Below are 57,671 nucleotides of genomic sequence, written 5' to 3' on the forward strand. Positions count from 1 at the left end.
AACTTGCATTAAGTACCAATGTGTTTGATTACGTTGAACACCGCTACGCACGAATGGAACTTAACCGTTTGCGTGAACTAGCTAGCAGCGATCTGGTTAGCGAAGAGTAAGCAGCAAGCGTTATGCGAGGCTTATTTTTAGCAGTGTTCGCACTGCTCATAGTTGCGGGCGATAGCGGACGCTATGTACCGCAGCTAATTGCTAATGCAAGCAAGGTGCTTACGCCAGCAAGCTTAGTGTCAGATAGCGACCCAACTGAAGAGGCGAGCTCTGCTTCAGTAAATGCTGCCGACGGCATGGAACAGGACAGCACAGAATCTTCTCCTGACGCTCAGACTTCGGATAATACCGAACGTTTCAATAATTCTTACTATAACCCTAAGCATGATGCAATAGCGCTACTCTGGTTAGCTGCAAAGCAGGGCAGTGAAAATGCACAGGCCCGCTTGCTCGGTGAATTTGAGCGTTCGTATAACGCAGGCTTCAATGCTACTGATTATATTGATGAAGCCACTGCGACCTATTTTCTAGAAAAGCTAGTTAATCTTGAAAATGCAGACGCTGCATGGCTGCTGTACCAAATATTGGGTGAAGAAGGCGCGTCACAACGCTTCATGCGCTTAGCTGCGCTTGGCGAGGTTGCAGAAGCTCAGCTTGCGTTTGCAATGTCTACTGATTCGCCAGAAAAACGTGAGAAGTGGTTAGTACGCGCGGCTTCACAAAACTACGTACCCGCACAGGCCGCATTGGCCGATTGGTACATCCTACACGGTCAGCAACAACTAGCGAAACCGCTACTCGCAGCGACAGCGACCTTAGACATGCAAAGCGCATTTAAGTATGCTCGCCTGCTGTGGGACGAAGGAGAATTTTCTGAGGCTAAGCAGCATTTTAGCTTTGCCGCGAAGAAAGGGCATCTTCAAGCGGAAAAAGCCTTAGAAGCCATCAATCTCTACACGCCGTATTCTGTAGAGCAAGCATTAAAGCAGTCTCCTTCATTTGACTGGGAAAATGAAGGGAAATGCCTTCAGCGTATTCAGCCTTTTGCTACCAGTTTGGCTACTATCATGCGCGCTCACAGCCTTTATAACTCATTTAATGACGACTCGCGTCTACAAAACCTTTCCATATGCTTAGCGCCGCCCATTTGGCTTAAACACGATATACTAAATTGCGATCCTGATTATAAAAATGCTGGGATCTTAGGTTGTAGTATTACTCCTTTAGCGAGCATTGCGAAAAAGCAGAAATTTAGTCACGCGGTAGTAGTGGCAGAGCAGGGTAAAGCAAATGTTCAAAACGGCGTTATGTATTTAGACATCAGTGACGCTTATTCCGTGTTTGTTCATGAGCTAGCACATTTCGCTGGCTTCGCTGACGAATATCCTATTGGCAAAGGCATGGCGAATAGGCTGTGCAATGAAGATGGAATAAGTGATTTTGCGCCACCAAACCTAATCGTTGACTCTGAGTATTGGTATGCACCTCACGAAACGGTAAAAAATTGGCTAGAGATAGATCCAGCAACCATTATTGCTCGCGCCAAAACGTGCACCGTGTTGGGAGAAAACAGCTATAAGCCCAGCCGCAGAATTACCTTTATGGAACATCACGATAGCGGCGTGATCCCGCCTTTATATTTGGTACTTTGGCAGCAGCAGCTGAAAAAACAAAATGCCCAGCGACCTATTTCAATGAATTTCTTCCAGGCATTCCACAATAGCGGCAACCAAAAAGAAGCCGCACACTGGTTAGCCGAATACGAAGCGTTTACTGGCGGTAAATAACCGCAGTAGTCAAAACTAAAACTACACACTCGCCACTATTTGGCGAGTGTGTCTTTAAGCTCTCTTACCCACATAGACGTTGCGCCACAAATTGCTACGGGCATAACGATAAAGTTAACTACTGGAATAAGTGAGAATATATTCACCATCATTCCAAACGTCATTGCTTTCCCTTTGTGTTCGCCAAGGTGCAGGCGCATGCGTGTGAAATCTACTTTGTGATTATCGTATGGGTAGTCGCAATATTGGATTGCCATCATCCAGGCGTTAAATAAGAACCACAAGACTTGCCCAATAATGGGCAGAAAAAAGAACAATAACAAAAAACCAATAGCGCGAGGTAAATACCAAACGAGCTTTGTGAGTTCGCGGCCTACTGTTCTAGGAATGTCTTTAACTAAAGACATCACGCCCTCGTCACCTAAATCTTGACCCGTTAAATGACGCTCAACCTTTTCTGATAACACACCGTTAAACGGCGCTGCAATCCAGTTTGCGAGTGTGCCAAAGATCAGTGCGAAAATGAGCAATACGCTAATGACTGCTAGGGGCCACAAGAAAAAGCTGATCGCTGTTTTTATCCAGCCTAACCATTCAGGTACAAGATCAATCACATAAGCGATACCCATTTCTATTTGGCCAAATAAGAAGTAAAAAGCCACAGAAAAAAGCACTAAGTTTATTGTTAGGGGTACAAAAACAAAACGCTTTAATCCTTTGGTTTTTATAAGCGAAAAGCCTTCAAAGAAATAATGTACACCGCCTGAACTCATTCGTACTCCTTCGCGTTTGAAACGCTGTGTTTGTTAACTATCTGCTCTATCATACGCGCTTGGCGTATTCTCTGCCTAACTCAGTGAAATGATAATTGTTACAAGCTGTTAGATTTGGTAGAGTCGAAGCATAATAACAAAAGAATCTTTCGTGTGATTGCATCATTTCTACATCAACTGCTATTTCAGCCGATGGTTAGCTGGTTTCTGGCTAACATCAAGGTGATACCGCGTGCAGCTTTGTGTTTAAGAGGGATGATGTGTGAGGCTTAAAAAGATTAAGCTCGCGGGTTTCAAGTCCTTTGTTGAGCCAACTACCATTCCATTCCCCGGCGAAATGACCGCCATCGTAGGCCCTAACGGCTGCGGCAAGTCGAATGTCATTGATGCTGTACGTTGGGTTTTAGGTGAAAGTTCTGCCAAAAACTTACGCGGCGATGCAATGACCGACGTGATTTTTAATGGCTCTTCGTCTCGTAAGCCAGTGGGGCAATGTAGCGTTGAACTTGTTTTCGACAACAGTGCAGGGCGGATAGCGGGCGAATTTGCCAACTACAATGAGCTATCTGTTAAACGCCTAGTTACACGGGACGCCACCTCTACCTATTTTCTAAACGGCACTAAATGTCGCCGGCGTGATGTCACCGATCTATTTTTAGGAACAGGGCTGGGCCCCCGTTCTTATGCCATCATTGAGCAAGGTATGATCTCGCGGCTTATCGAGTCAAAACCACAGGACTTGCGTGTATTCATAGAAGAAGCCGCGGGTATCTCAAAATATAAAGAGCGCCGTAGAGAGACAGAAAACCGCATAAGGCACACGCAAGATAACCTTGAACGCTTGAATGATGTGCGCGATGAATTAGGCAAGCAGCTCGAAAAATTACAGCGTCAGGCTGCTGCGGCTACTCGTTACAAAACGCTACGTGCACAAGCCAGAGAGCTAAAAGGCCAGTTAGCCGCCCTTCGTTTTCTGAAAAATAGTGAACATATTGAAGCGCTGCAAAAACAGCAGCAAGCACTGCAGTTAGAAGTTGACGACTTAGTTGCTCGGCTACAGGGCGATGAAGCGGGGCTTGAGTCGTACAAAACCAAGCAGCTGGAAACAAAACAAACGATAGATGATCTTCAGCAGCAGCTGTTTACTACCAGTAACGCAATAACACGACTAGAGCAAAATGCGCTGCACGCAAAACAACGCAAAGGGCAGGTTGAGCAAGAGTTAGCAAGAATTGGCGAGCAACACGAATTGCTTAACCATTCTATTGACGAGGCACAGGAAGCGCTTGCGGTATCAAATGAGGCGCTTGAAAACATTGAGCCTGAATTTGCCCTTAAGGAAGCAGAGTTAGAGCATGCCAAAGAGCGTTTTGAAGACGCTGAACAAGCGCTAAGAGAATTTAACGCACAAGCGCGAGCGCAAGAACAAACCTACAATCAACTTCGTCAGAATGTTCAGCAATGCCATAGCCAAATTCAGTCAACTATGAGCATGCAGCTACGCACATCTCAGCGTATCAGTGAACTACAAGACGAGCTAAAACAGCTAGACGAAGAAGATTTTGCCAGTCAAATAACGCTTTTAGAAGAGCAATGTAGCGAACTTGATTTTGACATTGATGGAGCTAAGCAATTACTTCAAGAGTCCAATCAAAAGGTGTCGCAGCAACAAAGCGAAGTCAACGCTATAGAAGCGAAGCGTCGTGATGTGCAGGGCCAGTTACAAACTGTACTGTCCACAAAAGCTGCGCTAGAAGCGCTTCAGCAAGATGCTTCAAATAATGAAGACGTAACGTTAGACGGAATAGAAAAGCTGTGGCAGCAGTTTAGTTCTAACCAAACTCTTGCACCTTGCGTAGAAGCGATTTTACAACACGCGAAAGACCCCGTTGTTGCCAAAAGCCACGACATACGGGAACTGCTTCAAAACCACGCTTATTTGCCAAGTGGCATTAAAGTGTTTACCGATAAGGCGTTTGTAAGCACTGCCAGATCGGGTTCATTAGCACACGCTCTATTAACGGAACCTAGCACTCATGAATCGTTAACACAGTGTGTTCCCGCATTTTTTAATGACATTTACCTTTGTAGCAACGATGACAAACTTGCGGCAACGATTGAAAGTGCTTTTGACAATGATGATGAACCTGAAGGTATAGCCAAGGGGTTTACTAGCGCAATCTCGCCTTCAGGGTTGTGGGCAAGCTCACAGTGGGTAGTGAAACCTGGCGAAGCAAGCGACGGTGCTTTGCAGCGGGCGAACAAAATTAAGGGGCTGGTAGACAGCATTGAAGAAACTGAAAGCCTTATAGATGAGATTGAGCATTCATTAGAGCGCGCCAAACAGGCACTTGAACAGAGCGAAGCGCAAAAGCAGGCTATTCAGAGCGCCTTGGGGGAAAAAGAAAACCAGCGCGCACAGATTAAAAATAGACTTTCTTTGCTTGAAATGCAGCAAGAGCAACAGTCTACACGCACTGCCAAACTTAATGACGAGTTAGCAAAGCAAGAGTTAATGTTAGCGAAAGAAGAAGAGCAGTTAGCTCAGCTTTCGGAAAAATTAGAGCTTCAAGAGGTACAAATTCTTGAACACGAAGTACACATTGACGATGTGAACGCTAAGCGTGATGCAAATGAGCGAACTACGTCAGAGTTTCGCGCGTTAGTTGATACATTAACATCGCAAAATCATGAGCTTGCGCTTAAGAAGCAGCAACTAGAGAACCATCAGAGTTTATATAGTCAACAGGTTATGCGTAACCTTCAGCAGCGTGAAGAGTACATAAAAAACAAAGAAAGATTACAAAAAGAACTTACGCAGCTTACGTCTCCTGAAGAAATTCAAGAAGCAGAGCTTCAGTCGCTGTTGGAAAACAAAGCGGAATTAGAACAGCTGAAAAGTGCTAAGCAAAGTAGTCTTGAAGATATAGAGCAGTGGTTGCGAGAAGCCGAAAAAGGGCATCAAGCTCTGGGTAAAGACATTCAAACGCGACAAACTAATATCGATAAACTTAATATCGATATTGAAGGATATCGGGTACGTGCGAATACGATTTTAGAACAGCTTGATGAAACGCAGCAGTCGCTGAAGAGCATTCTAGAAACCTTACCTGAAGATGCCGAAGAGAAACGCTGGCAAGAAGACCTTGAAAAAACGCAGGCTAATTTGCAGCGCTTAGGTGCAGTGAACTTAGCTGCGGTTGAAGAATATGAAACCCAGTCGGAAAGAAAGTCGCATTTAGATACACAGCACAACGACCTGACTGAAGCCTTAGAAACGCTACAGTCGGCCATTCGGAAAATTGATAAAGAAACCCGCACGCGTTTTTCTACCACCTTTGAACAGGTTAACGAAGATCTTAAAATGTTATTTCCCAAAGTGTTTGGTGGGGGCTCGGCGTATCTTGCACTGACCGATGACGATTTGTTGGAAACTGGGGTGACGATAATGGCTCGCCCCCCTGGTAAGAAAAATAGTACGATTCACCTCTTAAGCGGTGGAGAAAAAGCATTAACCGCTTTATCATTGGTGTTTGCTATTTTCAGATTAAATCCGGCGCCATTTTGTTTGCTGGATGAAGTAGATGCACCATTGGATGATGCAAATGTAGGGCGCTTTTGTAACTTAGTGTCAGAAATGTCACAAACAGTGCAGTTTATTTATATCACCCACAATAAAATAGCGATGGAAATGGCTAGTCACCTCACCGGTGTTACCATGGCGGAACCGGGAGTTTCGCGCATGGTGGCGGTAGATGTAGACGAGGCTGTAGCCTTCGCAGAAGCATAACAAAGGGCGAAAGAAACTAAATGGAAGATCAATTACGTCTATTTTTACTCCTTGGAGGCACGGTGTTTATCATCGCAGTGCTTGCCCATGGTATTTGGAAAATTCGTAAAAACAGCAAGCCTTCGGAAAAAGAACGCTTAGAGCCCCGTCAGTGGCAAGATGATGACAACGATTTCGAGTCCGACGAGCAAGAAGGCTTTGACGAGCTCGGTATTGGCGCGGTGCGCGTGGTTAGCAAATCACAAAACCAAGAGCATGAGGCTGCAAGCGATGTAACAACGAATAATGCAAATAGCCCTGCACACCACGATATCAAAGAAAAACATGCTTACAGCAGCGAAGAAGCTGATGACGACGATAGCTCGTCTCAACATGCTGCATCAAAAGCGCACGATGATGATAACGAAGGCGTACACCGTGAGCATGCGGGTAAACGCTCAAGCAATATTGGTGATACTGCTAAGCAGTCTGATGACAAAGAAGAAGCCCAAAAAGCGCCAAAGCTTTACGGTTCTGTGGTTACGAATCCTAAGCCACACATGAAAGGGCAAGCTCGTCCCGATGGCGCATCTACAAAAGGTGCTAACAGAGGCGACGAAAACTTTGCCGCGTTCCCTGAACCTCCAGGGTTCTTACTACGTGAAGGCGAAGAGCAAGAGGAGACGGCTTTAGAGTCGCATGGTCAGCGTGAAGAGAGCGAACAGCTAAATTCTCCAAGTAATCAAAAGAGAGCGGATAACGCGCAATCGCATGATCCAATTCAGAGTCAGTCGGGCGGTCACCAAGAAAGAGGGCGTGCAGAGCCAGTTCGTCCTGCACAGAAGTTTTATATCGACCCCACGCTAGAGGAAGAGCCTGAAACAGTGCAGCCGCCTGCTAAAAACGAAAGAGAAGTCGCTGATTTTAGTTTAGATGCACCCGAAGAGTCTGTTTCATCCAGCGATGTTCATGAAGAAAATGAACAGCCGCGACGTTTTGCACGTAACAAACGAAACAAAACGCCAGTGAGAAGGCGTGAAGAGCCGAATTTTGGTGACGATCAAATGCGTATTGATTTTGACACCAGTGAAGCAGCTAGCGCTGATTTTGGCGATGAAAGCTTTAGTGCTAATGAGTCAGGCAATGATGGTGCTGGAAGTACATCAAAGGCCGCAAAGTCGTCGATTGAACCCGAGGTTTTAGTATTAAATGTAAGAACGCCAGAAGGCGAGCCCATTTCAGGCGCGGCGCTATTACCTATGCTATTAACATTAGGGTTTAAATTTGGCGATCAAGACATCTTCCATCGCCACGTAAACTCAAATGGTAAAGGGCCAGTATTGTTCAGCCTCGCTAACATGTTTAAGCCTGGGGTTTTCGATATTGATAACCTAGAGAACTTTGAAACCCAAGGTATTTCGCTGTTTATGATATTGCCTATTGAGGGTGACCCTCATCAAGTGTTTAACATGATGCACAATGCAGCCCGCAAATTGGCAGATGAGTTCGGCGCACAAGTACTTGATGGACGCCGAAGCGTATTAACGAAGCAGGGATTACAGCAATACGTTGAGAAAATTCGTGAGTTCGAGCGCAAGCGTATGATTGCGCGCAGCTAGCGTTAGGTTATCACTTGCGCCTCAATCTTATGGATTGTTCATCTAGGTGCAACAACAAAAAGGACTTGGCTCATACCCAGGTCCTTTTCTATTGATTAGGGTCTGTTGATCTTTGGTGTATAGCAAAGGCGAGCAGGACATAGCCTTGAAGCGTGGCTGTTCGTTTCACAACCTGACTGAAATAGGTCAGACTTTTGCAGCCCATTTGGAACATACAGCGGCTTTGGCGAATAAGCCTTGGCAACGAATTGTAATACTTTTAACTATTTAAACGGCGTGACAACAACTCCATGTCAGATTCTTTAGAACAAGCAAAGCAACAAATAGCAACACTTCGCAACACACTTAATGAGTACAGCTATCAGTACTATGTGATGGACGACCCTTCGGTTCCTGATGCAGTATATGATAGAGATATGCAGGCGCTTATTGCGCTAGAAAAACAATATCCTACGCTTCAAAGCCCGAATTCTCCCAGTCAAAAAGTAGGGGGCGCAGCGTTATTGGCCTTTGAACAAGTTACCCATGATGTTCCTATGCTGTCGCTGGATAACGCCTTTGATGAAGAATCACTGCTTGCCTTCGAAAAACGTTTAAAAGACAGACTAAAAGATTCGGCAACGTTAGATTTTAGCTGCGAACCCAAGCTAGATGGTTTAGCGGTAAGTATTCTGTATGAAAATGGCGAATTAGTGCGTGCTGCCACCCGTGGTGACGGCCAGGTAGGCGAGAATATCACGGCTAACGTGCGTACTATCTCAAATGTGCCGTTAACGCTTCGTGGTGAGCATTATCCTGAGCGCGTAGAAGTGCGCGGTGAAGTGTTTATGCCTCGTAAGGGCTTTGCAAAACTCAACGAACATCAAAAAGAATCGGGGGGTAAAGTTTTTGCCAACCCTCGTAATGCTGCGGCCGGCAGCTTACGACAGTTAGACTCTAAAATTACGGCCAAGCGCCCGCTGATGTTTTATGCTTATTCGCTAGGCGTTGTGCAACCCGAAAGTTTTGAATTACCCACAACACACAGCGAGCGCCTTAAGCAATTAGGTAATTGGGGGCTGCCGCTGTGCCCTGATATCGACACCGCCGAGGGCGGTAAGGGCTGCTTGGCATACTACAACCACATTTTGGAAAAGCGCGATAATTTGCCGTATGACATTGACGGCGTTGTGTTTAAGGTTAACCGTATTGACCTGCAAAATACCCTTGGATTTGTGGCTCGAGCGCCTCGCTGGGCAATTGCGCAGAAGTTTCCTGCGCAAGAAGAAGTGACTAAGTTACTGGACGTTGAGTTTCAGGTAGGAAGGACTGGTGCGATCACGCCGGTTGCCCGCTTAGAGCCCGTGTTTGTAGGCGGAGTTACAGTATCTAATGCTACTCTTCACAATCAGGACGAAATTTCCAGATTAGGCGTTAAAGTTGGCGACACTGTGGTGATCCGCCGTGCGGGTGACGTAATTCCTCAAGTGGTATCTGTGGTAGAAGCCAATCGCACAGGTAGCGAAACTGACATTACCTTCCCAAGCCAATGCCCAGTGTGTGACTCGCAGGTTGAGAAACTAGAAGACGAAGCGGTTGCCCGTTGCACCGGTGGGTTAATTTGTGCCGCACAACGCAAGCAGGCGCTTAAGCATTTTGCTTCGCGTAAAGCATTCGATATTGATGGTCTGGGCGACAAGTTAGTCGATCAGTTAGTTGACGCTGATCTTGTGCACAGTCCTGCCGACTTTTTCACGCTTTCGTTAGGCGATGTTGTTGGGCTGGAACGCATGGCTGAAAAGTCTGCCAGTAAGCTACTGGCATCGCTTGAAGCTTCAAAGCAAACAACGCTTGCCAAGTTCCTATACGCATTGGGGATCCGTGAGGTTGGCGAAGCTACTGCGGCAAACTTGGCTGCGCACTTCGAAACCTTGGGGGCTATTCGCGAGGCGTCGCTTGAAGCACTGGTTGAAGTCCAAGACGTTGGTGAAGTGGTGGCTACCCACATTTTCAATTTTTTCAACGAATCGCACAATACCGATGTTATTGATGCGCTGTTAAAAGAAGGAATCAATTGGCCAGCTATTGAAAAGCCAGATTCGGATAACTTGCCTCTTGAAGGCAAAACGTGCGTTATTACAGGTACGCTCAGCGAAATGGGGCGTTCTGATGCGAAAGCCCGTTTGCAGTTACTTGGTGCGAAAGTGGCAGGCTCGGTAAGTAAGAATACCGACTTCCTAGTTGCAGGAGAAAAAGCGGGTTCCAAATTAACTAAAGCACAGGAACTAGATGTGGAGGTATGGGACGAAGCTGCGCTTATCGCTTTTTTATCAGAGCATGAAAAGTAGCCTGTCTGGCTTAAATTCAATAAGAGAGCTCGGCGTAATGGTTTTCCTGAATAGATTAACGCCGAACTCATATTGATAGTTACCAATAAAAAACGCCACTTCTATGAAGTGGCGTTTTTTGTAATTCTTGCTCTGTTTTTTACGGCGTACTTTGTACTGAACGTTGTAAGGGGTTTGAGAAAAGGTAAATATTTCTACAAACCCTTAAGTGTAGGGCTCTCACGCTAGTGGGCTTCTTGATTCCGCATTTGCCTGCGTCTTTCCCAGGCTTTTTTCACTTGAAAGCGCCAAACCCAGTTCAAAGAGAAATAACCCGCTAGTCCAAACACAACCGAGCAAATTCCACACCCGACTAAAAATGCTGGGCCGATGGTATTAATGCTTTCTACAACCCACTGCCAACTAAACTGAAATTCAAAATGCTCAGGCTTGGTCCCAAGTACAGTAGTACCAACCTTGTAAGCTCCATAAAATATGGGCGGGATAGTAAATGGGTTGGTCACCCAAACAGTTGCAACAGATAAGGGCAGGTTTGCCCGAAACGGAATAGCTAAACCGGCAGAAAGCCACATTTGAAACGGTACCGGCCAAAACGCAAAAAATAAGCCTATGCCAAATGCACCAGATGCAGAACGACGGTTTAAGTGCCAAAGATTGGGCTCGTGCAATACGCTACCAAAAATTTTTAAAGCTTTGTTTTGCTTAATGCTTTGGTGATCTGGCAAAAAACGTCGAATAAATTTCTTAGGCATAAATATCAATGCATCTCGAAAATAAAATCAAAAAAGACAGAAAAAATAACAGTAAACGGAATTGCGCAACATGAATTTGCACCACCTACATTCACTCACTGTCAATTGCTACGTGAAAACATGGTCAATCGTATCACAATTTGCTTAAGCTGTTTTTGCGCTAGCGCAATAAGTGCAGTTTTCTGGCAAAAACTTCCAAGTACTCACAGCATGGCGTTGATGATTGCCATTTTAATAATATCTGTGACTATCATTATATTCATTTCGACGACAAAACCCGCTGAACATCATGCATTTCCAGAAGTGCTGCTATGTTGGGCAGTGAGCGGACTGCTGTCTGGAGTACTTTGGGTGGCGAGTGTAGGGCATTTTTACTACGCTTGGCAACTGCCCCAAGGGAAAATTCAACAAGATGTCACAATTTCAGGTCGAGTTGTGTCGGGGGGATGTGTCTTCGGCACAGCTAGGGTGCTGGAAGCGACTTATCAGTATGTTGTCGCTATTGAGTCGGTCAACCGTGAAAGCACAGCGACATTTCTAGACAACGGTATACTTTCCCCCTTGCCTAAGCGTGTTTTAACTAGCACGTTTAATTTCAAAGCTCGTCTTACTCACCAACGTTATGAATTCCCAGATGATCGAAAAAGCGAAGGCTTAGCCAACAAGAAAATCGCATATGCTCAACAGGGAACTATAGGCGTGCGGCCTCAATCAGTTTCTCCGTCTCAGGCGAAATTAAAATGTTTGCACAACGGCGATACGTTCACCGCACTTGTAAAACTTAAACCTGCATACGGTACGGCTAATCCTGTTGGTGCTAGCCGCCAACAGCAGTTGGTTAGCCAATTTATTCATGTAACTGGCTATATCAAGTCGATAGAGCACGGTAAAACAAAGCATAATCACTCAGTGCGTTATGAACTTGCTACAACATTGCAGAAGCTAGACCTAATTCATGAGAGGTGGTGGCGCGCATTGCTGCTAGGGGATAAAACGGGGTTTACGTTGGGTAATTGGACGCTGTTACAACGTACCGGCACTGGGCACATGTTTAGTATATCAGGCATGCATCTATCACTTATCGCTGGGGTCTGCTTATTGTTTTTTAGCCCCGTTATATTTTTACTCACGCATGTTACAAGCCTATTAGGCGGAGCGAAATATTGGTTAGTACGCTCAGCCTCCATCAACTATCCGGCAACAGGACGAAAGAACAAAGAGCAGCAAATAAGTAAGTTGTTTCAAACCAGCGCGCCAATTAGAGCCTCTGTGCTATGTGTGCTTATTGCTGCTTGCTCTTTTTACGCGTTGCTTAGTGGAAGCGCATTGCCGGTTGTGCGTGCGCTGATACTGGTAACTATGGGGTGCGTATTGTCACTTTCTCGACATGCATGGCGGCCAGTAAATGTTGCGCTCACAATGCTTACTTTGAGCTTATTACTGTTTCCTCTCTCTATGTTAAGCGCTAGCTTTTACTTGAGCATAGGGGCTGTACTGTGCATTTGGTTTTTAGTTGTTGCTTGGGCGCTACAGCGAGCACCCTGGTATGTGTCTTTGTTTAAACTACAAGTAGCGCTTACCGTAATAATGATGCCGCTAACCCTAATATGGTTTGGTAGCGCCAGTTTTATTGCAGTTGTTACCAACTTAATCGCCTTGCCCGTCATATCGTTACTTTTACCTATTTGTTTAATTTCGTTGCTGGTCATTCACTTTGTTGAGTTTAGTTTCTCACAACAAGTTACGGGCATGCTTATGCATTACAGTGATGCGTGTTTAGGGTATTTGTTATCGCTTTTGAACGTTCTTAGTCAGTTTTCTGGGAGCGCTATCAATTTTTACGTAAGTAGTGGTGCGGGACTTTGTCTAATTGTCGCTTTGTTTATCTTTCTTTTGCCAACATGGCGGTACAAAGCTATCTGCGTAGCGCTTCTCTTGCTTCCATCGCTGAGCATTTTTCAAAAGTGGTTACCTACCCATGAATCGATATGGGCGCTGCATGTGTTTGATGCGGGCCAGGCCAGTGCTATTGCAGTGACTGCGGGAGGTAGGGCTATGATTATTGATTCTGGCGCTCAGTTTAATGGCAATGCTCATACTGCAACGAAACACCTGTTACCTTTTTTAGAAAGTAAGCATATTTCAAATATAGATGTTGTAGTTCATACGCATAGTGACAACGATCATTCAGGTGGCGCAGTAGCCATTAAACAACACGCCCTAGCTAAAAAAGCCACTTTCTACACGCCAACATTAGGTTGTGTGCGAGGAAAGCGTATACGCTGGCAGAATTTAACAATCAATTTTCTATGGCCGCCAAATGGCAACAAAGAAGACAACAATGCCATGTCGTGTGTGGTTAAAATAACAAGCGACTCTGGTAGCGTATTAATTCCTGGTGACATTGAGAAAACAAGCGAGTACGCGTTGATAACCCGTGAAATCAAGGATGGTGTTTCAGAGGGGGCTTCAATGGACACTTTAGCGAGTTCTACAAATTTAAGTGCCGACATTCTGGTTGCGCCGCATCACGGAAGCAAAACGTCTTCTACCCGTGTTTTTATAGAACACGTTGCACCAAAGGCTGTGATCTTTACGCAAGGTTATGAGAACCGATGGCAGTTTCCTGCTTATGTTGTGGCTAAACGTTACGAGCGTTTGGGCGTAACGCAATATTTAACAAGCTATCACGGATATATAAGCGCAACCTTCAATAAGGATTCTTTCCATATAGATTCCCAACGTGGAACGTTGAATAAACGCTGGTATTTACGCGGCATTGCACCGCGACACCTCAAAGACTAAGTAATATCGCCAAATGCCAAAAATATTAGCTTGTAACGAAACGAAGATGTGCACGAATGCCTTTAAATAGGTATGAAGTGGCCACACATTATTCACTTAGTTGGCAGACTAACCAATTTTGCCGCTATATTAGTGAATTAGAGCGAGAACGAGTACAATACTTCCAACGCGTTTTTGTTAACGTTTCAAACAGGTTAAAAAAACTACATGCAACAAGCCGACAACTCGGATTATCAAATTAAGCGCTTTTTACAGTACCTTAAAGCGTATAAAGTGCCTTTCGTTTTTGCCATCATCGGTATGATTGGTTATTCCGCGGTAGATACCTTCGTATTTTCCCAGCTTCAGCCAATGATTGACGAATCACTGGGGAAAAACGACCATGACTATTTACGTCTAGCCGCCTATGCGATTGTGCCACTCTTTTTGTTACGGGGTGTTTTCAATTTTTTAGGTAGTTACACGCTAAGCTGGATTGGTGCTCAAGTGGTTATGCGCATGCGCCAGCAGTTGTTTGAAAAATACATTCATCTTCCAGTGGCATTTCACGATAACCATGCGGTTGGCGGGCTCATTAGTAAAGTCACCTACGACACAGAGCAAGTGGCTAATGCATCTGGTAAGGCGCTGCTAACATTGGTGAGGGAAGGCGCACTAGTTATCGGTTTGCTATGTGTCATGTTCTATTACTCATGGCAGCTTTCGCTCATATTTCTTTTAATTGGCCCCATTGTGGCTGTGATTGTTTCTATCGTCAGTAAGCGTTTTCGCGTTGTAAGTAAAAACATTCAGCAGTCAATGGGCAACCTGACATCGTCGGTAGAACAGGCGGTGAAAGGTCATAAAGTTGTGATCATGTTTGGTGGTCAAGAAATAGAACAAGAGCGTTTTAAACAGAAAAACAACCACAACCGTCAGCAGTCGATGAAGTTGAATGTCACCTCTATTTTGAGTGTGTCTTCAATACAAGTAATAGCGTCAATTGCCCTTGCTGTCGTTCTATTTATTGCCAGCACGCCCGGTATGCTTGAAAAGCTTACAGCAGGCGTATTTATTAATGTGGTCTTTTGTATGGTGATGCTGCTTAAACCTCTTAAACAGCTCACTACCATTAATAACCAATTTCAAAAAGGTATGGCAGCTTGCGCCAGTATTTTTGAAATTCTTGATGAAGCAGACGAAGAAGATAAAGGGAAAACCAAAGTAGAGCGCGCAACAGGAAAAATTGAATTTGACGACGTTACGTTCTCTTATCCAGGAAAACAGACGCCCGCGTTATCTAATGTGAGCTTTATCGCAAACCCTGGGCAGTCGATTGCTTTGGTAGGGCGCTCGGGAAGTGGTAAATCGACCATCTCGTCGCTGCTTACACGCTTTTATGTACCGCAAGAAGGTGAAATTCGCTTAGATGAAACGTCGCTCAACGATATTGATCTTAAAGATCTGCGGGCGCAGTTTGCTGTGGTATCGCAAAACGTTACGCTATTTAACGATACCATAGCTAACAACATTGCTTATGGTGCGCGCCAAAACGTATCACGTAAAGACATCGAAAATGCGGCAAAGATGGCGCACGTTGAAGAGTTTTTATCAAACTTGCCTGAAGGGTTAGATACGGTTATTGGTGAAAACGGCTTAATGCTTTCGGGTGGTCAGCGTCAGCGTATTGCCATTGCGCGGGCGATACTCGCCGATGCTCCCATACTTATTCTTGACGAAGCGACATCTGCCCTTGATACAGAATCTGAGCGTTTGATCCAAGACGCATTAGAAACGCTGCAAAAACGATGCACCAGCATTGTTGTTGCACACCGCTTGTCTACCATCGAAAACGCAGATTGTATTATGGTGGTGGAGCAGGGGCGCATTATTGAAAAAGGTAAGCACAATGAACTGCTTGAAAAAGGTGGTCATTATGCGCAACTACACGCTTTGCAATTTGGTGAGACTAAGTGAGTCAGTCACAAAGTAAAACCAAGCACGACAAATGGTATTTCGGCCACCCTTTAGTGTGGTTGCTCTCACCATTTGCGCTGCTGTTCTACTTTATTTCGGCAATTCGCCGGTTACTTTTTAAAATTGGAATCAAAAAGGCCTTTAAGGCTAATGCTCCCGTTATTGTCGTTGGCAACATATCAGTGGGCGGCAACGGCAAAACGCCAGTCGTATTAGCTTTAGCCGATTATTACCAGAAGCAGGGCATTAAGGTCGGTATTTTAAGTCGTGGCTATGGCGCTAAATCACCAGAATACCCGCGATTAGTGAAAGGCGAAGATGATGCGTCTGAAGTGGGTGACGAACCTCGTTTATTGGCCATTAGAAGCCAGTGCGATGTGGTTATCGATCCAGTCCGCGCGCGCGGAGCCGCGTACTTAAGTGACGAATTACACTGCGATTTAATTATTTGTGATGACGGCCTTCAACATTACGCACTTCATCGCGACGTTGAAATTGTAGTCATGGACGACAGAAAAGTAGGCAGTGGTTATTTGCTGCCAATGGGGCCCCTTCGCGAAGGACAATGGCGCCTTGGTACCGTTGATGCGCTAGTACATAATAGCCGTTCAATGCCGACATTTAACCATGCTGTAGCGCCTCAATATTTAATGACCTTAGTGGCAGGGGACTTCACCTCTGTTTCAAACAGAGTAAGAACCAGTCCCCTTGAAGAGATACAAAAAGTGCCGTGCAGCGCAATTGCTGGAATAGGTTCACCTCAGCGTTTTTTCTCTCAGCTTAAAGAAATGGGTATTCAGCTTTCTTCGGCTACACCGCTGGCGGATCACCATGCGATCACACGGTCAGACATACCGAATGGCAGAGTGTTAATGACAGAAAAAGACGCCGTTAAAGCTGCACCTTTTGCTCATAACGACTGCTGGTTTTTGCCTGTTACCGCGCATTTAGCGCCAGACTTTTTTAATTTAGTAAATGTGAAACTTGCCAAGGCAGGTTTGAAGATCAACCAAGACGGATAGGAATAATAACAATGGCCTTTGATAAAAAGCTTTTAGAAGTTTTGGCTTGCCCAGTGTGTAAGGGAAAATTAGTTCTGAGTGATGATAGCACCCAGTTAGTGTGTCGATTTGATAGATTGGCTTTTGATATTAAAGATGGCATCCCTGTACTTATCGAAAGTAAAGCAACTGCATTGTCGTTAGACGATGTAGACGCAACACGGTAATAAAACGTTAAACTAAGTGGTAAATAAGGGCGAAATAAAGTTATGTCATTTACAGTTGTGATCCCTGCTCGATACGGCTCAAGTCGGTTTCCTGGCAAACCCTTAGCGCTTATTGACGGAAAGCCGATGATTCAACATGTGGTTGAACGTGCTAAAGAAGCTGGAGCGGATAACGTCATTGTTGCCACCGACGATGAACGTATTCAAAACGTCGTGCTTGGTTTTTCTCAAGTATGCATGACGTCTGTCAACCACCAATCTGGAACAGAGCGTATTGCCGAGGTTATCGAAAAAGAAGGCATTGCGAGTTCTACGATTGTGGTTAACGTACAGGGGGATGAGCCATTTATTCCCGCCGAAAACATCAAGCAGGTTGCAGATAATCTTGCCAATGCGCCTCAGTGCCAGATGGCTACATTATCTACGCCTATCGAACATGTTGAGGATGTGTTTAATCCCAATATCGTTAAGGTGTTGGTAAACGAAAAGGGTGAATCTATCTATTTTTCACGTTCTCCTATTCCTTTTGAACGCGATCACATGATGGCAAACCCGCAATCTGCACATACGTCGCTGTACAAACGCCATATAGGTATTTATGCCTATCGTGCTGAATACGTTAAGCGATATGTTGCCTATGCGCCTAGCTCTCTGGAGCAAATTGAATCCTTGGAACAGCTTCGAGCCATATGGTATGGCGATAAGATTCACTGTGAGGTAGCGATAGCGCCACCGCCAGTTGGAATTGATACACCAGAAGATCTAGAACGTCTTTTAAAGACTATTAGTTAATAAGAAATGAGTGCTGAAATAGGGCTGATGCTTTTTAGTAAATAAGCAAAAAGCCTTATCTAAACAGCCAGTTCTTGTTAAAGGTGAGTGAAACCTTTTAAACGCATACACATAAGTAACAAGGGAACCGTTATGAACGTAGTTATTACCGGTGGCAACAGAGGCATTGGCCTTGCGCTCACCAAGCAATATAAAGCACGTGGTGCGAAAGTTTATGCTACCTGTCGAAACAGTTGCGACGAACTAAACAGTGCAGGTGTGACAATCATCAAAGGTGTGGATGTATCTCAACCAGACATGCTGGCTGAAAAGCTTGCACCTTTAATGGACGTTAGCATCGATTTGCTCATTAATAATGCCGGAGTGCTCGGACGCGAGAGTATTGATGATTGGGATCCAAATACCATTGATTATCAATTTAGGGTTAATGCATTAGGTCCATTGTTAGTTACTCAAACACTATTACCCGCAATGGCAAAAGACGGTAAAATTGCCATGATTACCAGTCGCATGGGTTCAATGGCAGACAATGGTTCAGGCGGCTACTATGGCTACCGAATGTCCAAAGCCGCACTAAACGCGGCGGGAGTTTCCATGGCGAATGATTTGAAGCCAAAGGGAATTGCAGTAGGTATTTTCCATCCTGGATTCGTTCAAACAGAAATGGTGAATGGAGCGGGAGATATTGATGCTGATACCTGTGCTGAGCGTTTGTCACAACGCATAGATGAGCTAAATGTATCTAACGCAGGTCGCTTCATCCATTCAAATGGTGACGAGTTGCCTTGGTAGCTTTAATGTTGGCTTGCCACGAACTCCATTAATAATGCATCACACCAAAAGAGCGCTTACAACGAAGCGCTCTTTTATTTTTCAACTACACCTGTTCTTAACTACATGATTCCAATGCGCCCACGCTTTAGCGCGTTAAATCATACGTATCAATTATTTGCTCAATAGACCCGTCTTTAATACGAGCGCTAAGCGCTTGGTTAAACTCTGGAAATAGTGATGCGCACTTTGATTTGGCGGAGATAGCAAAATGTACATTGTTTGAAGATATCGGTGACTGGCTTATTCGCATGCCGTCATTTTCTGGGTCGTTCAAGTGGCTTAGTGCTGCGCTCTGTGGTGAAACTGCGTAGTCAGCACGATGTCGACGCATCATTTCATACATTTTGTCGTGGTCTTTAACTTCGATAATATTCAAGTTTGATTTAATGCTATCGAATTTTTCACCTAAGCTTATTCCTCGAGGCATCACACCAATATAATGCGCAAGTGCGTTAAGCGAAAGGTCTGTACCTCGCGTTTGAGAAAGTGTGGGAGAAAGCACAACGTAAACCTCTTCTGCTGCAAATGGTGCGGTGATAAGCCATTTTCGACTACGAACTACGTTCCAATAGTTTCCCGCCAAAATATCAAGCTCGCCCGCGTCGAGTTTGGATTCTATTCGTTTCCAAGGTAGCCCGGTTTCTATCTTTAGTGTGACACCTAAATCCCGTGCTAGCAGGGTTAGAACGTCAAATGCTATCCCCGTAGCTTTCAACCTTTCTTCAAACTCGTTAAATGCGTAAGGAAACCATTGTTGTGCTCCCGCAGTGTGTAAAGTCTTACACTCTGTGGTGGCTAGTGCACGAGGGCTGAACACAAAAGTCAAAATGAGTAATATGCCAAACGACAAGATGTGGTGGGAAGAGTGTTTCGGTTTGGAGTTGGGGAACATTGCCATATTTTATTCACGTACCACAGAAGATGGCGTTGATTGTATTTCTTGTTTAATTGTTTATAGGGTCTGTTATACATAAAACCCTATCGACTGGCAATTAGCCGATAGGGTTAGGAAAATAACGAATAGATGACTTGCGAGTATAGACAGCTTTTAATAGAACGTTACAGCGCGGGATCAGCGCCTTCGTCTTCTTCGTCTTGGTCTTCAGACAATACTGCCCATACGTCGTGTTCGTTAGCGTGAATAACTTCAGCCCATACACGATCGCCAGGTTTTACGTCATAAACGCCGTTTAAATGAACCAGACCATCAACTTCCGGTGCGTCTGCATAGGTACGGCCAACGGCACCTTCTGCATCAACGCTGTCGATAACAACTTGATATTCGTTTCCGATCCGCGCTTGTAAACGTGCGGCACTGATTTCACCTTGTACTTCCATGAAGCGTGCAAGGCGAGCTTGTTTTACTTCTTCTGGCACTGGGTCAGGGAGGTCATTTGCTCTTGCACCTTCAACAGGGGAATAGGCGAATGCACCAACGCGATCAAGCTGCGCTTCGCGAAGGAAGTCCAATAACTCTTCAAACTCTTCTTCCGTTTCGCCCGGAAAGCCGACGATGAATGTCGAACGAATGACTAATGATGGGCACTGTTCGCGCCACTTTTTAACGCGCTCTAGTACGCGCTCAGCGCTACCAGGGCGTTTCATTAACTTAAGAATACGTTTGTTGGCGTGTTGAAACGGAATATCCAAGTAAGGAAGGATTTTACCTTCGTTCATCAGTGGAATTAGGTCATCGACATGCGGGTAAGGGTACACGTAATGTAATCGGACCCAAATGCCCATTTCGCCCAGCTTTTCACACAACTGTTGCATGTGTGCTTTAACCGGCATGCCGTTCCAAAAGCCCGTTCTGTGCTTAACATCAACACCATAGGCGCTAGTGTCTTGTGAAATAACTAATAGCTCTTTAACACCAGCGTCTTTCAAACGCTTAGCTTCATCGAGTACGTTACCCACTGGGCGGCTGACAAGGTCGCCACGCATAGAAGGAATGATACAGAACGTGCAACGGTGGTTGCAGCCTTCTGAAATCTTCAAATAAGCATAATGACGAGGCGTTAATTTTACGCCGTGATCAGGAATAAGGTCTTCAAACGGATTGTGCTGGGGTTTTGGAAGATGATCGTGTACTTGCTCAACTACCGTTTCGTAGGCATGAGGCCCCGTGATAGCCAGTACATTTGGATGAAGCTCTCTAATTTCGTCTTCTTTAACACCTAAACACCCAGTAACGATAACTTTGCCGTTTTCTTTAAGTGCTTCGCCTATGGTGTCTAATGACTCTTCTACCGCCGCGTCAATGAACCCACAGGTGTTAACGATAACCAAGTCGGCATCGTTATAGGTAGGGACTACGTCATAACCTTCGGTGCGAAGTTGAGTAAGAATACGCTCTGAATCAACTAAGTTCTTAGGGCAACCTAAGCTAACAAAACCAATTCTGCTGCCATTGCTTTGTTGCGAAGGTTTGTTGTCACTTAATACCTTCACTGGCGTTTCTAGCGTGGTGGTTTTATTTACTACTTTGTTTGGATTAAACGTTTCTACTGTCATCTAAAATATCACCTGGAAAATGACTGAGCTTAAAATGGCCGCGGATTATACAGGAAAACCCGCTAGTACGCAGTATATATAATTTGCGACAAAGATATAAATTATTGGTGCATTCTCGCAATACAGCCGTAGTTTAGGTAATAAATGAGCATATAAGTTTATACGGACAAGGGTTTCATTGTTAAAGCAGCACGAATAAGGTTTAAAAATACCTTGTTCACCCCCACCTTTAACACTTCTTGAGAATGAACATTATTAAAGATGAATGCGCTTTAAGGTTCAGATTAATAAAATAGAAGTGAATGCATGCTTAAATTACCGCTAACATTTTATGATGAGTCAGGGCGAATTCTTCCTCCTCGTTGGCTTTATAGCGTATGTATACTGCTATGCATTGACTGGCTCGCGTTCGTCTTTTCTCTGGCTTCCCGCACTCAAACTAGTGAGCTACTTACGTTCTTTTACCCTCAAAAAGAAGCTTTGGGCTTGGGGCTAGCGGCAAGTTTACCCGTGTTAATTGCGTTATCTTTGGTTAGTCAACGAGATCGCTTATGGAAAAAAGGCTTTTTAGCATGGCGCCGATGGGTTATTCCACTGGCTCAATTGGGGGTGTTGGCATTGTTGAGTGTCCAGTTCTACTACGCTATGCATCATCACTGGGGTTTTGAAACTATTACGGGTGTAAAAATCGTTTTTTACAGTATTGCATTGTACGCAATTTCAAAAAGTCGGCATTTAAAGTGGATGGTAGAGGATTGGGAAACACCTAACCCCTGAAACTCATTCTCCAAAAACATCCTTATTGGAAATGTGCTTAATGCACTCAATTGAACAGATGTTAAACTGAGTGCAAAATTTGTTAGAACGTTAGTGGCTGTGTAAGTGGTTACCCAACGCCTGTTCATAGTAGGCAAACACGCTGATTTGACTGTCGTTTACCAGACGTTCATAGCAGATACCCGCTAAGGCATAGGTATTTTCTCCAACCTGAAGAAAAACGGCAGGTGCCTTAGGGTTTGACTGATCGTAAATCCATTCACCATCTAGCTGCGCTTTTAAAATTTCTCCAACGTAAGCGCCGAAAATATTACAGATGGTGAACACTGCTTCATCTTCTAACGCTAAATCGTGATATTTATCTACGAAACTAAGTAAAATGTCGTCCACCAGTGCTACGCTAGCGGGTGAGTGGTCGAGTACAATATCGAACTCATCAGCTGCTGTTACCACAGCGTCCTTCGCGCAATCTGCCATTAATTTATTGAGTTCATCAGGTGACATGTTGTTCTCCTTCTCACCGATACTTTTGGTATAACAAGCTAACGCTTAAAAAGTCGTTAAGACAAGGTGTTATAAGTTTTTGACTATTGTGCGCAAGTTATCGGCCAAAGTCTATTTTTGTCCAGTTAATCTATTTATTACACTTGCAGCGGCAAACATACCAAAGGTGGCGGTTACCGTGACCACAGCACCAAAGCCGCCCGCACAGTCTAGTCGAGTACCACCTTCCATTGCAGATTTGTTGTAACAAACCGAGCCGTCTGGTTGTGGGTAGCGCAATTGCTCTGTTGAATAGATACACTCAACGCCAAAGCGGCGTTTTGGGTTTTTACTGAAATTATAGTTACGTCTAAGCTCACTGCGTAGCTTAGCTGCTAGAGGGTCTTGTGTTGTTTTAGCTAAATCGCCTTTAGTGACTTGAGTTGGGTCTATTTGGCCGCCCGCACCGCCAACCGTAACAATGGGAATTTTGTTGCGTTTACAGTGAGCTATCATGGCCGCTTTAGCGCGAATACTGTCAGTGGCATCGACCACAGCGTGCATTTCTTTGGTTAAAAGTGTGGTCGTATTGTCTGGGGTGACAAAATCCTCAATACAGTTCACTTTGCAAGCAGGGTTTATCAAATGAATTCTCGATGCAATGGCGTCGACCTTTGCCTCTCCTATGGTATTGGAAAGCGCGTGAATTTGGCGATTCGTATTAGTTACGCAAACATCGTCTAAATCAATAAGGGTTATAGTACCAACGCCCGAACGAGCTAGTGCTTCTGCAGTCCAACTTCCCACACCGCCAATGCCGACTACAGCCACATGACTGTTGGCTAAATTATTAGTTTGCTGTGCGCCATATAAACGCACAATACCGCCTAAACGTGGATCATCAGACATGTTTCACTTCACTTAAAAATAAACTAACTCAAAGGCGTGTGTTTACACAAAAACGTGCAAGCACGCTAGCAGGGCGCGCATCATCTCAAAAGTGGACACTAAAGATCAATACACTCCAATTTTTTCGAATAATAAATCCGATTTTAAGCGACATACGTTCTACCCAATACATGTTTAAATGAATTCATTGTTTAATGAAGTAATAAAAAGGGGCAGGCATATGGGCTTACTCGTTGATGGAAAATGGCAAGACAAGTGGTACGACACCAGCAAAAATGGTGGGAAATTTGAGCGCCAAGCATCTAAATTTCGTGACAAAGTCAGTAACGAAGATGGTTCCACGTTTCCCGCTGAATCTGATCGCTATCATCTTTATGTCTCGTTAGCTTGTCCTTGGGCCCACAGGGCGCTCATATTTAGAAAGCTAAAGGGATTGGAAGCGCATATTGATGTTTCGGTGGTACACCCTGAGATGCTTGATCAAGGCTGGGAGTTTAAAGATTACCCAGGATCAACGGGAGATAAGCTTTATAACTTTGATTATGCGCATCAAATTTATACTAAGGCAAAACCTGAGATAACCACCCGTGTCACTGTTCCAATCCTTTGGGATAAACGAACAGAAACTATCGTTAATAATGAATCAGCTGAAATTATCCGTATTTTTAACAGTGGGTTTAATTCACTGACTAATAATGAAGACGATTATTATCCTAACGCCCAACGTGAAGAAATTGATGCCATCAACAATATGGTGTATCACGACATAAATAATGGCGTGTACAAAGCTGGATTTGCTACAACGCAAGAGGCCTATGAAGAGGCAGTAACTGCATTGTTCTGCGCCCTAGATAGGGTTGAAGAAAGGTTGAGCAAACAACGTTATTTGGTTGGCAGCAAAATAACAGAAGCAGACTGGCGCTTATTTACCACGCTGATTCGCTTCGACGCTGTGTATCACGGGCATTTTAAATGCAATAAAAAGCAAATCGCAGACTATTCAAATATTTACGGCTATATGAAAGAACTTTATCAAGTTCCGGGCGTTGCTGAAACGGTAAACTTCGACCATATCAAAAGGCACTATTACTACAGCCACACTATGATAAATCCAACCCAGGTAATCCCCGTCGGGCCAGAGCAAGATCTTATGTCGCCTCACGGTCGCGATAAAATAGAACGTTAAAGAACACAAAAGGTCGGTAATACAAAAAGCTAAACGCGAAGTAAGTAAAAGATAGTGAAGGCTAAGATTTAAGGTAGATACACATTATGCCAGTGGAAGTGAGTGAACAAAAATCGATAGAGAAAGTGGTTACAGGTATGCCAACAAGTGATGGCGCGGGGGTGTCGCTTACTCGTATTATCGGACAACCTGATCTACCTCGCCTCGATCCCTTTTTAATGTTGGATTTTTTTGGTTCAGATAATCCAGGTGAATACATTGCTGGTTTTCCACCACATCCTCACCGTGGTTTTCAGACAGTTACTTATATGCTTGCAGGAAAAATGCGCCATAAAGACTCTGTAGGCAACGAGGGGGTTATTGATGCTGGTGGCATTCAATGGATGAATGCGGGCCGAGGCATCATACATGAAGAAATGCCAGAGCAGGAGGAGGGCTTGTTACAAGGCTTTCAGCTGTGGGTGAATCTTCCGGCCGTAGAGAAAATGTCAGCGCCGAACTATCAAGACATACAGCCAGATAGTGTGCCTACAGTACACATTCAAGATGCTGAAGTGAAAGTACTAGCAGGTGAAATTGACGGTGTGAAAGGGCCTGTGAAGACAACGGCGGTTGCTCCTACCTTTTTAGACGTTGCACTACGAAGCGGGAGTTCGGCAATTGCACTAAGTGCGGATGAAGCAGCCTTTATTTATGTGTACGAGGGAAGCGTGGTCATTAATAGCGGCAATCGGAGCAAAGAAACAATTGTGTCGCAGGGAGAGCTGGGTGTTTTGTCACAAAATGGCAAGCAGCTATCTGTATCCGCTGATACGGGTTGCAAGTTTATTGTAGTCTCAGGTAAACCTATTAACGAGCCCGTGGTCCAATATGGACCTTTTGTAATGAATACTCAGCAGGAAATTATTCAGGCATTTAATGATTACCAAAGCGGTTCATTAGCAAAGTAGATACAAGGTTTGCCTGTTTTGATTCGACTATGGGGAATTATCTATGCGGACTGGTATTAGACTGGGCTCTTAATCAATACCTCTTCATTAGGTTCAGCAAGGAGTAGCACTGCCAATGCATTTCGAAAGCGTCGCCGAAAAACACGTGCTATCACTTTTAGAATTTGAGCGTAGTAACAAAGCCTATTTTGAATTGTCTATCGCACCAAGAGAGGCAGCGTTTTATTCATTGGATGGCGTTGGCTACCACATCAGCGAATTGCTTTACTTACAACAGCAGAAAAGAGCTTGGGGTTATGTGCTTGTTGATGAGCAACGAAATAACCAGATTGTAGCGCGTGCTAACATCAAAAATAGAGCAGGTGACAAGGCGGAAATCGGCTATCGAGTTGCAGAGAAGGATTGTGGAAAAGGCATTGCTTCTCGCTGCGTCTCATTTTTAATTGAAGAGGCCAAAAGCATGGGCATAAAATTGCTCACTGCTGAAGTCATGGACAACAACGCCGCTTCTGAAAAAGTCCTTATCAAGAATGGTTTTAGTTCAAAGCTGTGCTTTCGCCGAAAGTATCGTCATCAAGGCGCTTTCCATAACAGTATCTACTTCGAACTCGTGCTTTAAATTTTTCGATTGAAACCGCGTTAGCAAAACGTTGCGCTGTTTAAATTGAATTAGTAATTCACTCCCTCTAATGATTTAATATCGGCATGTCTAATCTCTTTTACGACAATAACGAAGGGGGCGTATGCGCTTTTTTGTTGTAAAAGGCGATAATGTAATCATAAATAGTTAAAACACAGGGAATTTCGATCCAAATGGCAACCCCAATTACCTGCTTTAAAGCGTACGATATTCGTGGCGAATTGAATTCACAGCTGACTGAAGATGTAGCGTATCGAATTGGCTATGCTTTTGCGCAAGAATTAAATGCAAAAACTGTTGTTGTTGGTAGTGATGTGCGTCTTACGTCAACACCATTAAAATTAGCGTTAAGCGCGGGTCTTATCGATGCTGGTGCAACAGTGACCGATATTGGCATGGCAGGAACAGAAGAAATTTACTTCGCTACCAAACACCTTGGCGTTGATGGTGGTATTGAAGTAACAGCAAGTCATAACCCCATTAATTACAACGGTATGAAACTGGTGAAGTCAGGTTCTGTTCCAATTAGTGGCGACACAGGCCTAAACGCGATAAAAGAGAAAGCGGAAGCACTAGAAGATAGCTTCGTGTCAGAGCGATTAGCACACTACACTGAGGGTGCGTTAATTGATGCTGATGCGTTTTTTAACGGTACGGCCCATGTAAAAGAAGACAAGCTTTCTGAAACCGATAAATATGCGGTCAAATCGTGTATGTCTGACTATGTTTCTCACATGCTCTCTTACGTTAATTTGAGCAATTTTACGCCGTTAAAAGTGGTGGTTAATGCAGGTAATGGTGCCGCAGGCCCCGCGCTAGACGCTATTGAAAAAGAAATGAAAGTACAGGGTGTTCCGATAGAGTTTGTTAAAGTACATCACAATGCTGATGGTACATTTCCAAACGGCATCCCTAATCCATTGTTACCTGAAAACCGTGCTGACACGGCCGATGCCGTTAAAGCGTCGGGAGCTGATTTTGGCATTGCATGGGATGGTGATTTCGACCGTTGCTTCTTGTTTGACGCTGATGGTGAATTTATTGAAGGATATTATATTGTTGGCTTGCTTGCTGAAGCCTTTATCGAGAAAAACACCGACAGTAAAATCATTTATGACCCTCGCGTATACTGGAATACAGAAGATATCGTAGCGAATGCAGGTGGCACACCTATTAAGTCGAAAACCGGCCATGCGTTTATAAAGGAGCGTATGCGCAAAGAAGACGCGGTATACGGCGGTGAAATGAGTGCCCACCATTACTTTAGAGATTTTGCCTACTGTGATTCAGGCATGATCCCTTGGTTGTTAATTGCCGAATTGGTGTGTGTGAAAAAGCAAACACTAGCGAGCATGGTAAAAGCGCGAATTGAAGCGTTTCCATCTTCTGGTGAAATTAACAGTAAACTAAAAGATGCTGACGCAGCGCTGGAACGCGTTACAAGTAAATATCAGCCACTAGCCAGCGTAATCGATACTACCGATGGTTTGGGTCTGGAATTTGGTACTTGGCGCTTTAATTTACGTAAATCGAATACTGAGCCAGTTATTCGTTTAAACGTTGAAAGTAAAGGCGACATTGCGTTGATGGAACAAAAAACCGAAGAGCTACTTTCGCTTATTCGCGCTGAATAACCACGGTACTTTTCGTTAATAACGCAAGGTCAACAGGCCCTAGATAAGTAAAAAACGAAGGCGATAATATAGCGATATTATCGCCTTTTTTGTTTTCGAGATTTATATCTGTTAAATCTTTTTTTATCAATTACTTATGAAGGTTATGCGTAACCTCGTTAGTTGAGTTAGGCACTCGCTTAATCACCGCAGGCTTTTGCCTCTATTACTTTTTCACAATTAACTAATGTCATGCCTTTAATGCTAAGCTGTTAGTAACAATGTTAGACGAGCAAGTAAATCATCCAGGCGTGACAGAAAACAACGAGACTTGTTAATCCCATCCGTAAGCTTATGTAACTTACTATCTGCTCTTTAGGAAGGCTAAGGACAAATTTGTCGTAAATAAGTACGGCGACGTAGCTTAGCGATAAAACGCCAAACACCTTTACGTCGTGAGAGAACACTAAACACAACCACCCAACTATGGTCGGCAACATAGCGACTAGCATTTGCTTGTCGTAACGTTGATTACTTATTGCATCCCACCAATGGATACCACCAAAGAAAGACAATAGCACGGCTGAGTATTGGACAAAGTAAACGGCGCTTTGAGTAAGCGATAACAGGTTAAGCTGATAAGCCAGTGGCATAGCCACAAAAGGAATGAGACCGGCAATACCTAGAAAAACCGATGAATAGGGCATTGTTGTTCCTTGAAGTAATCTTGTATAAACAAAAATAGCGCCTTAAAGGCGCTATTTTTACTATTAAGCGTAATACTTAGTTCAGTATTTACTAATTTACTACTTAATTGGCGTGTACTTACGCTGGTTGTGACCAGTGTAAAGCTGACGAGGACGACCAATTTTTTGTTTAGGGTCGCTCATCATTTCATGCCAGTGAGAAATCCAGCCTACTGTACGAGAAAGGGCAAAGATACACGTGAACATGTTAGTTGGAATACCAATCGCTTTAAGTACGATACCAGAATAGAAGTCTACGTTCGGGAACAACTTCTTCTCTGCGAAGTACGGGTCGCTAAGCGCAATCTTTTCAAGTTCCATCGCTACTTCTAGCAGTGGATCTTTTACGTTTAGTTCGCTTAATACTTCGTGACAGCTTTCACGCATTACGGTTGCACGAGGATCGTGGTTTTTGTAAACGCGGTGACCGAAGCCCATTAGACGGAACGGGTCGTTCTTGTCTTTAGCGCGAGCAATAAACTCAGGAATACGATCAACAGTGCCAATTTCTTCTAGCATGTTCAGGCATGCTTCGTTTGCACCACCATGAGCAGGACCCCAAAGTGAAGCAACACCAGCTGAAATACATGCATATGGGTTTGCACCAGAAGAACCGGCTAGGCGAACGGTAGACGTTGAAGCATTCTGTTCGTGGTCTGCGTGAAGCGTAAAGATACGGTCCATCGCGCGCTCAACAGCTGGGCTGATTTGATATTCTTCTGCTGGTACAGAGAACATCATGTTCAGGAAGTTTGCTGCATAGCTTAAGTCGTTTCGTGGATAAACAAACGGCTGACCTACATTGTACTTGTAGCACATAGCAACAAGGGTAGGCATTTTTGCAATTAGGCGATGCGCGCTGCGAATGCGCTGCTCTTCATTAGAAACGTCTAAATCGCTGTGATAGAACGAAGACATAGCGCCAACGGTACCACATAGCATTGCCATAGGGTGCGCGTCGTTGCGGAAACCGTGGAAGAACATGTTAATTTGTTCATGTACCATGGTGTGACGAGTAATTGTCTCTTTAAATTCTTCGTACTGTTCTTTTGTTGGTGCATCACCGTGAAGAAGCATGTGACAAACTTCTAAGTAGTCTGCGTCACGCGCTAGTTCTTCAATAGGGAAACCTCGGTGTAATAACACACCTTGAGCGCCGTCAATATAAGTGATTGATGACTCGCAAGATCCTGTCGCCATAAAACCTGGGTCGTACGTGAAATAACCGTGTTGGCCTAACGTACGGACATCGATTACATCTTGTCCTTCGGTGCCAGACAAGATAGGAAGCTCGATTTCCTTACCGCCGGCTTTAAGAATGGCTTTCTGATCTGCCATAAAATGCTCTCCTCAGAATGGTTCTGTTTGCAGCGAAAACGGACGAAAATATCCGCTTCGTTGGGAAAAGTGGGCGTATTTGTACTTTATTATGCACCAACAAGTCAATTTAATTGCATATATGCACAATAAATATTCCGAATTGCTTAAAAAAATAATAGCAATCAGATAACGTTCAATTAACTCGTTGGGAATTCACTTTGCCCGATACAGTGCAATTATCAATGGCTTTTCGACAAAGGTAAACCACCGATCGATAAATATATTAACAGCTTAGTTTAAAAAGTAACCTTTTGATGTGGAATAAATACGCATACAGATTAAAAGTGCTTAATTTCTTATTGATATGCATAGTTATTCCATTTCTCTACTGATAAACTCGAAATACTGTAATTGCGCTTGTTATAACGTGTTGTGCACAGTTTTGATCTCTTTTTGAGCAAAATAATTATCACAAAAGTGTACATAGCGACTAAAGTCTTACTACGGCACAAAAAATTGTAATTATATACTACGCTGGATATACTCAGCGGTGCTTGGAAAACAGAATATTTATTCTGTTACAAGCATTAAAGAATAATTCACAAATTGTTAACAACTCATTGGACGAGGCAATTAACAGGTTAAAAATCGAATTCACTTACTCAGGACATAATAAAGGTAAGAAATTCATTATCCCCTACGGATTAAACAGGCATACATTGTGAAAAAGCAAAGACCAGTAAATTTAGAACTCAATACTATTAAATTTCCGCCCTCTGCTATTTCGTCAATTCTCCACCGCGTAACCGGTGTTGCAATGTTCTTCGCGCTACTTTTTGTTATTTGGGCATGGGCAGTTTCTGTTCACTCGCCGGAAGGTTTCGCGGACGTTCAAGCAATCATGGACGGTTTCCTTGGAAAATTTGTCGCAATTGGCACAGCTTCAGCGCTGACGTATCACATTCTAGGCGGCCTAAGACACGTTGTTATGGATTTAGGTCACTGGGAAGAATTAGAGTCGGGTAACACAAGTGCAAAAGCAGTAATCGCACTTTGGGTTGTACTGACCGTAGTATTGGGAGTTGCACTATGGTAACCAACCAAGCAAGCATTAAGCGTGACGGCGTACAAGATTACGTTTCACTTCGCGCTACAGCAGCAATTATATTCGCGTACTCGGTTTTCATGGCGTGGTTCTTTATTACCACCGATAACCTAACGTTTATCGAATGGCGAGGGTTATTCTCTGGCCTAGCTATGAAAGTTTTCACATTGGCAGCACTAGTAGCAGTGATGATCCACGTGCGCATCGGCCTTTGGCAGGTGCTTACAGACTATGTTAAATCAGCAGGTCTGCGCGCAGGACTACAATATATCTTAAATATCATCGCATTCGGCTATGTAGCTGTTGGCCTATTCGTATTGTGGGGAGTGTAAAATGAGTTTACCCGTTCACGAGTTTGATGCAGTTGTAATTGGTGCCGGCGGTGCAGGTATGCGCGCCGCACTACAGATTTCGCAGTCTGGTAAATCATGTGCACTGTTATCTAAAGTATTTCCAACCCGTTCTCACACTGTGTCTGCACAGGGTGGTATTACCGTAGCACTTGGTAATTCACACGAAGACAACTGGGAATGGCACATGTATGACACCGTTAAGGGCTCTGATTATATCGGTGACCAAGACGCTATCGAATACATGTGTAAAACTGGTCCAGAAGCCATTATCGAAATGGAAAACATGGGTCTACCGTTTTCTCGTTTCGAAAATGGTAAAATCTACCAACGTCCTTTTGGTGGCCAATCTAAGAACTTTGGTGGCGAGCAGGGCGCTCGTACAGCAGCAGCTGCTGACCGTACTGGTCACGCGCTTCTACACCTTCTTTACCAGCAAAACGTAAAGAACAAAACAAAAGTTTTCTCTGAGTGGTATGCACTTGACCTAGTTAAGAACCAAGACGGTGACGTTGTTGGTTGTACCGCGATTGATATCGAATCTGGTGAAGTAGTCTACTTCAAATCTCGCGCAGTTGTACTTGCAACAGGTGGCGCGGGTCGTATTTACGCATCTACTACAAACGCGCACATCAATACCGGTGACGGTGTTGGTATGGCACTTCGTGCAGGTGTTGCGGTTCAGGATATGGAAATGTGGCAGTTCCACCCAACGGGTATCGCTGGCGCAGGGACATTGGTAACAGAAGGTTGTCGTGGTGAAGGTGGTTACCTTCTTAATAAAGACGGCGAGCGTTTCATGGAACGCTATGCGCCTAACGCGAAAGACCTTGCTGGCCGTGACGTTGTTGCACGTTCAATGATGACCGAAATCCGCGAAGGTCGCGGTTGTGAAGGCCCATGGGGTACTCATATCAAGCTGAAGCTTGACCACCTTGGTAAAGACGTTCTTGAGTCTCGTCTACCAGGTATCCTTGAACTTTCACGTACGTTTGCACACGTTGACCCAGTGAAAGAGCCAATTCCGGTTATTCCTACCTGTCACTATATGATGGGTGGTATTCCTACGAACGTTGATGGCCAATGTTTAACTGTTGATGAAAACGGTAACGATAAGGTTGTTAACGGTTTATTTGCATGTGGTGAGATTGCCTGTGTATCTGTACATGGTGCGAACCGTCTTGGCGGTAACTCACTACTTGACCTTGTTGTATTCGGTCGTGCGACTGGTTTACACCTTGGTAAGACACTGTCTGAAATGGCACCAACACGCGATGCATCAGAGTCTGATCTTGAAGCTTCTATGACGCGTTTCAACCGTTGGGAAAATTCAGAAAAAGGTAAGGGCGAAGACCCAGTACAAATTAAGAAAGACTTGCAGAAATGCATGCAGCTTAACTTCTCAGTATTCCGTGAAGGTGATGCCATGGCAGAAGGGCTTAAAGAGCTTAGCGAAATTCGCGAGCGTCTTAAGCATGCACGCCTTGATGATAAGAGTTCAGATTTCAATACTCAGCGTATTGAGTGTCTAGAGCTAGATAACCTTATGGAAACCGCGTACAGCACAGCAGTAGCAGCGAACTTCAGAACGGAAAGCCGTGGCGCGCACAGCCGCTTCGACTTCCCGGACCGTGACGATGACAATTGGCTATGCCACAGCATCTACGATCCGAACACTGATAAAATGCTTAAACGTGAAGTGAATATGGCGCCTAAGCTTAGGGAAGCATTCCCGCCTAAAGTGCGTTCATATTAAGAGAGGCAACGATCATGCAATTAACTTTTTCGATTTATCGTTACAACCCAGAAGTAGATGCGAAGCCTCGCATGCAAGACTACACTCTAGAAGTAGAGGAAGGTCAGGACATGATGGTGCTAGACGCGCTACTTGCACTTAAAGAGCAAGATCCGACGCTTTCTTTCCGTCGCTCTTGCCGTGAAGGTGTGTGTGGTTCTGATGGTGTGAACATGAACGGCAAAAATGGCCTAGCATGTATTACACCGCTTTCTGCACTGGGCAAAGGTAAAATAGTAGTTCGTCCACTTCCAGGTCTACCTGTTGTTCGTGACCTTGTTGTTGATATGACGCAGTTCTACACGCAGTATGAAAAGATTAAGCCGTTCTTAATCAACGACAGTAAACAGCCGCCAGCGCGCGAGCACTTACAGTCGCCAGAAGAGCGTGCGAAGCTAGACGGTCTTTACGAGTGTATTCTATGTGCATGTTGTTCAACGTCATGCCCATCGTTCTGGTGGAACCCTGATAAGTTCATCGGTCCAGCTGGTTTGCTTCACGCTTATCGTTTCCTTATCGATAGCCGTGATACAGCAACTGAAGAGCGTCTTAACGACCTTGATGATGCGTTCAGCGTATTCCGCTGTCACGGTATCATGAACTGTGTGAGTGTATGTCCTAAGGGCTTAAACCCAACAAAAGCAATAGGCCAAATTAAGTCTATGCTTTTACAACGGGCTGTTTAGTACTATATTCTGATAACTTTTGCTGTTACAGATAGTGATGCTCTAAATAGCCATCCCAAAAGGATGGCTATTTTTTTATGTATTCACTGTTATAACACTTGGTTATGCTGAGAATAACCTTATAATACATCTTGATTGTTAACTAGATTTTATAAAACGTAGCAAGGCAAATTAAATGCAAGAAAGCGTGATGAAAGCGTGGTGGGATTCCTCGCACATGGCAGGTGCCAACGCTGCCTATGTTGAAGAGTTGTATGAAGCCTATTTAGAAGACCCTCAGAGTGTCTCTGAAACTTGGCGGCAAATCTTCGATAACCTCCCCAAAGTCGATGGCGTAGAGTTAGAAACCAATCATACAGCAATTAAAAATCAGTTTAGGCAACTTGCTGCGTTAGGGCCAACGGCCCGTATGTCTAGTCCATTAGTGCCTTCAGCAAATGTTTCTGATGATAGGCAAGTTAAAGTTCTCCAGTTAATCAATGCTTTCCGCTTCCGCGGTCATCAAAATGCGAACTTAGATCCGCTAGGTCTATGGAAGCAAGAACGCGTTCGCGACATAGAACTTTCTCACCACAACCTTTCTGAACAAGATTTTGATTCAGTATTTAACGTTGGTTCTTATGCCATCGGTAAAGACGCTATGTCATTGGGTGAGTTGTTCAAGTCGCTTAACAGAACGTATTGCGGTTCAATCGGTGCTGAGTACATGCATATCACCGATACCGACCAAAAGCGTTGGTTACAGCAAAAAATTGAATCAGTACAGGCCAAACCTGAAATCTCACGTGATGAGAAGCTCAGTATCTTAAAAGGTTTAACTGCTGCTGATGGCATGGAAAAGTACTTGGGCTCTAAGTTCCCAGGCGCGAAGCGTTTCTCACTAGAAGGTGGCGATGCGCTTATTCCAATGCTTAAAGGTTTAATTACCAAAGCGGGCACTGCGGGTACCAAAGAAGTGGTTATCGGCATGGCTCACCGTGGTCGTCTGAATGTACTAGTTAACGTGTTGGGTAAAAACCCTTCTGTCCTGTTTGACGAATTCTCAGGTAAGCACGACGACTCACTAGGTGCAGGTGACGTTAAATATCACGCAGGCTTCTCTTCAGATTTTGCAACGCCTGGTGGCAACGTTCACTTAGCGCTAGCATTTAACCCGTCTCACCTTGAAATTGTTAACCCAGTAGTAATGGGGTCAGTACGTGCACGTCTCGCTCGCCGCAACAACGACACCAATACTGTACTTCCAATTACTATTCACGGTGACTCGGCAATAGCAGGTCAGGGTGTAGTTCAAGAAACCTTCAACATGTCACAAACTCGTGGCTTTGCTGTGGGTGGTACAGTTCGAATCGTGGTAAACAACCAGGTTGGCTTCACGACGTCAAAAACTGAAGATACCCGTTCTACACAATACTGTACTGACATTGCTAAAATGGTACAGGCTCCTATTTTCCACGTGAACTCTGACGACCCTGAAGCGGTTGCCTTTGTTACACAGCTTGCGCTTGAATACCGCAATAAGTTTAAGAAAGACGTTGTAATTGATTTAGTTTGTTACCGTCGCCATGGTCACAACGAAGCGGATGAGCCAAATGCTACGCAGCCGTTGATGTACCAAAAAATTAAAAAGCATCCAGTTCCACGCGTAATCTATGCTGATCAGTTAATTGCTGAAGGTGTGATAGAGCAACGTGATGCAGATCGTTATGTTGAAGAGTACCGTGAAGCTCTTGACCATGGCGCGTGCGTTGTTGAAGAGTGGCGTCCAATGACAGAGCACAGCGTTGACTGGTCTCCATATCTTGGTCATGACTGGGATACGCCTTACGATGGTTCGCTTTCAGTTGAAAAGCTTAAAGAGCTAGGTGAGTCAATCACTACTATCCCTGAAGAGCACAAGCTTCAGTCTCGCGTAAACAAGCTTTACCAAGATCGTAAAGCAATGGTCGCAGGTGAAAAACTACTTGATTGGGGTATGGCCGAAAACTTGGCGTATGCCACTATCGTAGATGCTGGCGAAGATATTCGTATTACAGGTCAAGATTCTGGCCGTGGTACTTTCTTCCACCGTCACGCGGTATTACACAATCAAAAAGACGCATCGACGTATATGCCTCTGCAACATATTCGCGAAGGTCAGGGTGAAATTGAAATTTACGACTCTGTGCTTTCGGAAGAAGCAGTGATGGCATTTGAGTATGGTTATGCGACAGCCGAACCTACTTGCCTAACCATCTGGGAAGCCCAGTTTGGTGACTTCGCTAACGGTGCGCAGGTTGTTTTTGATCAGTTCTTGAGTTCAGGTGAAGCAAAGTGGGGCCGTCTGTGTGGTCTTACCGTTTTACTTCCACACGGTTACGAAGGTCAAGGTCCAGAGCATAGCTCTGCACGTCTTGAACGTTTCCTTCAAATGTGTGCCGATCACAACTGGCAAGTGTGTGTACCTTCTACACCTGCTCAGGTTTACAACATGCTTCGTCGCCAAGTGGTGCGCCCTATGCGTAAGCCACTTATCGTAATGTCGCCTAAGTCACTATTACGTCATCCTCTTGCGGTATCTTCACTTGAAGAACTAGCCGAAGGTAAATTCCATAACGTAATCGGTGAAATTGATGATATCGACCCGAAGAACGTGAAGCGTGTTGTCATGTGTTCGGGCAAGGTTTATTACGATTTGTTAGACCAGCGCCGTAAAAATGAGCAAACAGACGTCGCAATCATCCGTTTAGAGCAACTTTATCCATTCCCACAAGAAGAATGCGCTAAAGTTGTGGCACAATACAGCCATGTAAAAGATTGGGTTTGGTGTCAAGAGGAGCCTCAAAACCAAGGCGCTTGGTACTGTAGCCAACACCACTTCTGGCAAGCAATTCCAGATGGTGCAAAATTAACATATGCAGGCCGTGATGCATCCTCGTCACCTGCAGTAGGTTATGTATCCGTTCACAACCAGCAACAGAAAGCCCTGGTTGAAAACGCACTCACAATTAAATAAGGAACAGTAATGACAATTGAGATAAAAGTTCCGGTTCTACCTGAGTCAGTTGCCGATGCCACCATTGCAACCTGGCACGTAAAGGCCGGTGACGCAGTTAAACGAGACCAGAACCTGGTTGATATTGAAACTGATAAAGTGGTTTTAGAAGTTGTGGCGCCAGCGGACGGTACAATTGGTGAGATCCTAAATGAAGAGGGTGCAACTGTTTTAGGCGAGCAAGTTATTGCTAAATTAGAAAAAGGCGGTGCAGCAGCACCGGCTGAAGCTAAAACAGAAAGCAAGGCAAAAGACGAATCAAAATCAGAGGCGGCTCCAGCGGCTTCTGGAAAAGCATCTGACGTTAAAGTACCGGTACTTCCTGAATCTGTAGCTGACGCGACAATCGCAACATGGCACGTAGCTGTAGGCGAAGCAGTATCTCGCGACCAAAATTTGGTAGATATCGAGACAGATAAAGTTGTTCTTGAAGTGGTAGCACCTGCTGATGGTTCTCTTGCAGAAATCATTGCAGAAGAAGGTGCAACAGTTACTGCTGAAGAAGTTATCGCAAAGTTTGTAGAAGGTGCTGCAAGTGGTGCTTCTGCTCCAGCAGCATCTAGCGAAAGCGATGACAGTGATGACAGCAGCGATGCGCTTAGTCCGTCTGTACGTCGTCTACTTGCTGAAAAAGGCGTAGACGCAGCTAAAGTGAAAGGCACTGGCAAAAATGGCCGTATCACTAAAGAAGACGTAGAAAAGTACCTTAAAGGCGGCGATAGCTCAGAGAAGGCTTCACCAGCAGCTGCTGAAGCACCCGTTGCAGATTTACCAACAGGTAACCGCACTGAGAAGCGTGTTCCTATGACTCGTCTTCGTAAAACTATTGCTAACCGCCTTCTAGAGGCGAAGAACTCTACGGCAATGTTAACTACGTTCAATGAAGTTAACATGAAGCCAATCATGGACCTTCGTAAGCAGTACCAAGACAGCTTCGAGAAGCGTCACGGTATTCGCCTTGGTTTCATGTCTTTCTACGTGAAAGCGGTAACAGAAGCCCTTAAACGTTTCCCTGAAGTTAACGCGTCTATCGACGGTGATGACATTGTTTATCACAACTACTTCGATGTATCGATTGCTGTTTCCACACCACGTGGCCTTGTAACGCCAGTACTTAAAGATACTGACACACTAGGCATGGCGGGTGTTGAAAAAGGAATTAAGGAACTAGCACTTAAAGGCCGTGACGGTAAGCTGTCATTGGCTGAACTACAAGGTGGTAATTTCACAATCACCAACGGTGGTGTGTTTGGTTCACTAATGTCTACACCAATCATTAACCCGCCACAGAGCGCAATCTTGGGTATGCATAAAATCCAAGATCGCCCAATGGCTGTTAATGGCAAAGTAGAAATTCTACCAATGATGTACCTAGCACTTTCTTATGACCACCGTATTATCGATGGTAAAGAATCAGTAGGTTTCTTGGTAACCGTTAAAGAGATGCTTGAAGATCCAACACGTCTACTTCTAGACGTATAAGACTTTCGTCTCGCGGAATTGTGGTTAGGCGTTTAGCTTGTGTATGCTAGCTAGGCGCCTAACGCAACGCTGATATTTTCCCTATAATATCAGTCAAACTAATCAAGTCGCATTTGCGGCTTTTGTCTTACTAAAAATCGGATAGAAACACCATGAATTTGCATGAATACCAAGGTAAGCAGCTATTCAAAGAATACGGCTTGCCTGTTTCTGAAGGATACGCAGCAGACACTGCTCAAGGTGCTGTAGAAGCCGCTGACCGCATCGGCGGTGAAGAGTGGGTAGTTAAGTGTCAGGTACACGCGGGCGGTCGCGGTAAAGCTGGCGGTGTAAAGCTAGTTAAAAACAAAGACGACATTCGCGCTTTCGCTGAAAACTGGCTAGGCAAAAATTTGGTGACTTTCCAGACTGACGAAAACGGTCAGCCTGTGAGCAAAATCCTAGTTGAATCTTGCACAGATATCGCAAACGAGCTTTACCTTGGTGCAGTAGTTGACCGTACAACCCGTCGCGTTGTATTTATGGCATCTACTGAAGGTGGCGTTGAGATTGAAACTGTTGCAGAAGAAACTCCAGAGAAAATCCTTAAAGCTGAAATCGACCCAATTGTAGGTCCTCAGCCTTATCAAGCGCGTGAAATGGCGTTTGCTCTAGGTCTTTCTGGTGTACAAATCAAGCAATTCACTCAAATTTTCCTTGGCCTAGCTAAGATGTTTGAAGAGCTTGACGTTGCGCTTATCGAAATCAACCCGCTAGTTATTAAAACTGACGGTAACCTACACTGCCTAGACGCGAAAGTAGGTATCGATGGTAACGCGCTATATCGTCAGCCTAAGCTGAAAGATATGCAAGATCCTTCACAAGAAGACGCCCGTGAAGCACACGCGGCTCAGTGGGAACTAAACTATGTTGCGCTAGACGGTAATGTAGGTTGTATGGTTAACGGTGCAGGCCTAGCAATGGGTACTATGGACATCGTAAACCTACACGGTGGTAAGCCAGCTAACTTCCTAGACGTTGGTGGCGGCGCAACTAAAGAGCGTGTAGCTGAAGCATTCAAAATCATCCTTTCTGATGACAACGTTAAAGCAGTATTGGTTAACATCTTCGGTGGTATCGTTCGCTGTGACATGATTGCAGAAGGTATCATTGGTGCGGTTAAAGAAGTTGGCGTAGAAGTACCTGTAGTTGTACGTCTTGAAGGTACCAATGCAGAGCTTGGCCGTGAAGTTCTAGCGAACTCTGGTCTAGATATCATTGCTGCTGAATCGCTAACTGATGCAGCGCAGAAAGTTGTTGCTGCAGCGGAGGGCAAATAATGTCTGTATTAATTAACAAAGATACTAAAGTAATTTGTCAGGGTTTCACTGGCGGTCAGGGTACTTTCCACTCTGAGCAAGCAATTGCTTACGGTACGCAAATGGTTGGTGGCGTAACACCAGGTAAAGGCGGTACTGAGCACCTAGGTCTTCCAGTGTTCAACACTGTACGTGAAGCGGTAGAAGCAACTGGCGCAACTGCAACAGTTATCTACGTGCCAGCTCCTTTCTGTAAAGATTCAATCGTTGAAGCTGCAGATGCAGGTATCGAGCTAATCGTATGTATCACTGAAGGTATTCCAACGCTAGATATGCTTTACGTTAAAGAATACGTTGAAGCGAAAGGCGTTCGCATGATTGGTCCAAACTGTCCAGGTGTTATCACTCCTGGAGAGTGTAAAATTGGTATCATGCCTGGTCACATTCACAAGCCTGGTAAAGTAGGTATTGTTTCTCGCTCTGGTACACTTACGTACGAAGCGGTTAAGCAAACTACTGACGAAGGTTTCGGCCAGTCTACTTGTGTTGGTATCGGTGGCGACCCAATTCCTGGTTCAAACTTCATCGACATCCTTCAGATGTTCCAAGACGATCCTCAAACTGAAGCTATCGTAATGATCGGTGAGATCGGTGGTACTGCAGAAGAAGAAGCGGCTGCGTTCATTAAAGAGAACGTAACTAAGCCAGTTGTTTCTTACATTGCGGGTGTTACTGCTCCTCCAGGCAAGCGTATGGGTCACGCTGGTGCAATCATCGCAGGCGGTAAAGGTACTGCTGATGAGAAGTTCAAAGCACTAGAAGACGCAGGCGTTAAAACTGTTCGTTCACTTGCTGAAATTGGCAAGGCGCTTCGCGAGACTACAGGTTGGTAAGCTAACGCTTATTAATATGTTTGAAAGCCCGCTAAAAGCGGGCTTTTTTATACCTGTAATAAAAATTACGTTGCCTTAAGTTGCTTGCAAACGTATTCACCTTGTTAAGATCATCTTTACCAGTAGTCTTAACGCGTCGATAAATTATGCGAAGAATCTTATTATGAAAAACGCTGCAATAGTCTGTTTAGCTTCACTGATTTCCTGCTCAACTATAGCTGATGAATACCTGACTTTTTTTATGGCGGGACAATCCAATATGGATGGCTATGGCTACGTTTCTGAACTGCCAAACGATTTATCAAAAGAACAAGACGTGATGATTTTCCATGGAAATGGGGTTTTTGATAATCAAGAAAACGGCGGCGTAGGGAAGTGGGATAAACTTCAACCGGGCCACGGTACTGGCTTCAAATCAGATGGAAGAAATAACACCCTTTCTGAGCGATTCGGAGCAGAATTAACCTTTGCTAAAGATATACAGCAGCAATTTCCAGACAAAAAAATTGCCATTATAAAGTATGCGGTAGGTGGAACTGGGCTTGCGCTGAATACGGGATACAGTAACTGGTACCCGAATTTTACTGAGGGCTACGGCCTCAATCAGTACGATTATGCCCTAAAGACAATTAACAACGCCTACGCAGTCAACGATATCGATGGCGATGGCAAGCCAGACTCGTTAAAACCTATGGGGATTATTTGGATGCAAGGTGAAGCCGATGCGCACGCAAGCGAATTGTCAGCCAATGCATACCTTACCAATTTAACAACTATGATGAATTTGTTTCGTGCTGCACTTAGGGTAGACGATCTGCCTGTTGTTATCGGCAAAATTACCGATTCTGAAATGGGCGAAGAAGATATTATGCCCTACATTGAGCGAGTGCACCTTGCTCAGCAACGATATGTCGAGTCAGACAGTTGCGCCAGCTATATGTCTAATTCTGATAGTTATACGTACGGTGATGACCCCTGGCATTACACCAGTAAAAGCTTCATGCTAATGGGAAGAGACTTTGCATTAGCTTATAAGCAAGTCGCAGAAAAGTGTGGATATAGCGATAATTAAAAAAGACTAGAGCGTTGTCAGCAAATACTTATATAAAGCCTCGTTTTTACGGGGCTTTTTTGCTTGAAATCGATTTTTTTTGGATAAAAAAAGTTGATGACAGAATGTTTGTATCACGACACTGTTGACAAAGTACTGAGGTAGTTGTCGTTACTAGAAATTATAAACTGGCGCGTTTAACTGATGTCGTGCCTTTTAAAAAACTTAATCTCAATCTTGCATGCATATTTTATTTCCATATCTGAAGGCTCAGTCTGCACGTAATATAATTTCATAAATATTTTACAATTAGGCTGTTTCAGCAGGTAAATGTTGTAAATTTACATCATTAGCTTGTTTTGACTTGTTAAAACAGTGTTGCATAAATTTTATTGAATACGTATGCAGGCAATTGTGCAAACCTTAGGTCCTCTATAGCATTGTCCCCGTGAGATGTATTGTCATTTATTTGTCATAAGAACAACAAAAAGACAACAACTATAACTGTATGGGACACCCGTTTTATGAAACAATTTAAACCCAACCTAATAAAAGCTGCGCTTATCTCTGGCGGTATGGCGTTTGGTTGTGCACCTGCACTTGCTCAAGATGCAAACGCTGATGCTGTTGATGAAGATAACCTTGAAGTTATTCAGGTAAGCGGTATTCGCGGCAGCCTACAACGTGCACAAGCAATCAAAATGGATAACACGTCAATTGTAGAGGCGCTATCTGCTGAAGACATTGGTAAGCTTCCAGACACAAGTATTGCTGAGTCAATTGCTCGTCTTCCTGGTTTAGCTGGTGAACGCCGTAACGGTCGTACTAGCGGTATCTCTGTTCGTGGTTTCAACGAAAACTATGTAGGTACTACATTGAACGGTCGCGAACTATTAGGTATGGGCGATAACCGGGGTGTCGAATTTGACCTTTATCCTACGGAAATTGTTTCAAACATCTTAGTTTATAAAACTCCTGAAGCCGGCTTAATGACTCAGGGTATCGGTGGTACTGTTGATATTCAAACCGTTAGCCCACTGAGCGCGCAAAAAACGGTAACATTCAACGGCACATATGAAGCGAACCAAGAAGAGGCAGGTAACCCTGATTTTGATAATAAAGGTCATCGCCTATCTTTTAACTACGTAGATCAATTCGCTGACGACAAGCTCGGTGTGGCGTTAGTTATTGCCGATATGGAATCACCACGTCAAGAACAGTACTTTCGTGGTTGGGGTTATGCAGACGCTGACCCTGCAAAAGCAGCCGAAGGTGTTGAAGTACCTGAAGGAACTGTAATCCTTGGCGGTCATGATTCATTTACTCGTTCAGCTATGTTGGAACGTACATCTGTTGCTGGTGTAATTGAATATGCACCCACAGATAATTTAAAAATCCAGTTCGATGCGCTTTACATTGATTTTGAAGAAAATGACGCACGTCGCGGCGTTGAAGAAGGTGGCGCAGAGTGGGGCACGGGTGCTTACACAATCACTGGTGTTGAAGACGGTCTCGTAACTTCTGGTTACTACGATGGTTTCTTATCTGTAATCCGAAACGACTCTCGTCAACAAGAAGCAGAACTCACTACTTTTGGTCTAAATGTTGAGTACGTTATCAATGATAACTGGACAGCCACGTTAGACGTATCTATGGGTGAAGTGGACAAAACTATCACTGATATAGAAAGTTATTCCGGTGTAGGTCGTGCAGGAATTGACGGTCGACCGCTTACTCCACGTGCATGGACAATGACCTCTACTGGCGCGGTTTACAGTGACCATCCTACTTTAGACAGTGTCAATTTAGCAGATCCTAACTCAATCTACCTAGCCGGACCGCAGGCTTGGGGTGGTTCACTAACTCCAGTAGAGCGCTTCCGAGGTGTAGAAGGTTTTGGACCTAATACAGCACAAGACGGTTTCGTCAACGAACCAATTTTTGAAGAGTCACTTGATGCTGTTCGTCTTGACCTAGAAGGTTTTGTTGAATGGGGTGTATTCACTAAGTTGACTGCGGGTGTTAACTACCAAGAGCGTGAAAAATCTAAAGATAATAATGGCGCTTACCTAACGTCGCCAGAATGGCCAAATCAAGAACTGGTTCCAAACCCAATCGGAACAGCAGATTTGAGTCACATTGGTATCGATGGTGTAATTGCATACGATGGTCTTGGTTTATATAGAAGCGGTTACTACATAGAGACGGAAGCAGAACTATTTGAGAATGGGCGCTTTGGTGACTCGTATACTATTTCAGAAGATATTCTAACTGCATACGCGAAGCTAGATATTGAAACTGAAATTGGTGATGTGCTTGTTTTTGGTAATCTTGGACTACAGGTTATCAACGTCGACCAAGCAGGTACTGGTTTTAACACGACTACTGGTCCAACAGGATTTACTGCGGTCACTCCAGTATCGGATGGCGACTCTTACACTGACGTATTGCCAACATTGAACCTGAGCTTCGAAATTGCTGAGAACCAGTTTATTCGTACTGCTTTAGGGAAAGTCATTAGCCGTCCTCGTATGGATGACATGCGCCCGAATAACACAGTGAGCTTTACCTTCAACGACCAGCAAATTACTTCAACAAATGTTGCTAATGGCCCATGGTCTGCAAGCGCGGGTAATGCTCGTCTTAGACCGCTTGAAGCGAACCAGTTTGATATTGCTTACGAAAATTACTTCGCAGACTCAGGTTACTTCGCTGCTAGCTTCTTCTATAAAGACCTGACTAACTGGCACGTTGCAGGCCAGACTGTTGGTGACTTTAGTGAATCATATATTGAAGGTTTCCACGAAACATCTGGTGAAACTGACATAAATAATGATGGTGTTCTTGACGACAGCGATATTGTTCCACCAGGTACATTTAACGGGATTGTGAGCTTCCGTGAAGATGGACTTGAAGGGTTTGTTCGTGGCTGGGAGTTGCAGGGTAGTCTACCGTTTGACATGATCCACGATTCACTTGAAGGTTTTGGTGTGTTCGCTAGTGCGACCTTCCTTGACGGTGAATTAGAAAATGGTGAAGCGGTACCAGGTTTGTCAGAAGAGACCTACTCACTAACCGCTTTCTATGAAAGCAATGGTTTTGAAATTCGTGTCTCTGGAACTAAACGTGACGCGTTTGCTACTGAGACCCGTGCAGTTAGTCTCTCTCTAGCACCTATTGAAGATAACGGTGTTAAGCAGATAGACGCACAGATTGGCTACGATTTCAGTGAGTCTGGCATTGAGTATCTTCAAGGGCTTCGCGTTACGCTTCAAGGCCAGAACTTGACTGACGAGCCTACTGTTCGTGTTAATCCAGGTGACAGTCGTCAAATTACTGAGTTCCAAAGTTACGGTCGTAACTTCCTACTTGGTTTCAACTACACGTTCTAATAGACTTACCCCCGCTTGTTATAAGCAGGCGGGAGCCTAAGAATGTCGTAACAGAAGTTTTAGTAGTTAATATGCAATTTGAAAGCCCCAAAACAGTCAAACGTATTGGGGCTTTTTTGTTGTATCGCAATACAGGTCGTGTTATCAAAGCGGTGTAAGTAGCGGTATAAAGTGATGGCAAAAATATGAATAACAAAGCAGTTAAAAAGGTAGTAATCGTCGGCGGTGGTACTGCTGGTTGGATATCTGCTGCGGTAATAAAAAGGCTCATTGGCGCGGGCGTAGATGTAACTCTTATTGAATCAGAGGACATTGGTACAGTCGGTGTAGGCGAGGCGACGATACCTCCTATTATCACGCTGAACAATGTTCTCGGTATAGATGAAAAAGAATTCTTACGAGAAACTAATGCCACGATGAAGCTTGCCATCAAGTTCGAAAATTGGCGGGTTAAAGGTGAGGATTATTTTCATACATTTGGCGCACCTGGAAAAAGTTACGCTTTCTGTCATTTTCATCACTACTTCAAGCGAGCCGAATCTCTTGGCCTTACGGATTCTATTTGGGAATATGATCTCAACTACTTAGCATGTAAAGCAGGTAAGTTTGCACATATCAAGTCACCTGATCCGATTATCGAAATGCCTTATGCGTATCATTTCGACGCGTCGCTTTATGCGCGATTTCTTCGTAAGAAATGTGAATCAATGGGTGTTACGCGTAAAGAGGGCATTATTGTTGATGTTAAACAAGATGCTGACAGTGGTTTCATCTCTGGCGTCACGCTGAAAAGCGGTGAGCACCTAGAAGGCGATCTATTTGTTGATTGTTCAGGCTTCAAAGGTTTGCTTACCCAGCAAACATTGAATACAGGTTATGAAGACTGGTCTCATTGGCTACCGTGCGATCGCGCTGTTGCCATGCCGAGTGAACGATTAGAAAAAACGTTGCCTTACACGCGTTCAATAGCACATTCTGCGGGATGGCAGTGGCGTATACCGTTACAGCACCGTAATGGGAATGGCTTGGTTTACAGCAGTAACTATTACAGCGATGATCAGGCGCTGGAAATATTGTCGAACAATTTGGATACCAAGCCTCTGGCAGACCCTAATTTTATTCGCTTTAAAACCGGGCGAAGACGCAAGCAGTGGAATAAAAATGTAGTGGCTGTTGGTCTATCAAGCGGTTTTCTGGAGCCCCTAGAGTCAACCAGTATTCACCTTATTCAATCAGCCGTTGTAAGGCTTATTCACTTGTTCCCACACGAGGGCTTCAAGCAACATCAAATTGATGAGTACAACAAACAATCTCAGCTTGAATATGAACAAATACGCGACTTTATAATTTTGCATTACCATGTCAATGAACGAACTGACTCGCATTTCTGGAAGGATTTACGAGAAATGGAAGTGCCAGAAAGCTTGACGCATAAAATTGAGCTATTTAGAGCATCAGGTAACTTGTTCAGAGAGCAAAATGATTTGTTCCTTGAAAGTTCTTGGCTACAGGTACTGCTAGGGCAAGGTATCGCACAAGGTGATTACCATCCTCTCGCAAACGCCTTGTCCGAGCAAAAGCTACAAGAGCTAATGCAAAACATTAAACGCATTAAGAACGAGCCGATTGGAAAAATTGCGACTCATGACGACTTCTTGAAGCAGTTTTGTGGTTAGCCGTTTAATATGAATAGACCAATGAACATAGTCATTGCCGGGGGCGGGACTGCCGGCTGGATGGCAGCCAATTATTTTGTAAATAAATGGCCATCGGACAAGGTTAACATCACCCTTGTTGAATCTCCCGATATAGGCATTATCGGTGTAGGCGAGGGTTCTACACCGACACTAAAGCGCTTTTTTGAAGAGTTAAAAATCAAAGAGCGTGATTGGATGCCTAAGTGTAATGCAACGTACAAAGTAAGTATTCGGTTTAGTGACTGGAGTCCGGGTTCCGGTGTTAAACAGTATCGCCATCCCTTTATCTCTCAAACAGACACCTTTACCCAGCGTGCTTTTGAAGTAAACTGCCGAACACGAAGGCTAGGTCTTGATAGTCACGTCAACCCAGAAGATTTTTTGTTAAACGGTGTATTGGCAAAACAAAATAAAGCGCCTCTAACGCCTGAAAATTTTCCATTTAGAATGGAATATGGCTACCACTTTGATAGCGCATTGCTGGGCAACTATCTGCGTGATGTTGCGGTTAAAAAGGGCGTTACCCACGTTAGTGCCGTAATCAGCGACGTGGCACTTCATGCTAGCGGAGATATTAGCCATCTTGTAACAGAAAGAGGCAATATCGAAGGAGACTTTTTCGTTGATTGTACAGGATTCTCTTCAACCCTATTGCAGCAGGCTTTAGGCGTTAAATTTAATTCCTATTCTGATAACCTGTTTAACGATTCAGCTGTCGTGTTACCCACACACGCACAGGAGAAAATTCAAGTAGAGACCCAGTCAACCGCGCTATCTAATGGTTGGTGCTGGTCTATACCTTTACAAAACCGCACTGGAAATGGTTATGTTTATAGTGCTTCACATTTGGCAAAAGACAAGGCAGAAGAAGAGTTGCGTCGACATCTCGGGCTGGAAAACAGCGATGTAGAAGCTAGGCATCTTAAAATGAAAGTCGGGCAAGTAGAGCAGCACTGGCATAAAAACTGTCTAGCTTTAGGCCTATCGCAAGGATTTATCGAGCCACTCGAAGCAACTGCGCTTCACCTTGTCCAGATTTGTATAGAGTACTTCTCGGATATGTTTGAAAAAGGCGCTTTTTCAAGTAGTGAGAGAGTATCTTACAATGCATTTGCGAAAGCACGTTTTGACCGAGTGCGAGACTATATCGTGGCGCACTATAAGCTTAATACAAGAAACGATTCTGACTACTGGCGTGACAATAGAAACAATATGGTGTTGTCTGACTCCCTTAAATCGATCATTAGCACCTGGTTTAATCGCGAAGATCTAGGGAATGAAATCAAGCGCCAGAATATAGGTATGCACTGGGACTCAGTATCATGGCATTGCTTATTTGCTGGTTATGGTGCATTTCCGGCACTAGCACAAAACCAGCCTGGTCGAGGGGATTTGTATAAAGAGCAAAATATTGAGCGCTTTATTCAAGGCTGCGCGTTGAATTTTGAACATCATAATGCTGTGCTTCTAGCACAGCAACACGGTGAGTAAGAACCCTGAGAGCTAGGGATGGCTTTCAATGATGTTATATTTTCCCATAACAAACTCTGCTAATCTGCTAAACCCCTCATTCTAAAAGTTATATAAAACAATCACTTTTGCTTTTTGTTTTAATTATGTTTTATAATTGTAAATGAATACGTATGCATAGCGTTGCTCTCTTTTTATACAAACCAGTAGTATTTGGTGTTCCATAAGAGGCATTTTTGGGTGTAGTAGTCCTAAAAGTGTCGATAATAAACAAGGAATGGGACACCAATGAAAACATTCAAACCCAGCACTATCATGGCGGCCTTGATAAGTAGTGGGGTCGCGTTTAGCGCAGCTCCTCTTTATGCCCAAGAGTCACCAGACACTCCCGTAGATGAAGTTGAACGACCACAAGAAGATACCTTAGAGCGTATTGAAGTACGTGGTTTTAGTACCAGCTTGATCCAATCACTAAACCAGAAACGCTTCTCTGACACGGTTTCTGAGCAAATTTCTGCAGACGATTTGGGCGGACTTCCCGATGTGTCGATGGCAGATGCTTTGACCCGCTTGCCAGGTATTTCGGCGGTGCGTACCGGCGGACAAGCAGCTCAAATAAACATTCGCGGTTTATCAGGCGATTTCGTGTTTTCTACGTTAAACGGTAGAGAGCAGGTATCCACCAGCGGAAGTCGCGCTATTGAATTTGATCAATATCCGTCCGAATTAATTAGCGAGGCAGCGGTGTATAAATCTCCCAAGGCATCGCTTATTGAAGGCGGAATTGCGGGTACGGTAGAACTTAAAACTGCATCACCACTTGCCATTGAAGAGCAGCATAAATTCAGCGCCAACATGCGAGGCATGTACAACGATAGAGCGTCAGAGGTGAGTGATGCTACAGAGTATGGACATAGACTGAGTTTCTCATACCAAGGTAAATTCCTTGACGATACGCTTGGTGTATCACTAGGTTATGCTCGTTTATTCCAACCGAGCGTTTCTACTCAATTCATTGGTTTAGCTTATAACGGTCAAGTTGATGTAGACGGACTTGAAGGTGATATAGACGGGCCAGCAGATTGCCCCAATTGTGAACTCATTTCAGAAGGCTTTGAAATGCAGCACAAGGGCGGGGAAGAGACTCGCGATGGTTACGTTGCCGCGTTTGAATGGGCACCTATTGATACCTTTACACTTAAAGCTGATGCTTTTATCTCGAAATTTGACTCTGAAGCCTTTGCACGTGGATTTCGCGTTAAGCTAGGTGGAATAAACGCTGGTATAACTAATCCTGTAATAGTAAATAACAGCGTAATTGGCGGCACATTTTCTCGTACAGACAACAGCTTTACCCGTGTTGAGTTGGTAAACGACGACAATCAAGATTTCGACAGTGTTACCAACTTAGGCGTGAATGCTAATTGGGAAATATCGCCAGATTTAGCGGTTCAGTTTGACGTCTCCCGCTCAAGTGCTGAAAGCGACTTTAGAAACGGCTTACTGTGGTCGCTTGTTGGCGAAGATGCGACAGCGGCAAACCCCGTGTTCGACGAAAACGTCCAAATTTCTTATTTGCTCAACGGATTAAACTTACCTGATATCGGTTTTAATCAAAGTGATGCTTTTACAAACTTAGACCGTGTAATGGTTAGTAAATACGGTATTTATCCGTATGAAAACAAAGATGAGTTAGATGCCTATCGCGTCGATTTCCAGTATTACGTCGACGTACCAATCATTTCTGGTTTCGAATTTGGCTATCGTTACTCAGACCGGGAATATAACAATGACCGCTCTGTGTTTGAATACGGAAACGACAGTGCATTCTCAGTAAGCGAACCGCCACTTCAGTTAACTTCTGATATGGTCGAAGAGGTAAATTGGAGCGGTGATTTTGGTTATTTTCCAAGTTATCTTTCCGTTGATCTAGACAGTGCACTTAATGCTTGGTTTCCAAGCGGTAGGCCACAGCCTGTTCAAACGTGGGGACCTGGCGCTGCCGGCGTTATTAATGGTCCAGGTACAGGGCCTGCTACCGCGTGGACACTACAAGAAAGTGGTGATGTCTTTGAAACTGTGAATTCTGCTTACTTGATGGCAAACATTAATACAGAAATTGGCAGTATTCCTGTTACAGGTAATGTTGGTGTTCGTTACGTTAAAAGTAAACAAAGTTCAACGACGCTACAGCGTGCTACTCGGTTAATTGAAGACCTTGAGACCGGAACGTCGGTTGAAGTTAGTGACCCTACGGCTGGTGCACAAAACATTGCCGACGACGTAGGGTTAATTAATAACTTTTATCGCCCAGCCTTGATAAGTCACGAATATTCTGACGTTTTGCCTTCAATTAACCTGAACTTTAAACTTACAGATGACACGCAACTTCGTGTAGCTGCTGCAAAAGTGATGGGCAGAGCGCCAATAAACCGTTTTGCCGCGAATGCGTCAACGACTATTGAAACGGTTACCGCTTTCCAAGACAGAGACTCGGGAGAAATTACGCTTTCTAACCCTACAGCAAGGGTTAGCGGTAACGCCCGTAACAGCCCTTATTTAGAGCCATTCTATGCAACTCAGTATGACGTTTCATGGGAGTACTATTTCTCAGATACGGAAGGCGCATTAGTAGTTGCTGGCTTTTATAAAGACATTGAATCGTTTGTAGAAGACATCGAAATAGAGCCTTATGATTTTGAAGCAAACGGCATTGTTATTCCTGACAATGTGAGCGTGCCGGTTTACTTGACGCCAGAGTTTGCAGGACAGGAAGCCGAACTAGCGCTTGATGAAAATGGCGACCCTATCTTTATTACCGTTCCCACTGAAAATGGTAGCTACAGCACAGCCGTAAATAATGCCGAAGGTGGCTATATTCGCGGTTTAGAAATCGCTTATACGCAAATTTATAGCATGCTACCTGGCATGTGGTCAGGCTTAGGCGTTAGCGCAAGTTACTCTTACACCGAAAGTGAAATTCAGCGCACGCTAGGTGATGACGTGTATGCCGCTAACTTACCAGGTCTTTCTGAAAACGTTGCTACGCTGACCGTGTTTTGGGAATACGAAGGTTTTGAAACTCGCTTGTCTAGCCGATATCGCGATGCATTTGTTTCGCAGCAAGTAGCGGTAAACGACCAGGTGGTTAACTTTGATGAAGAATTGGTTATCGATTACCAAGCGTCGTACGAGATTAACGACAATTGGAGCGTACTATTTCAAGTTAATAACCTAACTGACGAGCCAACGAAGAGCTATTTCTCATCAGAAGAGCAAACCGGCACTATCCAATACTTTGGAACCCAATATTACCTAGGGATGACATATCAACTATGAAAAACAGCATCTTAGGTAATTTATTTAGCAACACGACGGAATATTCGGTTGCCAAAAGTAGCGAAAATATTCAGGAGAATTCTATGTTTACTAAAAAAAGAGTAGTGCGCGCTGCGTTACTCGTAGTAGGCGCATATACACTCGCAGGTTGCGGTGGCTCGGGCGTAGAGTCGGGCACGAACGATCTGCTTACCTGTGAGGTTCCAAATGTACCTAATTCAACAGGTACGGCTTGTGAACCGCCACCACCTATTCAATGCGATGCGCCGCTCGTACCTAATGAAGCGAACGATGCATGTGAAGCCGGTGCTGATCCAAGTCTACCTGCACCTGTATTTACCCCTTCATCTAATCAAGCTGTACTTTATTATAATCGGGCTGCTGTTGACGCTGATAACTCAAGTAACGATGCAGCTTATGAAGGCTGGAGGCTACATACTTGGAACAACGACCAGTGTGATGCTTATGCTGACGCAGACACGGATTGGGCCAACGGTCGCATTCATAGCGGTATCGATCCAAACTATGGTGCGTATTGGATCCTAGACCTTAAAGAAGGGTATGGAAGTTGTCACAATTTCATCATCCACAAAGGCACTGATGATGCCGGAAAAGAAATGGGAGGCGGAGACTTCCAGGGCTCTTTAGTACAAGATGATGAAACATTTGTACGCATGAATTTTACCCTTTCTGGCGAGGCAACCATATTTGAGTTCCCTATCATGTCTCTTGGTCCTCAGCCTGTTGATATCGAGGGTTTTGGTGCGCATTGGTTAGATGCCAACACTATTTTATGGGACGTACCCGAAACCGTTTCAGAGGTGAAACTTCACTATTCAGCACAGGCTGACTTAGAGAGCACGCTGGAAGAGGGGATTAACGGTACTCAAGTAACGTTAATGAGTACAACACTTACCGAGGAGCAATCTGCCCGTGCGCCGCACTTATCTGCTATGCAGGCTTGGGAGGGAGACTGGTCGGTTGAAGATGCTAAAACCGTGTTGACGACACAAACCGTAGTAGGGGGGTACGATGCTGACGGTGCGCTGGTTGTTGCGACCGGGATCCAACTGGCTAACGGAATAGACGCACTATATACGCTCGGTGAAGACGATGCCGACGAAGCTCAACTTGGTGGTATCTACTCTGATACAGGTATTACTGCCGCATTGTGGGCGCCTACTGCTTCAAATGTTGATCTTCTGATTTATACCGACAACAAGACATTAAGCCATCGTATTGATATGGTTCGCGATGATACGTCTGGTGTCTGGCGTCATGAAGGCGATATGTCCCTTGACCGTCAGCTTTACCGTTATGAAGTTACCGTCTATCACCCTATTACGGGGAATGTAGAAACCCTGCTTGTTACAGACCCATATTCTGTGTCACTAAGCACAAACGGCCGTTTCTCTCGCTTCGTAAATCTAGCTGATGATGATTTAAAACCACAAGGCTGGGATACTCATACTATTCCGACGGTTGAAAATTATGAAGATGCAGTCATTTACGAAGGACACGTTCGTGACTTTAGCGTACGTGATATGTCTACGTCTGAGGAAAATAGAGGTAAATACCTTGCCTTTACTGAAGAGGGCACAGCACCGGTTGAGCACCTTAAAAAGCTTGTTGAAGCCGGGCTTACTTACTTCCATATACTTCCAGCAAGTGACATTGCAACCATCGATGAGGATCCAACAAAAACGGTAGATTTATACGATACGGTAGGCAAGCTGTGTCGCTTAAATAGCAGCGCTGCTGTATGTGAAGAAGAAAGCGCTGATGCATTGCTAATTGACGTTTACAACGGTTACGATCCTTTATCTCAAGCGGGTAAAGCTCAGCAGCTTACTAATGATTTACGCAATCTAGATACATTCAACTGGGGCTATGATCCTCATCACTTTAACGCGCCGGAAGGCAGCTATGCGTCGAGTGCAGAGGGTGTAGAACGCATTGTAGAAATGCGCGCCATGATCCAAGCCCTTCACGAGATGGGGCTACGTGTTGCACTGGATGTAGTCTATAACCATACCAATGCGTCGGGTGTTTTCAGTAAGTCAGTATTAGACAAAGCTGTACCGGGCTACTATCACCGTTATGAAGTGGATACGGGTGCGATTGTTCGTGAAACGTGCTGTGATGACACAGAGCCTCGCAATGTCATGATGGAAAAGTTCATGGAAGACTCGCTGCTAATGTGGACTGAGCATTATAAGTATGATTCATTCCGTTTCGACATCATGAGCCAAGCTACAAAAGACACTATGGTACGCTTGCGTGATGCAGTCCAAGCTATCGATGCTGACAACTATTTCTACGGTGAAGGCTGGACTAAAATAGACCGCGGTTACGAGCAAGCGAGCCAGCTCAATATGGCTGGTACCGAGATTGGTACCTATAACGACCGTATTCGCGAAGCTATTCGCCAAGGCGCTATCTTTAGACCGGAAGATGAAGGGCTATTAAGCGCGCAAGACCGTGTAAAAATGGGCATGATCGGAACGTTAAAAGACTATGTTTTGGAAACGTCTTCAGGAAGTGCAGGCGCTACCAGTAACTTAGGCGGCTACGCAGAAGATCCTGCGGATATCATTAACTACGTGTCGAAGCATGATAATGAAACACTGTGGGATCAGTTAAACTACACACTTCCGCAAGATATTACTCTAGAACAGCGGGTTCGTGCCCAAAATGTAGCAATGGGTATTAATCTTGTGTCTCAAGGTATTCCATTTTTACAAATGGGCGGCGACATGCTTCGCTCAAAATCAATGGATAGAAATACCTATGATGCGGGCGACTGGTTTAACTACGTCGATTTCACCTACGAAACGAACAACTGGAACGTAGGTTTACCGTTGGCACAAGACAACGAAGCCCGTTGGGAAGAAATGGGTGAATTCATTTACAATCCAAATCGCGCGGCCTCAATGGCAGATATAATGTTTGCCTCTGATGTGTTTGCAGAATTGCTTAATATTCGAATGACAAGTCCGCTGTTTAGATTAACCACCGCAGAAGACATCATCGATCGTATAGGTTTCCACAATATTGGCGAACGCCAGCAGCGCGGTCTCATAGCGATGAGTATTGATGACGGCATATCTGAAAACAGCGAAGTACCTCGCCAAGATTTAGACATGATGAATGATGCGGTTATGGTGCTAGTGAATACAGGGTATGAAGAGAAGTCTATCACGGTAAACACAGCAACAGGTTTTTCGCTTCACGCCACACAAATGAATTCTGTCGATGCTGCGGTACGCGGCGCCACATTTGTAGAAGGTGAAGAGGGTAATGGAACCTTTACCGTTCCTGCACTAACTATTGCTGTGTTCGTAAAACCACAGTCTGGAGCCCAAGGTTATGGTCTATCAGCGTATGCCACGTCTGGTGCGCCTGATGTGGTTCCTTACGGCGACACCATTGCTTACCTGCGTGGAGATATGAATGGTTGGTCAACGGATGATGCATTTACCTATCAGGGTGACGGTAAGTACACTGTAACAGCTACACTTGAAGGTGGCGTTACATATGGATTCAAATTCGCATCTGAAGATTGGAGTACAGTGAACTTTGGCGCGGCGGATGGTGAAGAAGGTACAGTAATAGCGGGTGAAGAAAAGGTTCTTGCACGTACTAATACCAACCTTTCATTTACACCAGTGACGAGCGCGACCTACCTGTTTACTATTGATGCGACTGATAGCGAAGCACCAATTCTTATGGTAGAGAACGAAGAGCCCTATGTTGGCACACCAGTGTATCTTCGTGGTGCAATGAACGACTGGGGTACGGCTGAGGAATTTGCGTACCAGGGCGGACGTATTTACACTTTTTCTCGTGATTTTGAGCCAGGGACTTACGAGTTTAAGGTTGCTTCAGAAGATTGGAGTACCGTGAATTTTGGTGCTTTGTCCGCCGACGATGCCGATCGTAACTTAGCGCCAGGTCAAACTCTTGGGTTGGCTGCGACAAACGACAACCTGATTCTCAACATTGAAACTGCTGACCGCTATGTTTTCGTGTTCAACGTAACCGACATAGACGCGCCTACCATAGGTGTGTTTAAAGAAGCGTTTTGGGGAGAAACAGAAGTTTATATCCGTGGCGGTATGAACGGATGGGGTGCCGAAGATATGTTTGAATATCAAGGAGAAGGAGTCTACATCGCTGACATTGAGTTAAGCGCAGGTAGTATCGAGTTCAAAGTGGCCTCTGAAGATTGGTCAACGGTCAACCTTGGTAACCCCAACGATGCTGCGAGTAATGTTGTCATTCCCAGTGAGCCTAAATTATTAGGGCAAAGTAACAACAATTTGTTGATTGAAATTGCTGAATCTGGTCTTTATGAGTTTAGAGTTACCGGGCCAGATGGTAACGCACCCATGTTGACAGTAACGATGAAATAAATGCTCATCAGAAAGTTTAGTTAACGTCTAAGTGTTAACAATTTAAAAACCGCGACCTTGTTCGCGGTTTTTTCTTCTTGGCATATCTCTTGATTCTCTTGTAGGATAGTTGATACCGAAAGTGGTCATACCAGATGATTGTCAACGTGTTTACAAGGAGAGGGCGGATGAAAAGTGCATTAGTTGTAGAGGGTGGCGCGATGCGCGGAATATTTGCGGCTGGCGTACTAGACAAATTCATGGAGCAAGATTATTACCCTTTTGATTTCACATTAGGGGTTTCCGCTGGTGCGACAAATTTGTCGACTTACGTCTCAAAAATGCATGGCTTAAGCAAGACCATCATTACCCAATATGCAACGAAGCGCGAATTTTTCAGCCCCCTTCGATTCATAAAAGGGGGGCACATGACAGATGTCCATTGGCTATGGCATCACTCTAAACAGTCCATGAATATTCCCGCGCCTGGCGAAAAGAGCAGCATGCCTTTGTACGTAGGGGTAACAAATGCCGAGTCAGGTGAGTGTGAATATATACAGGCCACCAAGGATAATGTCGATGACTTGATGGTAGCTTCTTGTGCGTTGCCCACCGCATACAGGGATGAAATAATAATAAACGGTACGCGCTATCTTGATGGCGGCGTTGCCGATGCAATACCTGCCATTAAAGCTTACAATATGGGCGCACGAGATATTACCGTGATACTTTCTCAACCACTTGGATTCACCAAGCCCGAAGTAAAATCAACCTGGTTAATGCAAAAGATGTATGGGAACCAGCCTGCTATCCTTGAAAAGATGCTTCAGCGCGCAGCCATTTACAATGAAACGCTCGACTTTTTAAATAATCCACCAGCCGACTGCACTATAAGGGTAATCGCGCCAGACGAAGCTTTCTGTGTAAAACGTCTTACCATGGATAAGAAAAAGCTACTAAGGGGTTATGGCCAGGGTCGACGTATGGCAAGACGCTATATAAAAGCTATTTATTCGGTCGCAAATCGAAAATCGGCGTGAAACTATCATAATACGCCTCTACACATGTAGCGATTAAGCAACAGTGCAACTTTAAAGCTTGGATATATCCAAGCTTTTTTGTTTCAAGACTTTAAAGCTATATATCTCAATGGCTTAAGGTGTTTCAAATTAGCTACACAATTTTAAAGCTCATCTATTTTTGCGTTATTACGCCGCACACTTTCGTTGCTCGATCACCTTTAAAAAAACGCACGACATTTTATTATTACAACGGCAAGAATAAATGCTTTTTTTATTGTGTTTATAACTTATTGATATTTATAAACTTATATTAAACAATGATAAATACCGTGTAAACTTTGCATTTATCTTGCAAAATTTTCATGGAATTGGTCTGTATTTTGCTGAAATAGAACAAGTAAAGTTATAACTCTTAATACACAAGGGCAATCCGAGCCGGAGAACATTGTCGATGTGTAATATTCGTTTTCAGCTAAGCGGGTGTTCTTGAAAATATCATAAAAACAATGCGTTACAACGCTTAAAAATGGCGTTATTTGTGACCGAAAATCGGGTCGTTAATATTGTCACGGTAATATGCGTTATAACAATCGAGTATGCAGCTTAATACTTATGGCTACTTTTTAGGTTTATGCATAGAAGCATGCTGAAAGACGTGGCAGTATCGAATTATAAATAAAAAAAACAAATAAAACGTGCAATTAGAAACTCAGAAAATCTCAATTGGGTTAATAAACCCAAAAAATCCCGTGAATGTTGCTTCTATACTGCGAGCTGCTGGCTGCTATGGTGTAGCAAGTGTCTTTTACACTGGTCAGCGTTATCGATTCGCCAAGGATTTTAATGCTGATACGAAAGCGTTCCACAAAGTCATACCGACCAT

40 protein-coding genes (2 of these 40 cut by a window edge) are annotated in these 57,671 nt (G+C 44.3%); 32 read left to right on the forward strand and 8 right to left on the reverse strand.

What is annotated here, in order from left to right; genetic code table 11:
• Positions 1 to 110 carry the final stretch of a lipoprotein NlpI gene (gene nlpI / locus AC27KT_RS07765; RefSeq protein WP_487128818.1) on the forward strand. Its footprint begins 793 nt before the window's first position, so only the last 110 of its 903 coding nucleotides appear in the window; the start codon falls outside the window, past its left edge; the stop codon is at positions 108 to 110.
• Between the two features lie 12 nt (positions 111 to 122).
• The gene (locus AC27KT_RS07770; RefSeq protein ID WP_487128820.1) at positions 123 to 1,787 is read left to right on the forward strand and encodes an SEL1-like repeat protein; all 1,665 of its coding nucleotides are present in this window, start codon (positions 123 to 125) and stop codon (positions 1,785 to 1,787) included.
• 35 nt (positions 1,788 to 1,822) lie between these two features.
• On the opposite strand, the gene cysZ is transcribed toward AC27KT_RS07770, so the two are convergent.
• A complete protein-coding gene (gene cysZ / locus AC27KT_RS07775; RefSeq protein ID WP_487128822.1) occupies positions 1,823 to 2,560 on the reverse strand; it encodes a sulfate transporter CysZ in 738 nt (245 codons plus the stop codon).
• Positions 2,561 to 2,822: 262 nt separating this feature from the next.
• Here cysZ and smc point away from each other — a divergent pair, with 262 nt between their 5' ends.
• The 3 genes from smc (at position 2,823) to ligA (ending at position 10,275) form a co-directional block, all read left to right on the forward strand.
• Complete coding sequence (gene smc / locus AC27KT_RS07780) at positions 2,823 to 6,350, forward strand: chromosome segregation protein SMC (protein WP_487128824.1); 3,528 nt, start codon at positions 2,823 to 2,825, stop codon at positions 6,348 to 6,350.
• Positions 6,351 to 6,370: 20 nt separating this feature from the next.
• Entirely contained in the window at positions 6,371 to 7,948 is a 1,578-nt protein-coding gene (zipA, locus tag AC27KT_RS07785) for a cell division protein ZipA (RefSeq protein ID WP_487128826.1), read from the forward strand.
• 290 nt (positions 7,949 to 8,238) lie between these two features.
• A complete protein-coding gene (gene ligA, locus AC27KT_RS07790) occupies positions 8,239 to 10,275 on the forward strand; it encodes an NAD-dependent DNA ligase LigA (RefSeq protein WP_487128828.1) in 2,037 nt (678 codons plus the stop codon).
• 224 nt (positions 10,276 to 10,499) lie between these two features.
• On the opposite strand, the gene AC27KT_RS07795 is transcribed toward ligA, so the two are convergent.
• Positions 10,500 to 11,027: a DUF2062 domain-containing protein gene (locus AC27KT_RS07795; RefSeq protein ID WP_014949426.1), complete on the reverse strand. Its 528-nt coding sequence runs from the start codon at positions 11,025 to 11,027 to the stop codon at positions 10,500 to 10,502.
• A gap of 210 nt (positions 11,028 to 11,237) precedes the next feature.
• On the opposite strand from AC27KT_RS07795, the gene AC27KT_RS07800 reads away from it, so the two are divergent.
• The 6 genes from AC27KT_RS07800 to AC27KT_RS07825 all read left to right on the forward strand — a co-directional run bounded on the left by AC27KT_RS07800 (position 11,238) and on the right by AC27KT_RS07825 (position 18,600).
• Entirely contained in the window at positions 11,238 to 13,832 is a 2,595-nt protein-coding gene (locus tag AC27KT_RS07800; RefSeq protein ID WP_487128831.1) for a DNA internalization-related competence protein ComEC/Rec2, read from the forward strand.
• A 207-nt stretch (positions 13,833 to 14,039) separates the two neighbouring features.
• Positions 14,040 to 15,788: a lipid A export permease/ATP-binding protein MsbA gene (msbA, locus tag AC27KT_RS07805; RefSeq protein WP_487128833.1), complete on the forward strand. Its 1,749-nt coding sequence runs from the start codon at positions 14,040 to 14,042 to the stop codon at positions 15,786 to 15,788.
• A complete protein-coding gene (gene lpxK / locus AC27KT_RS07810) occupies positions 15,785 to 16,810 on the forward strand; it encodes a tetraacyldisaccharide 4'-kinase (RefSeq protein ID WP_487128835.1) in 1,026 nt (341 codons plus the stop codon). Before msbA ends, lpxK begins: the two co-directional genes overlap by 4 nt.
• A gap of 11 nt (positions 16,811 to 16,821) precedes the next feature.
• Positions 16,822 to 17,016, forward strand: coding sequence for a Trm112 family protein (locus tag AC27KT_RS07815; protein ID WP_014949430.1), 195 nt, complete (start codon positions 16,822 to 16,824; stop codon positions 17,014 to 17,016).
• A gap of 42 nt (positions 17,017 to 17,058) precedes the next feature.
• A complete protein-coding gene (kdsB, locus tag AC27KT_RS07820; RefSeq protein ID WP_487128838.1) occupies positions 17,059 to 17,808 on the forward strand; it encodes a 3-deoxy-manno-octulosonate cytidylyltransferase in 750 nt (249 codons plus the stop codon).
• 132 nt (positions 17,809 to 17,940) lie between these two features.
• The gene (locus tag AC27KT_RS07825; RefSeq protein WP_487128840.1) at positions 17,941 to 18,600 is read left to right on the forward strand and encodes an SDR family oxidoreductase; all 660 of its coding nucleotides are present in this window, start codon (positions 17,941 to 17,943) and stop codon (positions 18,598 to 18,600) included.
• 127 nt (positions 18,601 to 18,727) lie between these two features.
• Here the strand turns inward: AC27KT_RS07825 and AC27KT_RS07830 are convergent, their stop codons facing one another.
• Positions 18,728 to 19,540, reverse strand: a complete 813-nt coding sequence (locus AC27KT_RS07830; protein WP_487128842.1) for a substrate-binding periplasmic protein — start codon at positions 19,538 to 19,540, stop codon at positions 18,728 to 18,730.
• Positions 19,541 to 19,701: 161 nt separating this feature from the next.
• On the reverse strand, positions 19,702 to 21,156 hold the full coding sequence (rimO, locus tag AC27KT_RS07835; protein ID WP_014949434.1) for a 30S ribosomal protein S12 methylthiotransferase RimO: 1,455 nt from the start codon (positions 21,154 to 21,156) through the stop codon (positions 19,702 to 19,704).
• Positions 21,157 to 21,462: 306 nt separating this feature from the next.
• Between rimO and AC27KT_RS07840 the strand changes: the two genes are divergently transcribed.
• Complete coding sequence (locus AC27KT_RS07840; RefSeq protein ID WP_487128845.1) at positions 21,463 to 21,933, forward strand: DUF2919 family protein; 471 nt, start codon at positions 21,463 to 21,465, stop codon at positions 21,931 to 21,933.
• A 90-nt stretch (positions 21,934 to 22,023) separates the two neighbouring features.
• On the opposite strand, the gene AC27KT_RS07845 is transcribed toward AC27KT_RS07840, so the two are convergent.
• Both AC27KT_RS07845 and tcdA read right to left on the reverse strand, forming a co-directional pair.
• Positions 22,024 to 22,437 (reverse strand): hypothetical protein, encoded by a 414-nt coding sequence (locus AC27KT_RS07845; RefSeq protein WP_487128847.1) that lies wholly within the window; start codon positions 22,435 to 22,437, stop codon positions 22,024 to 22,026.
• Positions 22,438 to 22,548: 111 nt separating this feature from the next.
• On the reverse strand, positions 22,549 to 23,325 hold the full coding sequence (gene tcdA / locus AC27KT_RS07850; RefSeq protein WP_487128849.1) for a tRNA cyclic N6-threonylcarbamoyladenosine(37) synthase TcdA: 777 nt from the start codon (positions 23,323 to 23,325) through the stop codon (positions 22,549 to 22,551).
• A gap of 220 nt (positions 23,326 to 23,545) precedes the next feature.
• Between tcdA and AC27KT_RS07855 the strand changes: the two genes are divergently transcribed.
• The 4 genes from AC27KT_RS07855 (at position 23,546) to AC27KT_RS07870 (ending at position 27,735) form a co-directional block, all read left to right on the forward strand.
• Positions 23,546 to 24,511, forward strand: a complete 966-nt coding sequence (locus AC27KT_RS07855) for a glutathione S-transferase family protein (RefSeq protein ID WP_487128851.1) — start codon at positions 23,546 to 23,548, stop codon at positions 24,509 to 24,511.
• Between the two features lie 86 nt (positions 24,512 to 24,597).
• Positions 24,598 to 25,461 carry a pirin family protein gene (locus AC27KT_RS07860; RefSeq protein ID WP_487128853.1) on the forward strand — a complete coding sequence of 288 codons (864 nt, stop codon included), beginning with the start codon at positions 24,598 to 24,600 and terminating at the stop codon, positions 25,459 to 25,461.
• A gap of 115 nt (positions 25,462 to 25,576) precedes the next feature.
• Positions 25,577 to 26,080 (forward strand): GNAT family N-acetyltransferase, encoded by a 504-nt coding sequence (locus AC27KT_RS07865; RefSeq protein WP_487128855.1) that lies wholly within the window; start codon positions 25,577 to 25,579, stop codon positions 26,078 to 26,080.
• A gap of 194 nt (positions 26,081 to 26,274) precedes the next feature.
• On the forward strand, positions 26,275 to 27,735 hold the full coding sequence (locus AC27KT_RS07870) for a phosphohexomutase domain-containing protein (RefSeq protein WP_110289625.1): 1,461 nt from the start codon (positions 26,275 to 26,277) through the stop codon (positions 27,733 to 27,735).
• 263 nt (positions 27,736 to 27,998) lie between these two features.
• Here the strand turns inward: AC27KT_RS07870 and AC27KT_RS07875 are convergent, their stop codons facing one another.
• Together AC27KT_RS07875 and AC27KT_RS07880 are read right to left on the reverse strand one after the other, a co-directional pair.
• Entirely contained in the window at positions 27,999 to 28,421 is a 423-nt protein-coding gene (locus tag AC27KT_RS07875) for a DUF3429 domain-containing protein (protein ID WP_487128857.1), read from the reverse strand.
• A gap of 99 nt (positions 28,422 to 28,520) precedes the next feature.
• Positions 28,521 to 29,798 carry a citrate synthase gene (locus tag AC27KT_RS07880; RefSeq protein ID WP_014949444.1) on the reverse strand — a complete coding sequence of 426 codons (1,278 nt, stop codon included), beginning with the start codon at positions 29,796 to 29,798 and terminating at the stop codon, positions 28,521 to 28,523.
• Positions 29,799 to 30,501: 703 nt separating this feature from the next.
• Between AC27KT_RS07880 and sdhC the strand changes: the two genes are divergently transcribed.
• The 16 genes from sdhC to AC27KT_RS07960 all read left to right on the forward strand — a co-directional run.
• Positions 30,502 to 30,876 (forward strand): succinate dehydrogenase, cytochrome b556 subunit, encoded by a 375-nt coding sequence (gene sdhC / locus AC27KT_RS07885; RefSeq protein ID WP_014998321.1) that lies wholly within the window; start codon positions 30,502 to 30,504, stop codon positions 30,874 to 30,876.
• Complete coding sequence (sdhD, locus tag AC27KT_RS07890) at positions 30,870 to 31,217, forward strand: succinate dehydrogenase, hydrophobic membrane anchor protein (protein ID WP_014949446.1); 348 nt, start codon at positions 30,870 to 30,872, stop codon at positions 31,215 to 31,217. The genes sdhC and sdhD overlap by 7 nt, the downstream gene beginning before the upstream one ends.
• A gap of 1 nt (position 31,218) precedes the next feature.
• Positions 31,219 to 32,991 (forward strand): succinate dehydrogenase flavoprotein subunit, encoded by a 1,773-nt coding sequence (gene sdhA, locus AC27KT_RS07895; protein WP_487128860.1) that lies wholly within the window; start codon positions 31,219 to 31,221, stop codon positions 32,989 to 32,991.
• A 14-nt stretch (positions 32,992 to 33,005) separates the two neighbouring features.
• Complete coding sequence (locus AC27KT_RS07900) at positions 33,006 to 33,716, forward strand: succinate dehydrogenase iron-sulfur subunit (RefSeq protein WP_012518362.1); 711 nt, start codon at positions 33,006 to 33,008, stop codon at positions 33,714 to 33,716.
• 175 nt (positions 33,717 to 33,891) lie between these two features.
• The gene (sucA, locus tag AC27KT_RS07905) at positions 33,892 to 36,711 is read left to right on the forward strand and encodes a 2-oxoglutarate dehydrogenase E1 component (protein WP_487128863.1); all 2,820 of its coding nucleotides are present in this window, start codon (positions 33,892 to 33,894) and stop codon (positions 36,709 to 36,711) included.
• Positions 36,712 to 36,720: 9 nt separating this feature from the next.
• The gene (gene odhB / locus AC27KT_RS07910) at positions 36,721 to 38,232 is read left to right on the forward strand and encodes a 2-oxoglutarate dehydrogenase complex dihydrolipoyllysine-residue succinyltransferase (protein ID WP_487128865.1); all 1,512 of its coding nucleotides are present in this window, start codon (positions 36,721 to 36,723) and stop codon (positions 38,230 to 38,232) included.
• 152 nt (positions 38,233 to 38,384) lie between these two features.
• Positions 38,385 to 39,551: an ADP-forming succinate--CoA ligase subunit beta gene (gene sucC, locus AC27KT_RS07915; protein ID WP_012518365.1), complete on the forward strand. Its 1,167-nt coding sequence runs from the start codon at positions 38,385 to 38,387 to the stop codon at positions 39,549 to 39,551.
• Positions 39,551 to 40,423, forward strand: a complete 873-nt coding sequence (gene sucD / locus AC27KT_RS07920) for a succinate--CoA ligase subunit alpha (RefSeq protein ID WP_025255209.1) — start codon at positions 39,551 to 39,553, stop codon at positions 40,421 to 40,423. Before sucC ends, sucD begins: the two co-directional genes overlap by 1 nt.
• Before the next feature lie 163 nt (positions 40,424 to 40,586).
• Positions 40,587 to 41,495 (forward strand): sialate O-acetylesterase, encoded by a 909-nt coding sequence (locus AC27KT_RS07925; protein ID WP_487128868.1) that lies wholly within the window; start codon positions 40,587 to 40,589, stop codon positions 41,493 to 41,495.
• A 503-nt stretch (positions 41,496 to 41,998) separates the two neighbouring features.
• Entirely contained in the window at positions 41,999 to 44,866 is a 2,868-nt protein-coding gene (locus AC27KT_RS07930) for a TonB-dependent receptor (RefSeq protein WP_487128870.1), read from the forward strand.
• Positions 44,867 to 45,051: 185 nt separating this feature from the next.
• Complete coding sequence (locus AC27KT_RS07935) at positions 45,052 to 46,542, forward strand: tryptophan halogenase family protein (protein WP_487128872.1); 1,491 nt, start codon at positions 45,052 to 45,054, stop codon at positions 46,540 to 46,542.
• Between the two features lie 9 nt (positions 46,543 to 46,551).
• Positions 46,552 to 48,054 carry a tryptophan halogenase family protein gene (locus AC27KT_RS07940; RefSeq protein WP_487128874.1) on the forward strand — a complete coding sequence of 501 codons (1,503 nt, stop codon included), beginning with the start codon at positions 46,552 to 46,554 and terminating at the stop codon, positions 48,052 to 48,054.
• Between the two features lie 267 nt (positions 48,055 to 48,321).
• Complete coding sequence (locus AC27KT_RS07945; protein ID WP_487128876.1) at positions 48,322 to 51,372, forward strand: TonB-dependent receptor; 3,051 nt, start codon at positions 48,322 to 48,324, stop codon at positions 51,370 to 51,372.
• A gap of 83 nt (positions 51,373 to 51,455) precedes the next feature.
• Positions 51,456 to 55,787: an alpha-1,6-glucosidase domain-containing protein gene (locus tag AC27KT_RS07950; RefSeq protein ID WP_487128878.1), complete on the forward strand. Its 4,332-nt coding sequence runs from the start codon at positions 51,456 to 51,458 to the stop codon at positions 55,785 to 55,787.
• Positions 55,788 to 55,954: 167 nt separating this feature from the next.
• Positions 55,955 to 56,806, forward strand: a complete 852-nt coding sequence (locus AC27KT_RS07955; RefSeq protein ID WP_487128880.1) for a patatin-like phospholipase family protein — start codon at positions 55,955 to 55,957, stop codon at positions 56,804 to 56,806.
• Between the two features lie 677 nt (positions 56,807 to 57,483).
• A protein-coding gene (locus tag AC27KT_RS07960) for an RNA methyltransferase (RefSeq protein ID WP_487128882.1) crosses the window boundary here: on the forward strand, positions 57,484 to 57,671 show its 5' portion. It continues 322 nt past the right edge of the window; 188 of the gene's 510 nt are visible here — the first part of the coding sequence; the start codon lies at positions 57,484 to 57,486; the stop codon falls past the right edge of the window.

Source organism: Alteromonas sp. 5NW40-0090 (assembly GCF_057552975.1).

Bases quoted from the DNA above. Each gene is read 5' to 3' on its own strand.
- AC27KT_RS07955 (WP_487128880.1), top strand. From the start codon at position 55,955: ATGAAAAGTGCATTAGTTGTAGAGGGTGGCGCGATGCGCGGAATATTT.
- AC27KT_RS07860 (WP_487128853.1), top strand. From the start codon at position 24,598: ATGCCAGTGGAAGTGAGTGAACAAAAATCGATAGAGAAAGTGGTTACA.
- sdhD (WP_014949446.1), top strand. From the start codon at position 30,870: ATGGTAACCAACCAAGCAAGCATTAAGCGTGACGGCGTACAAGATTAC.
- AC27KT_RS07935 (WP_487128872.1), top strand. From the start codon at position 45,052: ATGAATAACAAAGCAGTTAAAAAGGTAGTAATCGTCGGCGGTGGTACT.
- AC27KT_RS07940 (WP_487128874.1), top strand. From the start codon at position 46,552: ATGAATAGACCAATGAACATAGTCATTGCCGGGGGCGGGACTGCCGGC.
- AC27KT_RS07825 (WP_487128840.1), top strand. From the start codon at position 17,941: ATGAACGTAGTTATTACCGGTGGCAACAGAGGCATTGGCCTTGCGCTC.
- AC27KT_RS07855 (WP_487128851.1), top strand. From the start codon at position 23,546: ATGGGCTTACTCGTTGATGGAAAATGGCAAGACAAGTGGTACGACACC.
- msbA (WP_487128833.1), top strand. From the start codon at position 14,040: ATGCAACAAGCCGACAACTCGGATTATCAAATTAAGCGCTTTTTACAG.
- sucD (WP_025255209.1), top strand. From the start codon at position 39,551: ATGTCTGTATTAATTAACAAAGATACTAAAGTAATTTGTCAGGGTTTC.
- AC27KT_RS07845 (WP_487128847.1), bottom strand. From the start codon at position 22,437: ATGTCACCTGATGAACTCAATAAATTAATGGCAGATTGCGCGAAGGAC.
- AC27KT_RS07770 (WP_487128820.1), top strand. From the start codon at position 123: ATGCGAGGCTTATTTTTAGCAGTGTTCGCACTGCTCATAGTTGCGGGC.
- AC27KT_RS07950 (WP_487128878.1), top strand. From the start codon at position 51,456: ATGTTTACTAAAAAAAGAGTAGTGCGCGCTGCGTTACTCGTAGTAGGC.
- rimO (WP_014949434.1), bottom strand. From the start codon at position 21,156: ATGACAGTAGAAACGTTTAATCCAAACAAAGTAGTAAATAAAACCACC.
- AC27KT_RS07925 (WP_487128868.1), top strand. From the start codon at position 40,587: ATGAAAAACGCTGCAATAGTCTGTTTAGCTTCACTGATTTCCTGCTCA.
- AC27KT_RS07880 (WP_014949444.1), bottom strand. From the start codon at position 29,798: ATGGCAGATCAGAAAGCCATTCTTAAAGCCGGCGGTAAGGAAATCGAG.
- AC27KT_RS07875 (WP_487128857.1), bottom strand. From the start codon at position 28,421: ATGCCCTATTCATCGGTTTTTCTAGGTATTGCCGGTCTCATTCCTTTT.
- AC27KT_RS07870 (WP_110289625.1), top strand. From the start codon at position 26,275: ATGGCAACCCCAATTACCTGCTTTAAAGCGTACGATATTCGTGGCGAA.
- AC27KT_RS07900 (WP_012518362.1), top strand. From the start codon at position 33,006: ATGCAATTAACTTTTTCGATTTATCGTTACAACCCAGAAGTAGATGCG.
- odhB (WP_487128865.1), top strand. From the start codon at position 36,721: ATGACAATTGAGATAAAAGTTCCGGTTCTACCTGAGTCAGTTGCCGAT.
- tcdA (WP_487128849.1), bottom strand. From the start codon at position 23,325: ATGTCTGATGATCCACGTTTAGGCGGTATTGTGCGTTTATATGGCGCA.
- AC27KT_RS07795 (WP_014949426.1), bottom strand. From the start codon at position 11,027: ATGCCTAAGAAATTTATTCGACGTTTTTTGCCAGATCACCAAAGCATT.
- kdsB (WP_487128838.1), top strand. From the start codon at position 17,059: ATGTCATTTACAGTTGTGATCCCTGCTCGATACGGCTCAAGTCGGTTT.
- sucA (WP_487128863.1), top strand. From the start codon at position 33,892: ATGCAAGAAAGCGTGATGAAAGCGTGGTGGGATTCCTCGCACATGGCA.
- AC27KT_RS07815 (WP_014949430.1), top strand. From the start codon at position 16,822: ATGGCCTTTGATAAAAAGCTTTTAGAAGTTTTGGCTTGCCCAGTGTGT.
- cysZ (WP_487128822.1), bottom strand. From the start codon at position 2,560: ATGAGTTCAGGCGGTGTACATTATTTCTTTGAAGGCTTTTCGCTTATA.
- AC27KT_RS07800 (WP_487128831.1), top strand. From the start codon at position 11,238: ATGGCGTTGATGATTGCCATTTTAATAATATCTGTGACTATCATTATA.
- sdhA (WP_487128860.1), top strand. From the start codon at position 31,219: ATGAGTTTACCCGTTCACGAGTTTGATGCAGTTGTAATTGGTGCCGGC.
- ligA (WP_487128828.1), top strand. From the start codon at position 8,239: ATGTCAGATTCTTTAGAACAAGCAAAGCAACAAATAGCAACACTTCGC.
- zipA (WP_487128826.1), top strand. From the start codon at position 6,371: ATGGAAGATCAATTACGTCTATTTTTACTCCTTGGAGGCACGGTGTTT.
- AC27KT_RS07945 (WP_487128876.1), top strand. From the start codon at position 48,322: ATGAAAACATTCAAACCCAGCACTATCATGGCGGCCTTGATAAGTAGT.
- AC27KT_RS07865 (WP_487128855.1), top strand. From the start codon at position 25,577: ATGCATTTCGAAAGCGTCGCCGAAAAACACGTGCTATCACTTTTAGAA.
- AC27KT_RS07930 (WP_487128870.1), top strand. From the start codon at position 41,999: ATGAAACAATTTAAACCCAACCTAATAAAAGCTGCGCTTATCTCTGGC.
- sucC (WP_012518365.1), top strand. From the start codon at position 38,385: ATGAATTTGCATGAATACCAAGGTAAGCAGCTATTCAAAGAATACGGC.
- AC27KT_RS07830 (WP_487128842.1), bottom strand. From the start codon at position 19,540: ATGGCAATGTTCCCCAACTCCAAACCGAAACACTCTTCCCACCACATC.
- AC27KT_RS07840 (WP_487128845.1), top strand. From the start codon at position 21,463: ATGCTTAAATTACCGCTAACATTTTATGATGAGTCAGGGCGAATTCTT.